68 protein-coding genes and 1 pseudogene (1 of these 69 only partly in view) are annotated in these 56,394 nt (G+C 37.4%); 14 read left to right on the top strand and 55 right to left on the bottom strand.

Going from position 1 to position 56,394, the window contains the following annotated elements:
• Positions 1–268: 268 nt before the first annotated feature.
• From AC3WLU_RS23415 to AC3WLU_RS23475, 13 genes are all read right to left on the bottom strand, one after another.
• Entirely contained in the window at positions 269–1,132 is an 864-nt protein-coding gene (locus tag AC3WLU_RS23415; protein WP_492598002.1) for a hypothetical protein, read from the bottom strand.
• Positions 1,133–1,386: 254 nt separating this feature from the next.
• Entirely contained in the window at positions 1,387–1,569 is a 183-nt protein-coding gene (locus tag AC3WLU_RS23420; protein ID WP_492598003.1) for a hypothetical protein, read from the bottom strand.
• Positions 1,570–1,572: 3 nt separating this feature from the next.
• Positions 1,573–2,181 carry a major tail protein gene (locus AC3WLU_RS23425; protein WP_492598004.1) on the bottom strand — a complete coding sequence of 203 codons (609 nt, stop codon included), beginning with the start codon at positions 2,179–2,181 and terminating at the stop codon, positions 1,573–1,575.
• 33 nt (positions 2,182–2,214) lie between these two features.
• Entirely contained in the window at positions 2,215–2,601 is a 387-nt protein-coding gene (locus tag AC3WLU_RS23430) for a DUF3168 domain-containing protein (RefSeq protein WP_492598005.1), read from the bottom strand.
• Complete coding sequence (locus AC3WLU_RS23435; RefSeq protein WP_492598006.1) at positions 2,601–2,993, bottom strand: hypothetical protein; 393 nt, start codon at positions 2,991–2,993, stop codon at positions 2,601–2,603. Before AC3WLU_RS23435 ends, AC3WLU_RS23430 begins: the two co-directional genes overlap by 1 nt.
• The gene (locus AC3WLU_RS23440; protein ID WP_492598007.1) at positions 2,990–3,358 is read right to left on the bottom strand and encodes a phage head-tail adapter protein; all 369 of its coding nucleotides are present in this window, start codon (positions 3,356–3,358) and stop codon (positions 2,990–2,992) included. Before AC3WLU_RS23440 ends, AC3WLU_RS23435 begins: the two co-directional genes overlap by 4 nt.
• Positions 3,345–3,638, bottom strand: coding sequence for a phage gp6-like head-tail connector protein (locus tag AC3WLU_RS23445; protein WP_492598008.1), 294 nt, complete (start codon positions 3,636–3,638; stop codon positions 3,345–3,347). The genes AC3WLU_RS23440 and AC3WLU_RS23445 overlap by 14 nt, the downstream gene beginning before the upstream one ends.
• Positions 3,639–3,651: 13 nt before the next feature.
• A complete protein-coding gene (locus tag AC3WLU_RS23450) occupies positions 3,652–4,812 on the bottom strand; it encodes a phage major capsid protein (protein WP_492598009.1) in 1,161 nt (386 codons plus the stop codon).
• An 11-nt stretch (positions 4,813–4,823) separates the two neighbouring features.
• On the bottom strand, positions 4,824–5,522 hold the full coding sequence (locus AC3WLU_RS23455; RefSeq protein ID WP_492598040.1) for a head maturation protease, ClpP-related: 699 nt from the start codon (positions 5,520–5,522) through the stop codon (positions 4,824–4,826).
• A gap of 32 nt (positions 5,523–5,554) precedes the next feature.
• Entirely contained in the window at positions 5,555–6,694 is a 1,140-nt protein-coding gene (locus tag AC3WLU_RS23460) for a phage portal protein (protein ID WP_492598010.1), read from the bottom strand.
• 15 nt (positions 6,695–6,709) lie between these two features.
• Positions 6,710–8,344, bottom strand: coding sequence for a terminase TerL endonuclease subunit (locus AC3WLU_RS23465; protein WP_492598011.1), 1,635 nt, complete (start codon positions 8,342–8,344; stop codon positions 6,710–6,712).
• Positions 8,341–8,643: a P27 family phage terminase small subunit gene (locus AC3WLU_RS23470; RefSeq protein ID WP_387600157.1), complete on the bottom strand. Its 303-nt coding sequence runs from the start codon at positions 8,641–8,643 to the stop codon at positions 8,341–8,343. Before AC3WLU_RS23470 ends, AC3WLU_RS23465 begins: the two co-directional genes overlap by 4 nt.
• A 104-nt stretch (positions 8,644–8,747) precedes the next feature.
• Positions 8,748–9,077 (bottom strand): HNH endonuclease, encoded by a 330-nt coding sequence (locus tag AC3WLU_RS23475; protein WP_492598012.1) that lies wholly within the window; start codon positions 9,075–9,077, stop codon positions 8,748–8,750.
• 73 nt (positions 9,078–9,150) lie between these two features.
• Here AC3WLU_RS23475 and AC3WLU_RS23480 point away from each other — a divergent pair, with 73 nt between their 5' ends.
• Positions 9,151–9,327 (top strand): DUF8096 family protein, encoded by a 177-nt coding sequence (locus AC3WLU_RS23480; RefSeq protein ID WP_144528747.1) that lies wholly within the window; start codon positions 9,151–9,153, stop codon positions 9,325–9,327.
• Positions 9,328–9,419: 92 nt separating this feature from the next.
• Here the strand turns inward: AC3WLU_RS23480 and AC3WLU_RS23485 are convergent, their stop codons facing one another.
• The 6 genes from AC3WLU_RS23485 to AC3WLU_RS23510 all read right to left on the bottom strand — a co-directional run bounded on the left by AC3WLU_RS23485 (position 9,420) and on the right by AC3WLU_RS23510 (position 13,227).
• Entirely contained in the window at positions 9,420–10,403 is a 984-nt protein-coding gene (locus AC3WLU_RS23485) for a hypothetical protein (RefSeq protein ID WP_492598013.1), read from the bottom strand.
• A gap of 211 nt (positions 10,404–10,614) precedes the next feature.
• Positions 10,615–11,040 (bottom strand): hypothetical protein, encoded by a 426-nt coding sequence (locus AC3WLU_RS23490; RefSeq protein ID WP_492598014.1) that lies wholly within the window; start codon positions 11,038–11,040, stop codon positions 10,615–10,617.
• A 151-nt stretch (positions 11,041–11,191) separates the two neighbouring features.
• Entirely contained in the window at positions 11,192–11,689 is a 498-nt protein-coding gene (locus tag AC3WLU_RS23495) for a hypothetical protein (protein ID WP_492598015.1), read from the bottom strand.
• Positions 11,690–11,866: 177 nt separating this feature from the next.
• Positions 11,867–12,340, bottom strand: a complete 474-nt coding sequence (locus tag AC3WLU_RS23500) for a hypothetical protein (protein ID WP_492598016.1) — start codon at positions 12,338–12,340, stop codon at positions 11,867–11,869.
• A gap of 176 nt (positions 12,341–12,516) precedes the next feature.
• Complete coding sequence (locus tag AC3WLU_RS23505) at positions 12,517–12,825, bottom strand: hypothetical protein (RefSeq protein WP_492598017.1); 309 nt, start codon at positions 12,823–12,825, stop codon at positions 12,517–12,519.
• 132 nt (positions 12,826–12,957) lie between these two features.
• Positions 12,958–13,227: a hypothetical protein gene (locus tag AC3WLU_RS23510; RefSeq protein ID WP_492598018.1), complete on the bottom strand. Its 270-nt coding sequence runs from the start codon at positions 13,225–13,227 to the stop codon at positions 12,958–12,960.
• A 421-nt stretch (positions 13,228–13,648) separates the two neighbouring features.
• Between AC3WLU_RS23510 and AC3WLU_RS23515 the strand changes: the two genes are divergently transcribed.
• Entirely contained in the window at positions 13,649–14,710 is a 1,062-nt protein-coding gene (locus tag AC3WLU_RS23515) for a beta family protein (protein ID WP_338565251.1), read from the top strand.
• Here the strand turns inward: AC3WLU_RS23515 and AC3WLU_RS23520 are convergent.
• The 5 genes from AC3WLU_RS23520 to AC3WLU_RS23540 form a co-directional block, all read right to left on the bottom strand.
• On the bottom strand, positions 14,679–15,248 hold the full coding sequence (locus tag AC3WLU_RS23520; RefSeq protein ID WP_492598019.1) for a sce7726 family protein: 570 nt from the start codon (positions 15,246–15,248) through the stop codon (positions 14,679–14,681). The genes AC3WLU_RS23515 and AC3WLU_RS23520 overlap by 32 nt on opposite strands.
• A 637-nt stretch (positions 15,249–15,885) precedes the next feature.
• Positions 15,886–16,428, bottom strand: coding sequence for a tyrosine-type recombinase/integrase (locus AC3WLU_RS23525; RefSeq protein WP_492598020.1), 543 nt, complete (start codon positions 16,426–16,428; stop codon positions 15,886–15,888).
• Entirely contained in the window at positions 16,403–16,876 is a 474-nt protein-coding gene (locus tag AC3WLU_RS23530; protein ID WP_492598021.1) for an ArpU family phage packaging/lysis transcriptional regulator, read from the bottom strand. The genes AC3WLU_RS23525 and AC3WLU_RS23530 overlap by 26 nt, the downstream gene beginning before the upstream one ends.
• A gap of 18 nt (positions 16,877–16,894) precedes the next feature.
• On the bottom strand, positions 16,895–17,056 hold the full coding sequence (locus AC3WLU_RS23535) for a hypothetical protein (protein ID WP_492598022.1): 162 nt from the start codon (positions 17,054–17,056) through the stop codon (positions 16,895–16,897).
• 126 nt (positions 17,057–17,182) lie between these two features.
• On the bottom strand, positions 17,183–17,353 hold the full coding sequence (locus AC3WLU_RS23540) for a hypothetical protein (RefSeq protein ID WP_492598023.1): 171 nt from the start codon (positions 17,351–17,353) through the stop codon (positions 17,183–17,185).
• Positions 17,354–17,547: 194 nt separating this feature from the next.
• Between AC3WLU_RS23540 and AC3WLU_RS23545 the strand changes: the two genes are divergently transcribed.
• Both AC3WLU_RS23545 and AC3WLU_RS23550 read left to right on the top strand, forming a co-directional pair.
• The gene (locus AC3WLU_RS23545; RefSeq protein WP_492598024.1) at positions 17,548–18,369 is read left to right on the top strand and encodes a hypothetical protein; all 822 of its coding nucleotides are present in this window, start codon (positions 17,548–17,550) and stop codon (positions 18,367–18,369) included.
• 136 nt (positions 18,370–18,505) lie between these two features.
• Complete coding sequence (locus tag AC3WLU_RS23550) at positions 18,506–19,249, top strand: hypothetical protein (protein ID WP_492598025.1); 744 nt, start codon at positions 18,506–18,508, stop codon at positions 19,247–19,249.
• Positions 19,250–19,662: 413 nt separating this feature from the next.
• Here AC3WLU_RS23550 and AC3WLU_RS23555 read toward each other — a convergent pair whose 3' ends face one another.
• From AC3WLU_RS23555 to AC3WLU_RS23590, 8 genes are all read right to left on the bottom strand, one after another.
• Entirely contained in the window at positions 19,663–19,848 is a 186-nt protein-coding gene (locus tag AC3WLU_RS23555) for a DUF3954 domain-containing protein (RefSeq protein WP_492598026.1), read from the bottom strand.
• Between the two features lie 455 nt (positions 19,849–20,303).
• A complete protein-coding gene (gene dnaB / locus AC3WLU_RS23560; RefSeq protein WP_492598027.1) occupies positions 20,304–21,614 on the bottom strand; it encodes a replicative DNA helicase in 1,311 nt (436 codons plus the stop codon).
• A 2-nt stretch (positions 21,615–21,616) separates the two neighbouring features.
• Entirely contained in the window at positions 21,617–21,973 is a 357-nt protein-coding gene (locus AC3WLU_RS23565; protein ID WP_268590421.1) for a replicative helicase loader/inhibitor, read from the bottom strand.
• A 3-nt stretch (positions 21,974–21,976) separates the two neighbouring features.
• Positions 21,977–22,882, bottom strand: coding sequence for a DUF4373 domain-containing protein (locus AC3WLU_RS23570; protein ID WP_363929443.1), 906 nt, complete (start codon positions 22,880–22,882; stop codon positions 21,977–21,979).
• A gap of 243 nt (positions 22,883–23,125) precedes the next feature.
• Positions 23,126–23,398 carry a helix-turn-helix domain-containing protein gene (locus AC3WLU_RS23575; RefSeq protein ID WP_239860742.1) on the bottom strand — a complete coding sequence of 91 codons (273 nt, stop codon included), beginning with the start codon at positions 23,396–23,398 and terminating at the stop codon, positions 23,126–23,128.
• 54 nt (positions 23,399–23,452) lie between these two features.
• Complete coding sequence (locus AC3WLU_RS23580) at positions 23,453–23,671, bottom strand: ORF6C domain-containing protein (protein WP_403064934.1); 219 nt, start codon at positions 23,669–23,671, stop codon at positions 23,453–23,455.
• Complete coding sequence (locus AC3WLU_RS23585; protein ID WP_492598028.1) at positions 23,671–23,976, bottom strand: DNA-binding protein; 306 nt, start codon at positions 23,974–23,976, stop codon at positions 23,671–23,673. The genes AC3WLU_RS23580 and AC3WLU_RS23585 overlap by 1 nt, the downstream gene beginning before the upstream one ends.
• Positions 23,977–24,052: 76 nt before the next feature.
• The gene (locus AC3WLU_RS23590) at positions 24,053–24,295 is read right to left on the bottom strand and encodes a helix-turn-helix domain-containing protein (RefSeq protein ID WP_492598029.1); all 243 of its coding nucleotides are present in this window, start codon (positions 24,293–24,295) and stop codon (positions 24,053–24,055) included.
• A gap of 129 nt (positions 24,296–24,424) precedes the next feature.
• On the opposite strand from AC3WLU_RS23590, the gene AC3WLU_RS23595 reads away from it, so the two are divergent.
• The 5 genes from AC3WLU_RS23595 to AC3WLU_RS23615 all read left to right on the top strand — a co-directional run bounded on the left by AC3WLU_RS23595 (position 24,425) and on the right by AC3WLU_RS23615 (position 27,628).
• A complete protein-coding gene (locus AC3WLU_RS23595) occupies positions 24,425–24,805 on the top strand; it encodes a helix-turn-helix domain-containing protein (protein ID WP_492598030.1) in 381 nt (126 codons plus the stop codon).
• 117 nt (positions 24,806–24,922) lie between these two features.
• Positions 24,923–25,615, top strand: coding sequence for a hypothetical protein (locus tag AC3WLU_RS23600; RefSeq protein ID WP_492598031.1), 693 nt, complete (start codon positions 24,923–24,925; stop codon positions 25,613–25,615).
• A 31-nt stretch (positions 25,616–25,646) separates the two neighbouring features.
• Positions 25,647–25,823 carry a hypothetical protein gene (locus AC3WLU_RS23605; protein ID WP_268590427.1) on the top strand — a complete coding sequence of 59 codons (177 nt, stop codon included), beginning with the start codon at positions 25,647–25,649 and terminating at the stop codon, positions 25,821–25,823.
• 71 nt (positions 25,824–25,894) lie between these two features.
• On the top strand, positions 25,895–26,392 hold the full coding sequence (locus AC3WLU_RS23610; protein ID WP_492598032.1) for an ImmA/IrrE family metallo-endopeptidase: 498 nt from the start codon (positions 25,895–25,897) through the stop codon (positions 26,390–26,392).
• Positions 26,393–26,440: 48 nt separating this feature from the next.
• Positions 26,441–27,628: a tyrosine-type recombinase/integrase gene (locus AC3WLU_RS23615; protein WP_492598033.1), complete on the top strand. Its 1,188-nt coding sequence runs from the start codon at positions 26,441–26,443 to the stop codon at positions 27,626–27,628.
• A 110-nt stretch (positions 27,629–27,738) separates the two neighbouring features.
• Here AC3WLU_RS23615 and glnA read toward each other — a convergent pair whose 3' ends face one another.
• The 4 genes from glnA to hflX form a co-directional block, all read right to left on the bottom strand.
• Complete coding sequence (glnA, locus tag AC3WLU_RS23620) at positions 27,739–29,073, bottom strand: type I glutamate--ammonia ligase (RefSeq protein WP_034313424.1); 1,335 nt, start codon at positions 29,071–29,073, stop codon at positions 27,739–27,741.
• A 36-nt stretch (positions 29,074–29,109) separates the two neighbouring features.
• A complete protein-coding gene (locus tag AC3WLU_RS23625) occupies positions 29,110–29,514 on the bottom strand; it encodes a MerR family transcriptional regulator (RefSeq protein ID WP_034313425.1) in 405 nt (134 codons plus the stop codon).
• Positions 29,515–29,710: 196 nt separating this feature from the next.
• A complete protein-coding gene (locus AC3WLU_RS23630; protein WP_413001928.1) occupies positions 29,711–30,979 on the bottom strand; it encodes a methionine gamma-lyase family protein in 1,269 nt (422 codons plus the stop codon).
• A 12-nt stretch (positions 30,980–30,991) separates the two neighbouring features.
• A complete protein-coding gene (gene hflX / locus AC3WLU_RS23635; protein ID WP_057276372.1) occupies positions 30,992–32,245 on the bottom strand; it encodes a GTPase HflX in 1,254 nt (417 codons plus the stop codon).
• A 168-nt stretch (positions 32,246–32,413) separates the two neighbouring features.
• Between hflX and AC3WLU_RS23640 the strand changes: the two genes are divergently transcribed.
• Positions 32,414–33,022: a trimeric intracellular cation channel family protein gene (locus AC3WLU_RS23640; RefSeq protein ID WP_034313431.1), complete on the top strand. Its 609-nt coding sequence runs from the start codon at positions 32,414–32,416 to the stop codon at positions 33,020–33,022.
• Positions 33,023–33,059: 37 nt separating this feature from the next.
• Here the strand turns inward: AC3WLU_RS23640 and spoVK are convergent, their stop codons facing one another.
• The 10 genes from spoVK to AC3WLU_RS23690 form a co-directional block, all read right to left on the bottom strand.
• On the bottom strand, positions 33,060–34,016 hold the full coding sequence (gene spoVK, locus AC3WLU_RS23645; RefSeq protein ID WP_034313433.1) for a stage V sporulation protein K: 957 nt from the start codon (positions 34,014–34,016) through the stop codon (positions 33,060–33,062).
• Positions 34,017–34,401: 385 nt separating this feature from the next.
• Positions 34,402–34,635 (bottom strand): RNA chaperone Hfq, encoded by a 234-nt coding sequence (gene hfq / locus AC3WLU_RS23650; RefSeq protein WP_034313436.1) that lies wholly within the window; start codon positions 34,633–34,635, stop codon positions 34,402–34,404.
• 3 nt (positions 34,636–34,638) lie between these two features.
• Positions 34,639–35,559: a tRNA (adenosine(37)-N6)-dimethylallyltransferase MiaA gene (gene miaA, locus AC3WLU_RS23655; RefSeq protein ID WP_492598041.1), complete on the bottom strand. Its 921-nt coding sequence runs from the start codon at positions 35,557–35,559 to the stop codon at positions 34,639–34,641.
• A gap of 259 nt (positions 35,560–35,818) precedes the next feature.
• Complete coding sequence (locus tag AC3WLU_RS23660; protein WP_492598034.1) at positions 35,819–37,141, bottom strand: sensor histidine kinase; 1,323 nt, start codon at positions 37,139–37,141, stop codon at positions 35,819–35,821.
• A 546-nt stretch (positions 37,142–37,687) separates the two neighbouring features.
• Positions 37,688–39,622 carry an FtsX-like permease family protein gene (locus tag AC3WLU_RS23665; protein ID WP_492598035.1) on the bottom strand — a complete coding sequence of 645 codons (1,935 nt, stop codon included), beginning with the start codon at positions 39,620–39,622 and terminating at the stop codon, positions 37,688–37,690.
• A complete protein-coding gene (locus AC3WLU_RS23670; protein WP_440440086.1) occupies positions 39,600–40,376 on the bottom strand; it encodes an ABC transporter ATP-binding protein in 777 nt (258 codons plus the stop codon). The genes AC3WLU_RS23665 and AC3WLU_RS23670 overlap by 23 nt, the downstream gene beginning before the upstream one ends.
• Before the next feature lie 98 nt (positions 40,377–40,474).
• Positions 40,475–41,536 (bottom strand): sensor histidine kinase, encoded by a 1,062-nt coding sequence (locus AC3WLU_RS23675; RefSeq protein ID WP_492598036.1) that lies wholly within the window; start codon positions 41,534–41,536, stop codon positions 40,475–40,477.
• Complete coding sequence (locus AC3WLU_RS23680) at positions 41,533–42,240, bottom strand: response regulator transcription factor (RefSeq protein WP_098865062.1); 708 nt, start codon at positions 42,238–42,240, stop codon at positions 41,533–41,535. The genes AC3WLU_RS23675 and AC3WLU_RS23680 overlap by 4 nt, the downstream gene beginning before the upstream one ends.
• 72 nt (positions 42,241–42,312) lie before the next feature.
• Positions 42,313–42,768, bottom strand: a complete 456-nt coding sequence (locus tag AC3WLU_RS23685; RefSeq protein ID WP_098184618.1) for an SMI1/KNR4 family protein — start codon at positions 42,766–42,768, stop codon at positions 42,313–42,315.
• Between the two features lie 398 nt (positions 42,769–43,166).
• Complete coding sequence (locus AC3WLU_RS23690) at positions 43,167–43,460, bottom strand: hypothetical protein (RefSeq protein WP_134402162.1); 294 nt, start codon at positions 43,458–43,460, stop codon at positions 43,167–43,169.
• 291 nt (positions 43,461–43,751) lie between these two features.
• On the opposite strand from AC3WLU_RS23690, the gene AC3WLU_RS23695 reads away from it, so the two are divergent.
• Together AC3WLU_RS23695 and AC3WLU_RS23700 are read left to right on the top strand one after the other, a co-directional pair.
• Positions 43,752–44,189, top strand: a complete 438-nt coding sequence (locus AC3WLU_RS23695) for a helical membrane plugin domain-containing protein (RefSeq protein WP_057276363.1) — start codon at positions 43,752–43,754, stop codon at positions 44,187–44,189.
• A gap of 38 nt (positions 44,190–44,227) precedes the next feature.
• A complete protein-coding gene (locus AC3WLU_RS23700; protein ID WP_063575153.1) occupies positions 44,228–45,409 on the top strand; it encodes an NAD(P)/FAD-dependent oxidoreductase in 1,182 nt (393 codons plus the stop codon).
• A 63-nt stretch (positions 45,410–45,472) separates the two neighbouring features.
• Here AC3WLU_RS23700 and chbG read toward each other — a convergent pair whose 3' ends face one another.
• From chbG to AC3WLU_RS23725, 5 genes are read right to left on the bottom strand one after another with little or no spacing between them, the layout of a single operon-like run.
• The gene (gene chbG, locus AC3WLU_RS23705) at positions 45,473–46,204 is read right to left on the bottom strand and encodes a chitin disaccharide deacetylase (protein WP_492598037.1); all 732 of its coding nucleotides are present in this window, start codon (positions 46,202–46,204) and stop codon (positions 45,473–45,475) included.
• A complete protein-coding gene (locus tag AC3WLU_RS23710; protein WP_098865156.1) occupies positions 46,201–47,544 on the bottom strand; it encodes a 6-phospho-beta-glucosidase in 1,344 nt (447 codons plus the stop codon). Before AC3WLU_RS23710 ends, chbG begins: the two co-directional genes overlap by 4 nt.
• Complete coding sequence (locus AC3WLU_RS23715) at positions 47,541–47,888, bottom strand: PTS sugar transporter subunit IIA (protein WP_095678825.1); 348 nt, start codon at positions 47,886–47,888, stop codon at positions 47,541–47,543. The genes AC3WLU_RS23710 and AC3WLU_RS23715 overlap by 4 nt, the downstream gene beginning before the upstream one ends.
• A 17-nt stretch (positions 47,889–47,905) precedes the next feature.
• Positions 47,906–49,255, bottom strand: a complete 1,350-nt coding sequence (locus tag AC3WLU_RS23720; RefSeq protein WP_048684683.1) for a PTS sugar transporter subunit IIC — start codon at positions 49,253–49,255, stop codon at positions 47,906–47,908.
• Between the two features lie 4 nt (positions 49,256–49,259).
• Positions 49,260–49,568, bottom strand: a complete 309-nt coding sequence (locus AC3WLU_RS23725; RefSeq protein ID WP_403190510.1) for a PTS sugar transporter subunit IIB — start codon at positions 49,566–49,568, stop codon at positions 49,260–49,262.
• A gap of 280 nt (positions 49,569–49,848) precedes the next feature.
• On the opposite strand from AC3WLU_RS23725, the gene AC3WLU_RS23730 reads away from it, so the two are divergent.
• Entirely contained in the window at positions 49,849–50,565 is a 717-nt protein-coding gene (locus tag AC3WLU_RS23730) for a GntR family transcriptional regulator (protein ID WP_057278475.1), read from the top strand.
• Positions 50,566–50,964: 399 nt separating this feature from the next.
• Entirely contained in the window at positions 50,965–52,848 is a 1,884-nt protein-coding gene (gene asnB, locus AC3WLU_RS23735) for an asparagine synthase (glutamine-hydrolyzing) (RefSeq protein ID WP_492598038.1), read from the top strand.
• A gap of 85 nt (positions 52,849–52,933) precedes the next feature.
• On the opposite strand, the gene AC3WLU_RS23740 is transcribed toward asnB, so the two are convergent.
• From AC3WLU_RS23740 to AC3WLU_RS23755, 4 genes and pseudogenes are all read right to left on the bottom strand, one after another.
• Positions 52,934–53,542: a methyltransferase gene (locus AC3WLU_RS23740; protein WP_492598039.1), complete on the bottom strand. Its 609-nt coding sequence runs from the start codon at positions 53,540–53,542 to the stop codon at positions 52,934–52,936.
• Between the two features lie 147 nt (positions 53,543–53,689).
• Positions 53,690–54,388, bottom strand: a pseudogene (locus tag AC3WLU_RS23745) (SDR family NAD(P)-dependent oxidoreductase).
• Between the two features lie 258 nt (positions 54,389–54,646).
• The gene (locus AC3WLU_RS23750; protein WP_057278372.1) at positions 54,647–55,012 is read right to left on the bottom strand and encodes a PqqD family protein; all 366 of its coding nucleotides are present in this window, start codon (positions 55,010–55,012) and stop codon (positions 54,647–54,649) included.
• Positions 55,002–56,394, bottom strand: the 3' portion of a protein-coding gene (locus AC3WLU_RS23755; RefSeq protein ID WP_063576869.1) for an OPT family oligopeptide transporter. 500 nt of this gene lie beyond the right edge of the window; the window shows 1,393 of its 1,893 coding nt (coding positions 501–1,893); its start codon lies beyond the right edge, outside the window; its stop codon occupies positions 55,002–55,004. Before AC3WLU_RS23755 ends, AC3WLU_RS23750 begins: the two co-directional genes overlap by 11 nt.

The following is a 56,394-nucleotide window of genomic DNA, read 5'->3' on the forward strand; positions in this document are numbered from 1 at the left end:
CAACTCTAATGAATATTTTGTCATAAAAAAAGCACCTCCAATTGTTAGATGGTGTCTAACAATTGGGGTGCAGTTCACTATAAGTGGTCTTTTTAAGTGCACCCTATGGAACTAACACCCGCTAGTTCAAGGGGAAGTCCTTATACTTAATGGAATGTTATTTCTAAGTGATAAATTTCCATGTCTGACCATTTGCTATTTGAAGTTCTTTAATCCTTTCCCTACCCTTCGAATATATCTTTCTATTTCATAGGTTTTAGCTCAATAATTACTTAACATCTTTATTAAATGATTTAATTTTATTAGATTTCTTATTTTTAAGTTTTAGCTTAACGTTTTTATAAAATCTTATTAAAGGGTCAGAGGCGTAGTTTTTATACCGTTCATCAAATTCGTTAATAATAAGATCAATCTCCGTACCTTTTTTATTTAAGTATTGGTCTATCTTTTTATAATAATAGGGATTCTTAATGGAAAATTGTATAATCTCTAGCTTTTCTATCAAAGATGAAAGTTTGGTAACCTCACTATCAGCTATATCCTTCAAAAGAAAATTCCAAAAAACACCTTTGAGTAAAAGAATTGTTAAAAAGGGAACCACTATAACCCACAGCATATACTGAAAAACATCGGTGATATCGTTCACATCTTTAAACCACCAAGTGTTAAATGCAGACCAAACGGGAATAAAAAAGGCTAATGTTAAAGTTAAAGAGTTAGAAATTAAACTTAAAAAATTTGTTTTACTTTTACTCTCCAATCTCTTTGATAATCTTGATATCAAAAAGACTAAGGATTCTTCGGTTTGGTCTGCATTTACCTCCTTATTAAGATACCGCTTTAAAGCTGCACATAAAAATATATCCCAATCGCGATCTGGATAAACACAACCATATTTTTCTTCAGTATATTTCCAAATCGGTTTCATCCAAATAAAATATTGTGTAAGGGGTACTGCTACTACTAGGATTACATAGTATGGAATTAAATTCTCAAGAAAAATCATAAAAAACCAAAAGACAAAAGCAACTATAATAAACCACACAAAAAACCTTTTCAAAAAGTGCTTGATGGCTAAGTGCCAATAGCTTAAACCACTTTTGTAAAAGTACAAAAGCTTATCTTCGAACATTTTTTTCCCACCTTTTCTGTAAATATGCTGCAACATCTTTATACATATGAACAAAAAGAGAATTAACCTTGCTTATTATTGTTAACAAATGTGAGACTCAACAGAGTATGCTAAGTATCCCATACTCCCATTCAACAATTTAATTCCATTTTACCCCTCTTGGTTTGTTTACCCTTTAATTTCCAGAAGGAAACAAAGAAATGCTTATGCAACTAATCTGCCCCATTAGAAAAAGAGCAGGCATTAGCCCACTCTTAGATTTCTTTAATAACTGGTTTACCAAGCTTGTTCTCAGTGGACAATAATTCCTCTAAACGTTTATCCTCCACCCTTTTATTGGCTGGTTTAGGGTAGGTGTCCCCTTTACGATAGATCTTCCCTTTGTCCTGAAGGTCTTTGAAATCCACGATTGCTTGGTATGTCTTTTTCTCACTCATTTATTACACCCCCGCTGGTGTGCCCGGATAAGGCTTTCCAAATACCTTTTGGAAAAGAGAATCCCGATTGTCTGTTTCACCTTTTTTGTCAGCTCCGAAAAGAACCGATTTTTCAGATTCGGCTCCTTCTACATAACGATCCATAAATTCTCCCGTTACTTCTTCATTATCAAATTCTTTGTTCTCTTCTTTGGTTTTACCGGAGATTTTAGAACGCATGAACATTCCTTTTGTAAGCCCCACCCACTCTTTAGAACCGTCCTCAAATGTCTTAGTAAATACCGCTGCCACATAAGGTGGCACATCCTCACCGCCAATGGATGAAAGTCCATCCACTGTTTCCAAACCAAACAAGATATTTTTGTCCTGGACAGGTACTTTATGAAACTGCGTGGATACGGTTATATTTCCACCTGATATGGCTATTTCAGCTGTACGGTTATCCCCATATGCCCTCATCGCTTCCTGTGGCATTTCTACCTCAATTTCTTGCAAAAACTTTACCCTGGTAATTTCGGCCGTCTTAAAGGATTGTTCATCTTCATTGGTTAATACCGCATAATAAAATTCATCCACACCAGTGGATGCTTTATAGCTTTTCTCTTCTGACAAAATAATCACTCCTCTTAAATTAAAATAGACACTCTATAAAGTGTCTAAATCGTCCCGATATAATTTTCCTCGATACCTTCTAGCATCACGAAAAATCCCTGTATCTTTATCCCATTCATCCACGCCTGATCCCTGAGAAAAACCAACATTCCACATGACATGGCGAATTTGCCCGGATAATTCTCTTGTTGTTGTTCTCTTTTTCGACCACACGTCTATTTGGAGTAGGCAATCATGAGTTAGCCAGGTATTATCCGCAAAATCTTGAGGAATAGGAACATCTAATGGATCGATGATGATAAAAGGTGCCTTAACTTCTCCTGTTTCAGGAAACTCGTAAAATTTGATTCTTCCATTAGCTGTTTCCTTGATAGAAGGGTCTGCCATTAGCACATCATATATCATCCCTAGGACATCCATTACAATCCCTCCCTAATTGCCTGTTTTATCGCATTGCGATAGGCTGATTCAGCATTCCTCATGGCTCTTGCTATGGCACCTTTACCACGCGGGCTCGGGTTTTGTACCGTGCCAAACTCATTTAAATGAATGATACGATAACGATCTTTCGGACCACGCCAATGAATTTTAATCGTCCTCACACCAGCAACCCACATCGGCTCCGATATGGTCATTTCTTCAATGGATGCCCCGGTATCTTTAAAGGTGGCAAATTGAATTTTAAGTTCCTTGATAAATACTTGAGCGCCTTGTTTCAATGCCTTATCACTTAGCTGCTGCGCCTTCACTTTCCCTAAGCGTTTTTCTAATTCTGCCATCACCGCTTTTTCCCCATGCATTTTTACACTCACTCGGTTAACCCTGCCACAATCTTTATAAAATCCTTATTTTTCAAGTCAGGTTGAACATGTTTGATGTTATATCTCATGTCCCGATACCTAACATCATCGATGGAAAGAAAATGCTTATTGGTTGGGATATAGTCAGCTTGTGAATCTCGTATCGTGATGGTGATATCTGATAACGTGCCATTCGACTTCGCCATTTCCATATCTTTTAACCACACATGATCAACCTTGGCCATTGCCTGATGGAGAATCTCTTTTTCTGACTCTCCAGGCTCTGGACCCTTATTGGGTGCATACTCATAAAAAATGATAGGCGTACGTAAATCCCCTGAATTCACTTTTGGCGGCTTATATTTAAACAGCTGCATCAGATTCACCCTCTTTCAAAGCAATCGATAATCCTAAGCTGGTAATCTCACTCAAGAAATTATCCTCAAAGTATTCAACCGCATCATTATAAAGATACCTTGTACGCTCAAAGACCAGCTCCTTGGCCCGCGGATTCTTTTCCACATCAAATGCACCGCACTTGCTTTGTAAAACCTCAATAGAAAAGGACAACAATCTTTTTAAATTGTCGTCCTCGATCGAATGGGAAATATGCATGCGCTCTTTAAATTCTCGTAATAGTTCTTGTGTGATTTCCAATCACATCAACCCCTTATGCACCTTCTGGTTCAGATGAATCCTCCGTTATATCAAGACTTAAATCGTATACTTGAGCAGCATAGTTATCTTTCGGTTTACCTGTGGCATATTGTTTAGCAATGTACAGCGTTGCATCTTCCATTGCTAAGGTTTGATCATATTTCTTTATCTCCATTGCTCCACCGATCGCGGCGATGTATTCACCACGAATGAAAAATAACACTTTACCTTTTGGCACAAACATCGATTCTGTCATAGTCGGGTTGAATGGTAGACTCGTAACATAAATACCTGCAGCATTTTGAACTGTGGCATTTGCTTGGATACTAAAATTATCGAATGGATTAACAATCATGACCACCTTGCCCGCGATATTTCGTACTTTTTCTTCTTCTTTTTTCCCAACTGGACGAATGGCTAGCTTTTCTACGACCCCTTTTAATTCGTTAATCGTCGTGCGACCAGGTTTGAAGGTTAAAATGCCCGCAGATTTTTTATCTTTATACTCGCCATCCCCATTTGTCCCACCTTTTAAATCCTTCAATAAACCAATTGGCATACCGGCCCCCGTACCAGCCACATATCCACGTTCAAGACCCACTGACATGGCTTCTGATATCATCGTGCGAACATACCGTTCCACCCATACAGGACCGAGCTTAAGCATGTCATTGGATAATGGAATAAATGCGGTTAATTTAAGTTGACTGATTTTTTCTTTACGGAACGTAGCATTTAATTGCCCTAGGATTTCTCCAAATAACTCGCCCCATACTGCCATACCTTCTGGATCCCCATAGATGTATTCAGTTACTGCACCGAGGTTTTGAATCCCGATTTGTTGTAGCAGTGGATGGGCTTCTACTAGATCATCAAAAATGCGCTCTTGGGTAGTGACCGGCAGCGTATCAGTTTCTTTGAATCCGCCATCTTCAATGACCACATTAAAAAACTTGGTTTCTTTGGTGGTAAGAACATTGGCCCCCCTTGCTTGCATGATGGAGTTGTCAGCCATATGTGCATGAACCTGATTCATAATATCGCCTTGTACATCCTGGGCTAATGCTTCAAGCATGTCATTTAAAGCAGCAGCCTGTTCTTCAGCATTACCTTCTTGTGTAGCTTGAGCAAATGCCTGCTTTTTCTCAGCAAAATTATTAAATTTAATTCTCATTAGAAAACCCCCTATAAATGTAAAAAGAGTCTGCTCAAGTTTTGCGTTTGCTTAACTTGTTCAGGCTCTTTGTGTTCTTTGCTATTTACTTTTGAATATTTAGCGACTAAATCATCCTTGATGTTTTCTGGTTCAAATTCTTCCTCTTCATCCTCTGGTTCGACAATTTCAATTTCATCAACTATTTCATCAGCCAAACCTAGAGCAACAGCTTCATCAGCTGTAAGGAAGGTCTCATCTTTTAAAAGCTGTTCCAATTCCTCTCTGGTGCCAACAAAACGATTTTCATAAGTGGAAGTAATCGCGGAATCAATTTTCCGTAAATCCTTTGCCTTTTTCTCAAACACATCTGCATTTCCATATTCAAAGGTGCTTGCCTGATGAATCATCATCATTGTATTGGATGGCATGATAATCTTGTTCGCTCCCATCGCAATAATAGAAGCGGCACTTGCCGCCCATCCATCAATATGGACAATAACCTCTGCTTTATGCTGCTTCAGCATATTACAGATGGCCACACCATCAAAAGCAGATCCACCAGGACTATTAATATGAACATAAATTTTTTCGGCATTTACTTGATCTAGTTTCCTTCTTATAGACTTTGCATCGTTTTCGCTGAACCATCCACCAATTGCCCCATAAATGGTGAGCTTGTACTCTTCATCAGTTTGTTTTTCTAAGCGAAAATCCTTTTTCATGTTCATGAATTTATTTAATTCCCTCTTAAAATTCCCTTTCACTCGCTCTCACCTCCTTTAAGCGCTTCAGAACTTTCTTGATAGTTCTTCGTTATAAAGTATTTGTTGTGGATTGGATCACCTGAAGAATCATATCCCAATTCATCCCGTATTTCGTCTCCATTAAACGCGCCGCTTGCGATAAGCTTATCTACAGCTGTCGCTACGTCAAACAAATTAATATTGGACACACGTTTAGTTTCCATTTTCTTGCCTGCTAAATAATCCTTTTTATCAATCAGCTTCGCATTCAATTCATCTTTGATTTTTTTCAAAAACGGATCAATGCAAAAAGTCATGTAATTGCGGTTAGGCTTCTCCACATCTGCCATATCCCCATGAAGCAAAGAAATGGGAATACCTAAAGCTTTTGCGACCTGGTTGAGAAAGCCGTCAGCGACTTTGTTAACCTCATCCACACTTTGAGCTTGCGTAGTATTCTTTAATTCCTCTAGCTTAAAGCCTTTTTGTTGAGGCACAAAAGCCACCGCTTTATCAGTAAAAGCTTTATAAATTTTATCGATATACGCTTGTAATCTTCGTTGTGTTTTCTCATCTTTTTCATAGGTAGTATCCACATGTACCAGTCCACGTATTTGACCCTTCCGTTTTTGAAATTCTATGATCCTACCAAATAGTTCTCCATAATCGGCGTATAAGCCATCGAATAACGTAGACAGTTTTTTATTGCTGTATTCCAAGTAAATAACATCACTCATTTGAAAGGTACGAGAATAAGTAAAATCTTTAATCGTTACATCTTTGAATGAATCATCGACCAGGGCATATTCAACTCGTGTGAATGAGTCCACAATCAATAAATCCTCGGTATCCGACTGGATGATCAAGCACTCATTTTCATAGATAAGCTTATGGATCACAGTCTGCCAAAAATGGCTGGCTGACATGTTTGGACTGGGTCTGACATTTAAGCAATAGTACATGTCATCTTTCACAATCTTTTTATCCTTCTTTACATAAAATTCAGATTGGCTAATGGTACGGCCAATCATATTAATACAGGTTTGGACGGCTAATTGCTTCATGTAAATTTTCTTGGAAGTATCTTGGATTAAATCAAAATCAAACATGAAATCCAATTCCTTATTACGGCTTCTTATTAGGTCTAGAAATCCCAATATCTCACCTCCTTTCTAAAAATTAATTTCGTCTAAGAAAAAGTCCACATCATCAACTAATATTTCATCAGCTTTAAACAATGCATGAATAAAGGCTTGGAAGCCATCTGTTTTTCTTCTGAATTCATCTTTTTTAAGATACTCCTTGTTTCCATCCTTTTTAATGTGAACATAGACATTATTCGTATACCAACGCATTAACGGATTGTCTCCAAAAATAATATTGTGGTTTGCGAATGCTGTTTCCACTCTTGGAGCGAGCAATGAATGAATTGCTTTAGGATTGCGAATAAATTCTAGTTCGAACCCCTCAGCTGCTAGAGCTGTTTTAACTAAATCCAACCGAAAGGTATCTGCCACAATTTTTGTTAGACCATATTTTTCTCGGGCATTTACAAACCAATTGACAATATGACGTATATCTATAGACGGCTCATCCACAATGGTTAGAAGCCCTAATCTTTCCCATTCCTTAATAGGAACCTTTAATTTTACCGTGCCAAGAAATTCTTTACGTACAAAAGAGTGAGATTTCCACACATAATCATTTTCTATCTTGAAGAGTAACCCTACTGCTGCAAAGTCTTTGATGCTAGCATAATCCAAACCACCGACACAGGTACGATGTGCTAAGTCTGGGAGAGGTCTATTAGTAGCAAGTACTTCTTCCCAGGAAGCAACAACTTTATTTAAATTTACTTCTGGGAGATTCATCCTCTTAGTCATGAACTCTTCACGATTAGATGGATCATTGTCAAGATCCTTGTATTCTTCTTGAACAATATAAAAAAGCCCTTCGGCATAATCGCTTCTAGGCACACAAAACATTGGGTTTGCTTTCTCCCATTTGCTTATATCTTCAACTTCTTCCTTGTCATCTAACTTACAGATAAAAGGAAATAAGGAGTCGTTTAATTCTTTTCCTTCAAGGATATTGTTGGCCCGCTCTTTCATTTTATCGAGATAACCCTCTCGAACATAACCATCCGTACCTATGAAAAACTCTCGAGGATTTTTGACTTTTCCTAAACCACTAGAGAATACCCGCACCACTTCATTTGTTTCGTATTGATGTATTTCATCATAAATGACGCAGCCATCACGCAAACCATCCTTAGTAGATGCGTTGGAAGTACGATATTTTACAATGCTTTTTGTCGCATTATTTTTGATTTCCACTTTTGTTTTATAAAACATTCCTTCTAAAATTTTATGTTCTTCAATGGTTTCGTACATTTCCATAAAGGAGGTTTTTGCCTGGTCTTCCGAGTTTGCAACAATAGAAACATTGTACTTTGGGATACCATGCAATTCACTTATGAAAAAATTCGTTAATGCTGTGATTAGACCGTTCTTACCACCACCCCGTCCCATCATAATCAGGAATTTACGAAAGAAATTTCTCCCGTTATCTTTGTAAAACAAAAAAACAAACGCTGCTATGAGCATTTGAAAAGGTTCTAAAGGGAAATACCATTTCTCGGTAAACCTCTTAAAATTATTTATTTGTTCTTCATCGAAATATAGATCATCTCGGGATAAAACATGTTTCTTCAAATACCCTATCAGCATGACACGTTCTTTATTAAGCTTTATGATTCCTGATTCATACAACTTAATATATTCATCAACGTATTTATTAGAAATCATATAAGGTCACTAGCGCTATGCTTGGGCTCCTTTTCATCCTCAAAACCGAATGACTTTTCTATACTCAATAATGAAGCATTAATCTTATTTCGTTCACCAATTAGGGGGTGGGCTTTAGTAAAAGTCTGGGATCCATTTTTCGTTGTAACGGATTCGCCCTCTTTGTTGATTATTTTATTTACTCTTCTAAAAGACTTGACTAAATGTATATACCTTTCTATTTTCTCAACCTGGATCAAATCATCTAAATTTATTTTATTCATTAGTTGTTCTTTGAGTTCCGTGATTTTAACCGCCATGTACCCACCCCCTAACGTGAAAAATTGAGATAAATCTGGAGAATCGAGCCCCCTCCCCGGTCCCCGGGTAAAATAAAAATAGCCTCTTTGCAAGGAGGGGGGTGTTACCACATCTCATCATCCCAACGTTTCCTTTTCTGTTCACCGAATACTCGACCATGTATCTTGTTATGACAGTTCAGGCATAATGTTGTAAGGTTATCCAATACCAAAGCCAGCTGCGGATAGTCTTCAATCTCATACTTATGATGGACGTTGAGTTCTATGCTCTTACGATCTCCCTCTACTTTGATTGAGTCCACATGCACCCTGCCTTCACGCTTACACCCTTGGCATTCACGATTGTCTCTATCCAATGCTAGCTGCCTTAGCTTGTTCCATGCCCCTGACTTATAGAAGTTTCGCTTCTGTGCTTCAGTCTTATACTCTGTCACTACCCCTCTACCTCCCTTAATAAATATCTGATATCATATATAAAGTTGAATCTATTATTGAAGGTGATTAGCATTGACTGAAGAAAAATACAACGGCTATGATACATCCATTGTTTACGACTATAAAGACCAACCTGATATAAAGAGTGGTCGATGTGATAATTGCGATAAAGCCCAGTTTAAAAGTTCCGTAAAAGACTATGTCTATATTCGTGAGTGTCGCAATTGTGGCATGAAGAAAAGTATCTGACCCTTTGATGGGTCTTTTTGTTACACTTCATTTATCATCCACCTTCTTTCTCCATAATAAAAAGCATCCTTCAATGGATGCTTCGAATTATTTTACTCATTTATTTTTTTATTTTCTTTCATGAAATTATCTAAAAATTCCAAATAAGTTTCATCATCACCCTTAAAAGGATCTCGACCTTGTTTTAAAAGACCAGTGTAAATTTGTTCTGGAAAAACATTATTTTTCCTATCATACCCTAAAATACTTAACCAACTCCTTACAGCCAAAAATGTAGCAAAATTAACACCATCGAGAAATTGATTATCTATTTTCGTAAACTCACTAAATTTCTTGAAAAATTCCTCTTTGGGGTCTAGCTTATCTGGAAATTTGAGGTCATTTTCTTGAAATTTAAAAAGAGTATATATAACAAATTGCTGCATAAAAGGAAGTTTTTTATATATTTGATTTATAAAATCTTTTTCTGACAAATTTACATTTATATCATCAGGTTTGTTATTTGAAGATTTAACTATAAAACTGTCTAACATTGAATAATATTTTTTATGTTCAGTTTTTAGTGATTTCAATTCTTCGTTTAAATCATGGACTTGGTTTTGTAATTTATCATTATGAATTAAAATATTATTCGCAACGTTATTAATTATTTCTCCAGCCTTCATTAATTCATTAACATTTAATCCGTTACTTGCTTTTTCAATTTTATCCGCAGACACAGCTATTTTTTCACTTGATAGGTTACTAGCCAATGTCTGAAATAAAGTAAAACCAATAGCTACTACAGCTAATATAATTGAGACTATTGTACCTGCAAACCCCCAATGACTTACCGCACTTTTGTTTCCACTATATTGAAAAGTTAAACAGCTTATAGCTCCAAGACAGAGAATTATAAGCCAATATAAAAGATCTTTCTTTTCAATCCAAGAAAATAGATTATTAGAATTCCCTTTATTATCCATATTTTCATTCTTTGTAATCATAATAATAGTTAAAAATAGTGTAAAAAAAAGAATAACTAATAATAAAATTAGCGGTAAGCCCAATGATACATCTAGAACTGTAATTTTCATTCTTATTTAGATTCCTTTAACGTATTTTATTTTTATATCAAAAGTTTTTCATTGTTCTTCCTTAACTTAGTAATTATGGATTATTTTCAAGAATAGTACAAGCATAATCGTTCTTAAAAATGACACTATTCTGATTTACAATACTCATTAATATCACCCTTTTTATTCTAAAGAAAAAGCACCCGATTACTTGGATGCTCCACTAATTATTTTATTCCCGTATTAATCTATCTTTATCTTCATTAGTTAGTATAGAAGAATTTCTTATTTTTTCGTTGTACTTATTATAAAATTCTTCATCAGTTGTCAAATCTTTCTCAACCAAGATATTTCTAATAGTAAAAAGTAGGAATGTATTTCTCAAATGGGAAAGGATATTTTCATCATTATTCTCTGCTGATTCAATATAATCAATTCCGTCACCTGTAATCTCGGCAGTTGAATAAATACGAGAATCAAAATCAATAGTACTTATTAAGCCCTTTTCCTCAAGATATAAATATGCTTGTCTAAACTCAATATCCTTTATTTCATTGCTAATCGGTTTTGGCTTTTTACTTTCAGAAAAATGATGCTCGTATAAATCTTTCAACAGTTTTTCTCTTAATTCTTTTCTTTCTGTAATATTCAATGTCATATCTCTCCCCTCTTTTGTCCTATAAATTCGACAAAAGGAGATAATTTCCTTCTTTACCCATAAAAAGACGACACTATTTGGGTGCCGCCCTAAATTCAATTATTTTATTTCATTTTCACAATAAAAAGCACCCTCAAAAGGATGCTCAGAATTAGCTTTCTAATATAATTGGCATTTCAGAACTACTTCTCTTTTTATAAAAATCTTCCAAATCTTTTTGACTTAAGGAATTCTCCTTACTCTCACTCTTAACACCATCAGCGTTGGCAACTATATAAATGCATTCTCTACTTTTACTAATCGCATATTCTTTAAGTTTTTCAATATAATGACCAGATATTCCTTTTTTTCTATAAGAAGCATCATGGACATGTAGTAATTGTAATTTTATACTATTACCATTTTTACCTAACATCTCTGCAACTGAACCTCTTTTATAGAAATCCATAGTAAACAGGTCTTTCTCAGTTTTTTTATTATAAAGAGTGAATTTCACATCTTCTTCTCTATCCCTCTGTCCACTTTTATGTTTATGTTTTCCATCATCATGAAATTTATAGGCTATGTTTTCTTCATCTTCTTTAAGATAATCAGGTAGCCCCCAACCTATAATTACTTCTTTCATGGTTTTATCTTTCTCTAAACTCAATTAAACCCACTCCTTTTTTTATTATATAACACAATCAAAAAGAGTGATATTCTCCTACAATATATACTCTCAATACTTGACACCTAAGCGTTCCTGTACCAATTGGTGTTGCAACGATTTTAATAGATTCTAGTTAAATAAAAAAGCACCCAATGTATGATGGATGCTCTAAATTGTTTAATTATCTTCTTCATTCTTTTCAAGTGGGACATCGTCTTCTGAATCTTGTTCAACCAATCCATCTTGCCAACCTTTAAAACGATAAACTCTACTCTTTACTCTACGGCCAGAACCACCAAGACCAAGATTTAATCCTTTCTCTGCATTATTTCTTAATCCAAGGTTTCCATCTCCACTAGCATCATAAAATTCTTCAATCTCTACTTCATAAGCATTTTCAATTCTTCTAGCAATTGCTAATTCCTGGGCAACTCGTGCTTGAGATTCAGTAATTCGGTGTTCAATCTCCTGTTGTGCAGCTTCCTGCTCTAATCTTTCTAAATTACCCGTTTCAGCAATAGTTTCTGATTTTTTAATAGATTTTGATACTGCCTCTACCAGTAAAGCTGTAACACCAAATGCAGGTCCCCCCATTATTCCTGCCATTCCTGCGATTTGCCCCGCTAATTTTGCATTTTTTTGGTTGCTCATTTTCTCTCCTCCAATTGATTATAAAAGCACTATTGACTCAAATATTACTATATAATAAAGTTAGAAACATTATTTTCGCTTGATGCAAATTTTCAACGAACATAAAAAACGCCTATTAGATGGATATACGCTTATGTATTTGACGTTATTCTTAAATACCAGCCTTTATATAGTTTCTATATTTCACCTAACTTTTTTGCCGGATCAATACCATCTATATAATCTTGTACTGTACTATTAAGGTGCCAAGGGTTTTTTAACTCTTCCCTATTTGGTTTTACACACAGATGCGGTACTACCTGATTTAATGCATAACCACAATTTTTCAGGTGATTACCTATATACTGTCTACATTCCTTTAATCCCCCCCTTCTTTTATTGTTTACAGTTTGAATTATTTGGTTTTCTTCGACTCCCTTTTTACCTTCATAAACAACATAACTACCCGTTTCTCTACAACCTTCTATAATAAAAAAATGATCCATTTTTTAAAAACCTCCTCTTTTACTCATTTATATCGATTTCAATCAATAATACTAATAATATTAAGATTTCATACTTTTTTCATTTGTATTAGTGAATAGAAAAAGACCACTCAATTAAAGCAGTCTCTTAAGTCAAAGTTTAGTTTTCAAATCATTCGGAAGCACGCCTTCATCTATACCTGCTTTTAACAAAGCAATTAAATGATCTTCCTCCAAGTCTAAAGGACGTGGAACAAAAAATTCTTTACCCATGCTGTCTTTTTTATAGTATGCAAACCTTATTTCTTCTGTTTCTTTTTCCTTTACATATATTTTTTCTATAGCATATACAGAATTACCAACTGTTATTTTCCCTTGTTTAAGTAAGTTACAGTAATCCGTGGATTTAATAATATCACTCATAATATCCCTCTCCTTTCGTCAAATATACACATTCGACGTCTGAAAGAAATTGTCCTGCTAGTAAAAATACAACTTCTACGATACACAGACAAAAAACCCCTTCATAACCGAAGAGATTTTCCTTCCATTCTACACTCCTTTTAAGTGAGAACTTATGTTTTAGTGGCAATCTATTCCGGATAAAGTTGAATTAACTTCAGAATCGCCGTTCAGAAAAATGGTTCAACAAACTTCATCTGGCTCACCTTCTTTCTCCTAGACAAAATGCACCCTCGAAAGGATGCTTAATGTAAAAATTATTTAGATTTCGTTTCTTTAATTTGAAAATAATGTATTTTAAACAAATATATACCAAAAAAGAAGGGTATTTTATCTATTAACAGAATGATACTTATGTACCTAAAAACATGGAGGGGTTTATATGTATTATCCACTATTAAAAAATGCTAATAACGAAATGAAGGCTGTAAAAAACTTGAAAGAAGAATCACGTTCGCAAATTATCCCTATTATTGAATCAAAAAGAGTAAAAAGAGAAAATATCAATAATTGGGAAGTTCAATTTAACACTTTAGGTAGATATTTAAAAGAACGAGTAAAAGACACTAAGTTCATTTATGACTTTAATTGTGCACTAGAAGAACTTGGGGAAGAAGATAGACTAGTAACTGCCAGCGGTACTAATCTTGTTGATCACTGTATTATTAAGATGAAACAAACCGAGTTAAATTTAATCCCATGCTTCCAACATGATTCTCCTGATTGGTTAATAAATTCTGTTCTTCAATCAGGGTATCCTGAAATAGCAATTAGAGTTAGGTGTCATGATTTCCAGGAATCGTTTAACCCATATGTGTATCAGAAAATTGAGAGTGATTTACAGTTGGCACCGCCAAATACAAACGTAACAGTGATTCTTGATTTCTTTAATCATCCAGCTACTATTAACAGGATTCAAAATACTATAAATACATTCTCTAAAATTAAAAATTCTCAATTAGTTTATTTAGCTACCTCTTGTCCCGAGAACGCTAATGAAGCAGAAACTCATTCTATTACATTGGTAGGTCCAAGGGTTGAACTAAATAATTATCTAGAATTAAGATCAAGCAATAGAACTTTAAATTTTGGTGATTACACAACAAGATTAAAAGGAGAAGTTCTATCCGGATTCAATATGAATAACTCCTATTTAAAAGTATTTTACTCAACAGAGACAGACTATTGGATCGCCAAATCAAAACTTATAAAAGATGACGGAGAGTTAACGTTTTATGAAGTATGTCAAAATTTAATTGAATACGACTTCTATCCAGGTCCTGACTTTTCCTTTGGTGATTCAGAAATTAAAAGATGTGCAGACAGGGAATTTACTATTGCAGAACACCAAGCACCTATCGCCATTGCCGTTAACCATCATATAGAAATTACGGTAGCACAGCTTAGTGAACTTAATTTAATCTCCAGTTCTCTCTCTTCTTAAGAACCGAATAGACATAAGATCGTATAACATTAAAATCAGCTTCTTCATTCAAGAGTGAAAGGAGCTGATTTTTCCTCATTTTTTTTAGAGATTTAGGTAAACCCAAATGATCAATTAAACCATTTAATTCTTTTTTCCACAATAATTTAATAATAAGAGTTGGGTCTTGATGGGACACTTTTCTTCCTTTTCTGATATCAATCAATCTTGATTGATCCGCGCTTATTATTTTTATTCCCCACCACTCAGGTATCAATTCTTTTATTTCCAAAAGATATTTTCTAGAAATAACAATTGTCATTCTTTCAAATGCTTTGTTATAATACTCCATTTGTCTAGGAAGACGAAGTAAATTGTCTAAATCACTTTTTATCTCGTATCCATGCATTATTCCATTAACAACTGCTACATCAATTCTAGATGCTCCAAAATCCAAACCTAATTCATTAATTATTCTAGTTTCAGGGCATTCCCCATATGTTTTGTTTAATTCGTCCAATAACAGCATTCTCACTTTAATATCATTTAACAATTCCATTTGTATCACCTAAACATATAATATTAATAAATCCTTTTAATTTCAAGAGCTTACCGAAGTAATGACTCTCTTTTATAGGTATTCTTCAAACGTGTTATTTATCCTACTAAAAGTACAATAATGCAGCCAAAATAATTATTTAACGACTACCCCAATTTAAAAATTCACTTCCAAATACTTACCACCTTTCTAAATAGTTATATCTGGTTTCCACTCCACAAAAGAAAGGTCACTCGGTCATACTCCGAGCAACCACGAATAATAAACTCTTCATGTAAAAAAGGGGATAAGTCATAACATTTAGAAACCGTCACGCCTTATTTAGAAGTCTTCTTCAAAACTTACATACTATTACTTTAGCACATCCAAAATGAATAAGTGTCCGTTTATCGTTCGCGAATCGTTCAGAAATCGTTCGTATAGCAAATCATTGCTCTCCTTTTGTTTTTCCGATATAAAATGCACTAAAAATTCCCCGTTGAATTAGCTATAATCCAGATTGTGTATAATTCACAGGCACCTACCTTTTCTTACAGTCCCAAGGGAATATCACGTTTTCTAAAAATGAATTGAACAACCGCCAGGTTGAAGTGAATTAAAAAGGACAAAAGAAAAAGAACCTACAAAAAAGAGGAAATCACCAATCGATTTTCCCCTGCATTTTATTGAGTTCATCTTGTTTAATTCCGATGTAAATTAAGGTTTCTCGTTGATCCGTGTGATTCAGGATCTGTTGAAGGGCTACGACATCGTTGAATTTCTTGTAATGATTATACCCGTACGTCTTTCGAAGGGAATGGGTCCCGATTCGTTCCAGTCTGAATTCCTCCGCCAACTGACTCAAAATCACATAGGCCATTCCCCTTGTAATCGGCTTGTTTTTTCCGTTTCGACTTTTAATCAAATACTCATTCGAAGGTTTGTCTTTCACATAACTGCAGATCGCCCTTTTCAATTCATTCGACATCTTTACTTCTTTATGTTTATCCGTCTTCTTTTCCTTCAGGACAATGTCCCATCCTTGCAAATCCCTTACCCGTAAACGAAGAATATCCGAGATACGTAGGCCTGTATGGATTCCGAGCAAAAACATAATGTAATTTCGTTCATTATTCTGTTTCAGGAAGTCTTTCATTTCCTGCAGCAGGACCTTATCACGAATGGGTTGGACCACGTTCATTCGAAACACCCCCTTTATTATAGACTTCGATTTTCAAGGCGAAGGCCAGACGCAACATGGCCTCTCCTTTAATGGCATAATACTTGGTTTTTCCTAGCCCTAATTCAGTCCAAATTAACAAGTCGTAACCGTGTTGATCATGGAAAAGATACTTTTTCACCATGATCAATTTCTCGATATCTTTCAAACTGTTCACCGCATCGTGCATTTTAGTTAAACAATCCGCTCGGTTTTGCTCAAATTCAATCCGTTCAAGTGCTGCATCTTCCGTGCTGGAATGATACGCGTTGGTGTTAGAAGGAGGCACCAATGAATAAGAGGGTGTCACTTTTGGCATTAAAAAGATAGGTAACGTGATTAAGAAATCCCGATATTCCGCAATCGCCTTCTCGACTTCTCTTTTAGTCTTTTTTTCATCAACAACCGGCATATCACTTCTACTTTTCATGTGTCCTGGCACCTCCTTCTATTCTTTAGGAAATTGACGTTCTAATTCATCATAAGCATATTGTACATAACGACTTGGCTCTACCGGACTGATGGCACCTGTGCGTTTGTCTGTCCGATACCGATCGACTTTCCATTTGATTAGGTGCTTGATTTTTCTTTCTTTTTTTTCTTTTTCCATTATAATTCCTTCTCTCTTTTTCTAAATAAAAAAGGACATCCATTGAAAATAGGAATTCTAGTTTCCTATCTTTAATGAATGTCCTCCAGTTTTTCCGGCCAGACGTTTATGCAATTGTTCTTTACTTTACTGGATTTCTTCTACAACAATGGATGCTTTAATCGGGTACGCACACATTAAAGCATTTGATGATTTGAATTTGAATGATACTGCTTTGTATCCTTCTTTTTTTAGATAATCGGTAATGGCATCTTCCACTTCTTTGCTATTCAACTGAATTTCTTTAATTAATTCCATGTTATATAACCTCCTCAGACAAATTTAATGGGTAGTCGTACACAAAATCAAATCTAATTGCGTTACAGTGATCTGTACCGACATAATTTTTAATATAATAGCCCTTATTTAAAGTGAACTTTTTTTAAGCAGATAGTGGTTCGTATATTCCTAAATACTGTTATAATTATATTAAAAATGAAAAGGACGTTTATATGACTTCCAAAATAACAAAAGAAATGCTTTTTCTAGAGCTTGGCTTATATAATCCCATAACATTTACGGCTAAGGATTTTGATTCTATTGGAGAAATATTACTTCAATTAAACGATATTCAATTTGATTGTTTTTGTATTGACTGTGAAAAAGATACAACTTTCATACTTAATAAAACATCAATTAGTTCAAATTACCTTAGTAATATGAATGATGATATGAAAAGAGTGAAATTGAATTCTCATACCACACCTTTGAATTTAAGTTTTAAATGTCAAAGAAATAATTCACATATATATTCTTTCAATTTCAGAATAGTTGATTATATATTAACCAAAGTTGGTCAATTCCCTTCAGTTGCTTCTATTGAGGAACATTCGATAAAAAAGTACCGTAGCATTCTAAAAGAAGATTATCGAGATCTTTCTAAGTCAATTGGATTATTTTCACACGGAATTGGTGCTGGATCCTTTGTCTACTTAAGAAGAATTTTTGAAAATCTAATAGAAGAAAGTAAGCTTGAAGCATTAAGTCAATCATCATTGGATGAAACAAAATTCCAACAAGCTAAAATGGATGAAAAAATTAAAATATTAGAAGACTTATTACCGTCCATCTTAGTTGAAAATAGAAAATTATACAGTATCTTAAGCAAAGGCATCCATGAATTATCAGAAGAGCAATGCCTATCTTTGTTCCCAGATGTAAAACTGGCAATTGAGTTAATACTCGACGCTAAAATTTATCAAATTGAACAACAGAAGAAAATTAAATCATCCAAAAGCTTTGTCGCAAAAACTGTAGAATTACTACGCAAGTAACTTGACTAACCATCCCTTTTGGATGGTTTTTCTTCTCCTTCCTGCTCAGATAAGTCAATATTTTGTATGTACTTACCACCTACTTGGTTATATTCCGTATTCCATTAATTTAAAAATAATAAATCGGGGTGAAGCAATGAAACTTAAATACTGGAAATATAGAATTACTACGTTACGAAAAGAATTAAAAATACTGTTTGTAATAGCGATAGCATCGGTTTTAATAATTGATTTATGGCTAATTAACATCCCAGAATGGTTTTCTGTTGGAGCTGAATTAGGTGCCCTATACTACAAAATATGTTTAGGATACATCACCGGGCTAATATTCTACTTCATCAATGTTCATTTGGAATCTGAAAGATCAAAAGTCAAAACGTATAAATATATAAATAACAAGTCTGCAAAAATACATAGACTTGGTAACACGTTAATTGATTCGCTTCGTAATTCTTATCCTGTGCAACCTGGTACCAAATTCTCAAGCATGGATGAAGAAATATCGTATCTTAGCAATCACGTTAATCCCCAACTTCCTTTTACGATAGGAGGATGGTATAACATGACATTTCCACACTGGTATGCAGCAATCAATTTTATTGATAAAGAAAACAAAGAGTTAACTAGAGACCTATTATTTGTTAGAGACTCTATTAAATCTGATATTATAGAAATTTTGACAGATATTGACGATTGTATGGCTAGCTCTATAAATCTGGGACATGGGCAACTTTATGGCAATACTGATTTAAAGACTTACTCTGATGGCATGATTCAATATAAAAAATTGTGTGATAAGTTGATGAGTACAATTCGTGAAAAATACAAATATCATGAGATTGAATATCACGAAAACTTTATAAAAAACAACAAAGACTAACCGTTTCTGTTGAGGCCAGGTAAAATATTTTATCTGGCCCTTTTTTGTTTTCCTCTCCTTCACAGTTGGAGTTCCCTTTTATCTGGAGACTGAACATAGCATTTAATCAATGGCCTGAACCTTTTTTCATCATTTGGCTTCCAAGCTCGTTCATTTCTAAAACCCGTTTTATTCGTGTATTCAAGTTCAGCTGCATTTGGATTCACTCCTTTAGTTCTCTTTGGTTTTCCTTCTTTCCAAAATTCTATAAAAAGTAATCAATAACATGGTGCTTTCGCGTCGGCTCTTTCGGAGAAGAGGCTGTTGTCCTTTCGAATTTTATCTATTTGTGCTTTATGTTCTTTCTTTTGTTTCTATCGATCGAGATAAGACCAATCATTATCCATATAACAATAATTAATGAGTATTTAAATCTATTTTGAATCCCCCTTATTTAATTTAGTGGTAAATTTAGTTATGGCATGAACGGCATTATCGTTTTGCCACATTATCATTGTTTCCCCGAAACCGCCAATTGGTGGAATCATCTGAGTGAGTTTTTGGTTGCTCACAATATAAATCATATTTTCTTCCAAACTAATTTTCACTTCCTTTTCCACTTGATCCACCCCCCCTTTTTTTTCGCGAAAGTATTTAAATCAATAATTTTTGACATTTACTTTTCCTCCTAAAGCCACTTATTAGCGTCCCTGGTTGCATTCATTTCTTTATAAGCTGCTAGAACTAACTCATATTTCAATTCATCATTATCCAGTAATTCAAATGGGCTGTCCGTGTTGGGAGTTAGTAACTTGAAGTGCTTTCAACCTTTCTAAGACAAAATTCCGTATCATTTGGTTTTGAGATTGTAAAGCATCATAAAGCTGACCCATAAATCCTCCTCTGATATTCCTTTAACAACTCGTTCATTCTCGGCCTATTATTCTCTTTAAAATAAAGATCGAGTACTGATTTATCGTTAGCAAAGTTCACTGTTTGTTTTTCGTATACCAGAAATTCAATCAACAAACTAAGTGATGTAAGCTTGTATTTGATGGACTCATGATAAAGTTCTCTAACCGTCATGTCTGCGCTCCAGATTGAGGAACACCCCATACTCTTTGATGAATGCTAATGATATGGTTCCTATGGGTCCATTCCTTTGTTTGCCGATGATGATTTCAATAATGTTTTTGCTCTCAGATTCTTTGTCGTAATAATCATCCCGATAAAGAAATCCAATCACGTCAGCGTCTTGTTCAATTTGGCCTGATTCACGTATATCTGACATCATAGGCCGTTTATCTTGCCTTTGTTCTACCGCCCTTGATAGCTGACTTAAGGCAATGACACATACATCCAATTCCCTTGCCATATGTTTAAGCATCCGACTGATCTCACTAATTTCTTGTGTTCGGTTCCCTTTATGTTTGGCTGATCCCGTAATGAGCTGCAGGTAATCAATAATGACCAAAATGTCTTTACCTTCGTAATCTCGTTTCATCTTGCGGACCTTCGCCCAAATTTGATTAACAGTAATACTTGGATTATCAAAGATCCTAAGATTAAGGTTACTTACATCTCCCATTGCACCTGTTAGCTTTCCCCAATCTTTATCGACCAGATTGCTTGTTCTAATATGCTGAGCATTGATCCTGCCGTTGCTCGAAATCATTCTTTTTAATAATTGTTTTCTGCCCATTTCCAAGGAGAAGATTCCAACAGCGAATTGTTCCTGTTTAGCTACTCCCTCTGCTATGTTCAATGCAAAGGCCGTTTTCCCTACAGATGGCCGGGCAGCGATGACAATAAGATCTTGTTTTTGTAATCCAGCTGTCATTCGGTCTAATTCTGTAAACCCTGTAGGCATACCGGTAGTTTCCCCTTTTGGTGTTTCTAATTCATCGTATACTCCAACCAAGTCATCCTTTATGGACCCATCATCATCGTCTGTAAAGTTATCCTCTAATCTCATCAAATCATTGATTCCTGTCTGAATAACAATTGCAGGCTCTCCAATAAGAGCAGATTCTTTAATTCGATTTGCGACTGTGACTGCTTCTCGCCTTTGCCAGTATTCGTGAATTTTTTTTTCGTAGTATGTAAAACTGGCTGTAGATGGTACCGATGCTGCTAAGTCACCTAAATAATCAGGGCCACCAATTTTCTCTATGTTTTTCCTTCCTACTCGTTCCATTACTGTAACAAAATCAATGGGAATCCCTTTCTCGTCTAAATCTTGTAACGTCCATAAAACATTGAAATTCTTCCCTGGCGACAGTTGAAAAGGCTTTATCTTCGCGTCTTTAATTAATCCTGGCTCGGCCAGTAAAATCCCTAAATATGATTTTTCAACTTCAAGATTATATAAAAGTTGCTCTTCCATATCTAAGACCTTCCTAGTATTTTTCTGATTTGCGCCTTACATTCTTGGATAGAGTGAGCAGCCTCTTCGCTAATTTCTGATTTACTTTCTATCAACCTTAGATATTCTAAAGTTTCATTCACGCTAGGAATGGAGTCCATTCTATCTAATGGCCTTTTCTTCACAAGATCAGCAATTGTAGGAGGAAAAACACTGGATTCAAGGTGACGATCAAAGTTTTTCAGGACCTTTTCAGAATCGTGTTTTTTCAATACTCTTTCCCAGGAATCAAGTAAACTAGTAGGATCCTGAACAACGAACTTACCTGGATAACTAGAATGAATCGAATCTAGTAATTCTGCAATCTGCCTTCTCTCCATGAGTTAACCCCCTTTTTCTACAAGAGCTAAAAAGCTATTTTGTTTTTTATGTGTACCCGTATTAAATTGCGGAAATGGCTTGGATAATTTATCTGCTGCTTCTTCTGCTGTCGTGTTTCGAATGATTCCACTGGTGTAATTCTCCTTTTTAGAATGGTATGCAGGATTTTCAGTATGGATTTTTAAGCCATACTCTACACAAATCGTTGGTCGCTTGTCCCAGTCTTGATACATTCCTAATATCACAGAAGGAGATATCTTAGCACTCACCCTTGTATGCCGAATCATTTCTAGGTAATCATCAATAATCTTTAATTGATTTTTGGAATACCTGAGACGCAAATTTTCAATTTGTTCAGGTATATTGTTTTTATTACTTTCCTTTACTTTACTTTCCTTTACTTTACTTTGGGGATTAATGTCACCATTAATTTTGTTTGATTGACAATTAATGTTTACATTAACTTCTTTATTGTCCGCATTAATCAGAGTAATTGAGATTTTACTAGAGCCAATATGATCCCGATAATCGATCAGTAAAAATTCTTCGTGAAGAGTAACGGACTTTCTCCTGAGAATTGCCTCTATATAACGTGTTTGAATGCCTTTTGATGTTAAAACCTCATATTTTTCATATGTTTCTTTGTCGAATAGTCCCCAGTTAATGCAATCAATAACTATCTCTTGAACAGCATTAATGTTTACATTTATTCGGCTGGAAAAGAGTAATTGCTCTCTTTCTGTCCATCGATAAAAGTAACCCTCTTTATAGATTTTCATTAGAAGTTTCAATGTAACTCCAAAACCTATGACACCATGTTTCGCTTCAATCAAAGCAATTTTATCGTCTTGATCCATATCAACATCCAATGGAAAATAATCTAAGCCTTCTTTTTTAGGTCTGGCCATTATCACCTCGCCTCCTTTTCAAATATAATTGGTGAAAATCGATTATAAAACCTACTTAAAGAACGAATGTTTGCCGCTCCATTAATAATCTGTTAAAATAGAACTATCGAAATATTGAGTAGTTGAGTCGGTAGCTCACTGCTCTTTTTTTATGTTATTTTTTAATAGATCATGTTTCTGTAATAGAGACAACTTCAACCATTCTCCTGCGATTATCTTCACTTTACTTCCTCCAATCATTTTTTATAAAACACGTATAGATAAAATTAATCCTCCGATCAATGGGAGCAGCTGATGAATGATATTTATACCGTCCATACCATAAAGGAACGCTACTGCCACTTCAGGTGCATTAGTTATCTGGACCCATTGCATGAACGTCCCTATATCGGGAACTTTTCGGTCCTTCTCAAATTTTGAAACACAAGACTGCGTACGGTTCAGTTGATGAGCTAACTCTTCTTGTGATAGACCGGCCCGTTCCCTACAAGCTTGAAGAACAGATCCGAATTTCAATACTTTCACCACCTTTATATGCCAAATCGGAATACTTCATCTTGGTGGAACTTGTTAAGATGAAGGTGACCAGTTTTCAATGAGCTGTATGACAGACTGAAGGTCCTTGCTCCTCACATCTTTGTAAGTATGCACGCCGAATATATCTTTGATTTCTCGATACAATTCCTTAAAAAGCCTGGCAGCTTCTTTCTTGTCATCTGTGAATTCATAGACTCGACGTGCTACACCTTTTTCAAGGCGGAGCTGTTCGCCATGAGTTAGTTGAGTCATTAAACAACCTCCTTCTTAAAATAACTTGTGTTTTCATCAACAAAGCGAGTGTTTAGCTCAATCCACTTGAACAGTAAATGTGTTGGAATCAATACACCAGCTTCTCTAAAAACCGGAAAGTCTGGACGGCTTAATAATTCAGATGTTTTTGTTTCACCGATGTTGAAAAGTTGCATCAACTGTTTTCTTGTGAGCATTGGCGGTAATTGATTTTGCTGGACTACATCGGCCATGGCATTTTTGATTTCTTGCCGAAGCACTTCCCGAAAGCTTTCATCAGCAAAATCAAGATTTACTTGAATCATATTCGTGCTCCCTTCTTTAAAGATTGTCTATATTCTTATTGATCATGGTTGAGTTTATTTTCTTGCAATGGCCTCATTATGCAGAATTTACATCTGTTCTCATTTCGTGAACTATTTGAACAAAAAAAAGCGAATTTATATCTACACTTAAAACATTGGCAACTAAAGGTAACTTATTAGCACTTAACCCTTTCTTACCAGATTCAATCTCACTGATGATTGAAGGATGTTTATAACCAAGCCTTTTAGCAAAATCAACTTGCGTTAATCCCTGTTTAATACGCAATTCTTTAATACGAATTCCAAGATCTTCTCTCATTTTGTTTCACCACCTAACTTCTCATTTCGTGAACCTTATATTCGTAGTTTACCTTCTCGTTTTGTGAATGTAAAGTAAATAATTCTCAATTCGTGAATAAATTTTCTCGAATAGAGAAATGGTGATAAAATGTTATTAGTAAAAAAGGAAGTAGGGTTACTCATGGACTTTGGCGATAGATTGAAATGGTTGCGTGAAAAGTCTGGACTTACACAAAAATTTGCAGCAGAAAAAATTGGGGTTAAAAATAATACGCTATCCAGCTATGAGTCAGCTAAAAGGCAACCAGATTTTACAACTTTAAAAAAACTTGCTGATCTGTATGAAGTTACAATCGACTACATAATCACAGGAAATGAAAACAGCAATTCGTCTGATGAAATGTGGCAAGAATTTCTTAATCCTAAAACACAAATATTCTTCAAGGATTTACAAAACGCTCCAGAAGAAAAAATTGAAGAATTAATTCGCTTTTGGGAGTTCATTAAAGAGAGAGATAAGAGTAAGTAATAGCTAGCCTTTTTAAAGGGCTTTCTATGGAATCAATATAGTCGATTTTACCCAAATCTTTTTGCCTATTGGGTATTAAATTTTTAATATAAATATAAATTATAGGAGGTTATTTAAGTGAAAAGATTTACATTTGGAGGATTAATACTATCTACAGGTCTTATATTGTCAGGTTGTGGAGGGAGCGACGAAACAACCTCAGTTTCTGAGGAGAAAGCCAAAGAAGAGACAAAGAGTGCTGAACAAAAAGAAGTGAAAAATGAAATACCAAAACCAGAAAAAGACGAAGCTGGCAATACTATCTTAGACGTAGTAGGACAAAAGGCAGAATCTCCTGAGGTAACAGCTGAATTAATAAAAATAAAAGAAGTGAATGAAACATTAGATATTGCTCCCTTAACTGTTAAAGTTAAGAATATTAAACTTTTAAAACTCTCGAATATGACTGAAGATTATAAAGAAGGTCTAAAATTGGCTGCTGACACAGATACTATTGGCGATGAGGTTACTTATTTACAAATAGCTTATGAAGCTGAAAATAAAGAGGAGAAAAATATTGAATGGTACGATCTTATGAATGTTGTTACTGATAAAGGCGAACAAATTGATGCACAAATGAAAGACTTCATAACAGACGATTCTGAATTAGACTCTGAGTTTTTAGGAAAGGTCAAAAAGGAATATACTGATGGTCTAATTCTAAAAAATGGGGATATCAATAAAGTAAAACTCATATTTGGTTACACCACAGATAGCACATCCTACGAAGATATTACTCCAGAACAACAAGTTGAATATTCTTTCGAATAACAAATATTAATACTAGTAGGGGCGTGTAGACTTGAAAATTATAGCTCTAGTATTAATAATATTGGGCGTTATCGGTTTATTACTGTCAATGATGATGTTTGGTGATATCGGAGTCGCGGCTGCAATCGCTTCACTAACAGCATTACTTTCTGGATTCGGTTTTATATCAGCAAATAAAAAGCTTAATAAGTTTGAAGATTTCAAGTAAGGATAGCCCATTTGGGCTTTTCTTATAAATCAAAATCGAACAAACATTCTCTTTTTTAGGAGGGGTTTATCATGGACTATCGCTCTTCTCTACTAGAAGATTGGATTAAAAATTTTTATTATAGCATCGATATATACCATGCTCACCAACTAGATTTTTTAGATATTGCAGCACGTTTAGGACTTGTCGTTTCTTTCGAGGAAATGTCTAGCAGGTTTTATGATGGTGAAATCATTATTGAGGATCGGTTATCTTCCCAGGAGCAGTGGCAGGATTTTGCCCATGAGTTATGCCATGTTCTCAGACACGCTGGAAATCAAATCTACATGCCTAAGATGTTTTTAGAATTACAGGAAAATCAGGCAATTTATTTTGCTTACCATTTTTGCATTCCTACTTTCATGCTTTTAAAGCTGGAAATGCCTAACCATCGTAATCAGGCAATTTATTATTTAGCTAATACGTTTAATGTCACAAATAAATTCGCTTCACAAAGATTAGATCAATATCAAAATCAAATTTACACTTCTCATTTGGTTGCTGAGAATTCAAAAATGTATACCTACTAATTCTATAGGCAATGATTTCTGGCTAAAAATTAAAGGATGTGAATCATTATGGCTTACTTTCAAAAAGTCCCTGCTAAAAATAAACAGGGCTATAAATGGAAGTGTACTGAAGAAGGTCCTCGTAATCCAGCTACTGGCAAAAGAACTCAAATTACTCGGCGTGCGGACACAAAAAAGGAAGCTGCTTTTAAGGTAGAAGAAGCTCTTAAAGAAATTAGAATTTATAATGGACAAGCTTATAACAAAGATATTCTTTTTAAAGACTACTTACCTGATTGGTTAGCCACTTACAAAAAAAACGCAGTGAAAGAAAATACTTATAAGCTTCATGAGCGTAATGTCCAAAAAAAAATCCTTCCGTTAATTGGTCATATGAAGATAAAAGATTTAACCCCAACACATTATCAAAAAATCATTAATAAACTCGCTGATCAAGAAAATAGTAAAAGAACAGTAGAAATCATCCACGTTACTCTTTCTAATGCAATGAATAAAGCAGTTTCTCTTGAAATGTTATCTAAAAACCCTTGTTCTGGAGTGACCATCCCTAATAAGGCAATAAACCAAATAAAAGATGATGAAGATTTAGAGTATCTTAGCAAAGATGAAGTGATTAAATTTTTAGATGCAGCTCTAAAAGAAAATTGGAACTATTTTATATTTTTTAAAACATTAATCGATACTGGTTTAAGAAAAGGCGAAGCTTTAGCTCTCCAGATTCCCGATTTAGACTTTACCGAAAATAAAATTAAAGTATACAAAACTTTAAATTATGATGTATTGGATATTGATAAAATGTTTGGACCGCCTAAAACTGAAACATCGTATAGAAAAATTTTAATCGACGAAAGCCTTGCCGCTCTGTTAACACGTCATGTCATTAAGCAAAAGGAAATAAAGTTGAAATTGGCAGATAGATATCATAGAGAAACAACTCTTGTTTTCGAACGAGGGAATGGCCTCCCCTATTCAAAATCCACCTTACACAGAGCATTTAATCGTATCTGTAGAAAAGCCGGAATTACAAAACATATAACCATCCACGGTTTACGACATACCCACGCCGTTTTACTTCTTGAATCTGGAGCCAGTTTAAAAGATGTGCAGGAACGCTTAGGACATAAATCCATTCAAACAACAGCAGATGTCTATGCTCACGTATCAAAAAAACTCGAAGAAAAAAGTGTGGACGGATATTCAAATTACATGGATTATCCCCAGTTGAATATGAAATAGTTTGAAATGTGGTCAAAATGTGGTCAGCCAGCCCGTTCCCTTTCATTTTATAAAAGTAAAAAAAAGCCTTGGCAACTGAGAAACTCAGTAATACCAAGGCTTTAAAGCTATTAATACATTGACATATATTGTTCGCGTTCCCATGGGTGAACTTGTGTACGGAACATATCCCACTCGATTTCTTTTGCTTCGACGAAGTGTTCAAGTAAGTGTTCACCTAATGCTTCTTTGATGACTTCATCAGATTTTAATGTTTCCAATGCAGCATATAAAGTAGCTGGTAGATCAACGATACCTACTTCTTCACGTTCTTCTTTATTCATTACATAGATGTTGCGATCAACTGGAGCTGGAGGAGTCAAGTCGTTCTTGATACCGTCAAGACCAGCTTTTAGCAGAACGGCAAGTGCCAAGTATGGGTTTGCTGCTGGATCGACACTACGTACCTCTACGCGAGTACTTACTCCGCGTGAAGCTGGGATACGGATTAGCGGGCTACGGTTTTTAGCAGACCATGCAACATAACAAGGAGCTTCGTAACCAGGAACTAGACGTTTGTATGAGTTAACAGTTGGGTTTGTTACCGCAGTGAAGCTTGGAGCATGCTTAATGATACCCGCGATAAATTGCTCAGCTGTTTTGCTTAATTCCAATTTACCTTCTTTATCATAAAATGCGTTTTCGTTGCCTTTGAATAGAGAAACGTTACAATGCATTCCAGATCCGTTAACACCGAACAATGGTTTTGGCATGAATGTTGCGTGTAAACCATGTTTGCGGGCAATCGTTTTAACAACCAATTTAAATGTTTGGATGTTATCACAAGCTGAAATCGCATCTGCATATTTAAAGTCAATTTCGTGTTGTCCTGGAGCTACTTCATGGTGGGATGCTTCGATTTCAAATCCCATTTCTTCAAGCTCAAGAACGATATCACGACGGCAGTTTTCTCCTAGGTCAGTAGGTGCAAGGTCAAAGTATCCGCCTTTATCGTTCAATTCCAGCGTCGGCTCGCCTGCTGCATCCAGTTTGAATAGGAAGAATTCAGGTTCAGGTCCAAGATTGAAATCTGTGAAGCCCATTTCTCTTGCTTCTGCAAGAACACGTTTTAGGTTTGCACGTGGATCCCCATCAAAAGGAGTTCCATCCGTATTGTAAATATCACAGATCAAGCGTGCAACTTTACCTTTTTCGGAAGTCCAAGGGAAGATAACCCATGTATTTAGATCAGGATATAAGTACATATCAGACTCTTCGATACGAACGAAGCCTTCAATGGAAGATCCATCAAACATCATTTTATTATCAAGTGCTTTTTCTAATTGACTGACTGGGATTTCAACGTTTTTAATTGTCCCTAAAATGTCAGTGAATTGTAAACGAATGTACTTAACATTTTCTTCTTTCGCTAAACGAGTGATGTCTTCACGTGTGAACTTTGCCAATTTCTATTCCCCCTAATAATTCATAAATCATATTTTTTATTGGAAAAAACGGGACATATCCCCTTGTCTAAGAGATGTTCGATGCTTGCTTCCTTGTAAAAGCTCGGCACGCAGAAGCTTGCGAAGATCCTCGTCACTAAGGTCATGCCTTATTTTTTCCGCTTGTTCTAATTCTTGGGTTTTAGGTAAATTCTGTTCCTTTACAGTGAAAATCTTTTTAATGCCGGCCAGATTGACTCCTTGTTCGATTAAATCTTTAATCTCAAGCAGTCGATCGATGTCATTTAATGAAAAGACCCGACGATTTCCATCTGTTCTCATAGGAGTAATAAGTTGATGCTCTTCGTAATACCGAATTTGGCGTGCAGACAACTCAGTTAACTGCATGACGATTCCGATGGAAAAAAGAGGCATCGAACGCCGAATGTTGTTGCCGCTCATTCTTAGCATCCTCCTTTTGTTTATCTTAAAATAATCTTATATCATGTTATTAAACTTGTCAATATGATGTTACATTTTATGACGTGATTTTTTCAGAAAAATTAAATGATTTGTTACTACAAAAATATTATGACTATTATTCTTACTGGAATCCAATTATATCTGGATTCCCATAACATACCTTATTTAATTTCAATTACAATTGGATCAGCTTTTTGTCCATTAGCGCATTCACAGCAGTCAATACAGCCATTTTAACATGGGCGTATGTCAATCCGCCTTGAACATAAGCAACATATGGAGCCCTTGTCGGACCATCTGCCGTCAGTTCAATGCTGGCCCCCTGTATAAAGGTGCCTGCAGCCATGATTACATCGTCCTCATATCCCGGCATATAGGCAGGATATGGTGTCACATGTGAATTGATTGGTGATGCATATTGGATGGCCTGACAGAAGGCAACCATCTTATCCCGTTCATCAAATTGAACGGATTGAATCAAGTCAGTTCGTTTCGCATCCCATTTTGGGGATGTATTCATACCGAGCTTTTCTAAAAAGGCAGCTGTGAACATGGCTCCTTTAACAGCTTGGCCCACGACATGCGGTGCTAGGAAGAATCCTTGGTACATTTCCTGCAGACTATAAAGCGAAGCACCTGCTTCAGCCCCTATTCCTGGTGATGTTAACCGATAAGAGCAAGCTTCAACCAGGTCCTTTTTACCAACAATGTATCCACCGGTTTTCACTATCCCGCCGCCAGGATTTTTAATGAGTGAACCAGCCATTAAATCCGCTCCGACATGACATGGTTCTTGTGACTCAACAAACTCTCCATAACAATTATCCACGAACACGACGATTTCCGGGTTAATGCCTTTAACGAAGGCAATCATTTCCTTTATTTCATCGATCGTAAAGGAAGGACGTGTAGCATACCCTTTTGATCTTTGTATACCGATCATCTTCGTATTCGGTTGAATGGCATGTTTGACGGCTTCGAAATCAACGGTTCCAGTTTCCGCCAACGGAACGGCCTTATAGCTGATCTGAAAATCACGTAAAGATCCAATACCCGTCCCCCGGATACCGACGATTTCTTCCAAAGTATCATACGGCTTTCCTGTTATGTATAACAATTCATCCCCTGGGCGCAAAATGCCGAAAAGAGCGGTGGAGATGGCGTGTGTGCCTGATATAATTTGAGGGCGCACCAATCCAGCTTCCGCTCCAAAAACATCTGCGTATATCAATTCCAGCGTATCGCGGCCCATATCATCGTATCCATACCCAGTAGTCGGGATGAAGTGGGAATCACTCACTTTATGTGCTTGATAACTTTGTAATACGCGAAATTGATTTTCTTCGATTCGTTCGTCCACTTGCTTATGTAATGGAGAAATCATTGCTTCCACTTCCTGGGCAATGTTTTTCAACACTTCTCCATTTGTTAACTGCTGATACATCAAAATTCCCCTTTATAATGAATATTTCTCCAGCTGCCCGGTTATTGGATGATCAGCTAGACAAAAACCTTTGCATTCATATCTTTCCGATTCTTCATTAAAGGAGAGAGTGCGCAATATGGTTTCATTTTTCAGCTGTGATAATAGTTTACCCTCACTCGATGGCAGGAAAACATGATACGGGATCATTTCTTCAATCACGTACTTTTCAATTTCTTCCATGATTTCATTCAGATCCGATTGTTCATAGGCACTGATCATTAATGAAGCACGACTGGCTGATCTCACAAAATCAGCGTGAACCTTATCTTTCTTATTATACAACGTTAGCTGTGGAATGGAAGGGACATCTAAGTCATTTAGCAAATCCTGCACCGTTTTCTGATGATTAAAGTAATCGGTACTTGAGGAATCGACCACATGTAACAGCAGATCCGCTTCTTTCACCTCTTCCAAGGTAGAGCGGAATGCGGCAATTAAAGATGTCGGCAAATCTTGTATGAATCCAACCGTATCCGTCAGAAGCACGGTAAATCCGCTAGGAAGAATCGCCTTTCGTGTCATGGGATCCAGCGTAGCGAATAATTGGTTCTCTTCATATGAATCCGCCTCCGTCAAACGGTTGAACAGCGTTGATTTACCTGCATTCGTGTATCCCACTAGTGCTATTTGAAAGGTCTTATTACGTTTCCTTCTATCACGATAGCGTTCACGATGCTTCACTATTCCACTTAATTGCTGCTTGATTTCATCTATTTTTCCACGGATGTGGCGGCGGTCGCTTTCCAGCTTCGTCTCCCCTGGTCCCCTTGTGCCGATTCCGCCTCCTAGCCTGGACATTGCCGTCCCCTGTCCAACCAAACGCGGCAATAAATATTGGAGCTGAGCAAGTTCAACCTGCAGCTTCCCTTCCCTGGATCGAGCCCGCTGAGCAAATATATCCAATATTAGCTGTGTCCGGTCTATGACCCTTGCCTCCAATTGTTTCGAAAGGTTCCGAATCTGGCTCGGGGATAATTCATCATTAAAGATAAATAAATCCGGCTCCAGCTCCTCTTCCAGATTCCGGAGTTCTTCCACTTTTCCTTTTCCTATATATGTAGCCGGATCGACGCTTTCCCTTTTCTGGGAGATGGTCATTAAAACCTCAGCATTCGCCGTCTTCGCCAAAGAAGACAGTTCATCGAGTGAATATTCAAAATGTTCACTTGTCTCAGTTGTTTGACACCCAATCAAGACAGCCGTTTCCTTTATTGCTTCTTCCAAATCACACGCACCACCTTCTGGTAAATTTAACTTAATCATAACAAAAAAATTGAATATATAAAAATTTCCTCAAAACGAAGCTTTTAACCGTTTTAAAAATTACGATACCGTGCTAAAATCAAATTTGGCTTTACCATCAAAATCGAAAAGACATAGAGGGACATTCATATGACATGGGAAGTATTAAGCTTCATAGGTACGATTGCATTCGCTATAAGCGGAACCATCATCGCCATGGAAGAAGAGTATGATATTTTAGGAGTTTATATTTTAGGAATCGTAACCGCCTTTGGCGGCGGGGCAATCCGCAATCTGTTGATCGGCGTCCCCGTTTCAGCTTTATGGGATCAAAGTTTCTATTTTGTCATCGCTTTAGTATCCATCACCATCGTTTTTGTTTTTCCTACAAACCTATCAAAGCACTGGGACAGATGGGGAAATCTCAGTGATGCCATTGGCCTCTCAGCCTTTGCCATCCAAGGGGCGATGTATGCCGTGGAACTTAATCATCCAATAAGCGCCATCATAGTATCAGCTGCATTAACCGGATGCGGCGGCGGGATACTCCGTGACGTGCTGGCCGGAAGAAAGCCATTGGTCTTCAGAAAAGAAATCTACGCAGTATGGGCCATCATTGCAGGCTTGGCTTTAGGCAGTGGTGTATTATCCCAATCATGGCAGCTTTATTCGCTCTTTGCCGTCATCACGATATTGCGAGTCCTTTCTTACACCAATAATTGGCATCTTCCTAATAAAAAATGGGTGCCTAAAACATAAATTTGAAAAGCCCGCCATCCTGGTGGGCTTTTCCATGTCATTCTTTCTCTTCATCCTCGAAAATCAAATCTTGGCTGGTAAGCGTCAATAAATCGGATTTTTCAAATGAATCTTCCAGTAAAAGCCGCATCGCCTGCGCCCTAATTGACTTTTCTATTATATTGCGGATATAACGACCGTTAGAGAATGAAATAGGTCCCCGGAAAGAACGTAATATGATTAAATGTTCCCTTAATTTCCTTTCGGCATCCCGATTCATAAGATACTCCTTTTCCTGCAGCATCCGATCGGCTATTTCCATTAACTGTTCAATCGTATAATCCGGAAAATCAATAACAAGCGGGAACCTCGAATGAAGGCCAGGATTAAGACTTAGGAAATATTCCATTTCCCTCGAATATCCAGCAAGGATCAAAATGAATTCATGCTGCCGATCCTCCATATGCTTGACAAGGGTATCTATGGCTTCTTTTCCAAAATCCTTTTCACCGCCTCTTCCCAAGGAATAGGCTTCATCAATAAATAAGATTCCGCCAATGGCCTTCTTAATCAAATCCCTGGTTTTTTGGGCAGTATGGCCAATGTATTCCCCGACTAAATCTGCCCTCTCCGCTTCAATTAAATGCCCTTTAGAAAGTACATTCATTTTTTGAAACAACTTCCCGATTAAACGTGCTACCGTTGTTTTCCCTGTTCCCGGATTCCCTTTAAACATCATATGCAGCGCTTGCCGGCCAGTCTTCAGCCCCTTTGCCTCACGTTGTTTATTGATGTAAATCCAGGCATATATCTCTTTTATCATCCGTTTCATTTCTTCCATTCCAACCAGCGATTTCAGTTCATCTTCAATCTCTTTCAATGCCACATGCTGGTGGGGGATTTCCTGCACCAAAATTTCTTTTATCGGCAGATCCTTTTGTAGCGCTTTTCTGTTTTCCGCATTAAACACAATATTGATTTGCCCGTTATTTTTCATACGGATCGGTTGTTCCATTTCATTCACCTCTCCATCTTGGACCCTGACTCTAACACCACAATTTTTTATGATGGCATGGCAAATGCTGCATAGCCAAAATTACCCCATCGGAAAATCCGTTTATTACTTTCGTGATTAAGCCCCATTCCCTTCTTGAAAAGCGACTTATTCTGACAGGATTTTTTCATTGGAGGATTTATTACGACAAATCCCATTCCCATTCACCAATATATTAGGGGTAATGTCATTTCCTGCGGTTTCCCGGAAAATAATCCGTCCCTTGATATATATTCAAATAAGGTACGTAAAATTATCGATTCTTTGAAAAAGGACAGAGAAGGGCATGCAAAAAAAAAAACAGGTCGCTATAAGCTAAACCTGTTTTTTACATTCATATATATGATTATTCCTTCACTTCGTAATCGATCTGAACATTACGTTGTGGAGCAAATGTAGAAATCGCATGTTTATAGACTAATTGCTGCTTGCCCTCCGATTCAAATAAAACGGTAAAATTATCGAACCCTTTCACTTGTCCTCTAATCTGGAACCCGTTTAATAAAAATACCGTCACATACGTACCATCTTTACGTAGTTGATTAAGAAACTGATCTTGAATATTTACTGATTGTTTCATGTATTAGTCCTCCTCTTTTCTCTCTAAATTTATGTATTCGCCTTCACCGAAAAGCTTTCCTGCTATAAATCCAGATATTTCATGTATTTTTTTTGGAAAACCCTCGAGATCGGTCATATTAAACCAAATTACATCCATTTTATTCCGGAACCAGGTCAATTGCCTTTTTGCGTATCGACGGGAGTTTTGCTTTAATGTCTCAACGGCTTCATCCAATGAAGCCCTTCCATCCAAATAATCATAGATTTCTTTATAGCCTATAGCCTGGATCGATTGGCAATCCCTCAAACCTTTTTCATGAAATGACTCCACCTCTTGAATCAGCCCTTCTTCTACCATAACATCAACACGTTGATCGATGCGTCGATATAACTTTTCACGTTCCATTGTCAATCCAATGATGCACGTATCATATTTGAATTCTGTAGGCTGTTCATTCAGCTGCTCACTCATCGTTTTACCAGTACAATGATAAATCTCAAGTGCCCTGATCACCCTTCTTACATTATTAGGATGAATCCGATTCGCGCTTTCCGGGTCAATGCTGCGTAATTGTTCAAAAACAGGATCTATTCCTGACTCCCTTACCTGTTTTTCAAGTCCCTCCCTATAAATAGGGTCGGATGGCGCCTCCGAAAATTGATAATCATAGATGACTGATTGTATGTATAATCCTGTTCCGCCGACGATAATGGGAAGTTTACCTCTGCTTTGGATATCCTCGATACAAGCATTGGCTCGCTCCTGGAACTCTGCCGCACTAAATGGTTCATCAGGTTCTTTAATATCAAGTAAATAATGAGGGATTCCTTCTGTTTCTTCCCTCTTGATTTTTGCAGTACCAATATCCATCCCCTTATAAACCTGCATGGAGTCTCCGCTAATAATTTCACCATTAAATAACTTTGCCATCTCAATGCTCATCTTTGTCTTCCCAACAGCAGTCGGTCCAATGATAACGAGAAGTTTTCCTTTTTGTTGTTTCACAATCTCACTGCCTTAAATGATTTTTTCCCTATCTTATCATAATCTCGTTGAGAGCAGCTAAACATCTACCCATTATGTCCAATTGAGGCACTTTTATTCAATTTTTCACCTGCAATAATCATCATCTTTATATAAAAAAGGTATGATCCCTTTCAGGGTCATACCTTCTTATCAAATGTGTTTCCTTTGGATCAATTCAGCCCATTTTTCCATTTACGGGAATGATCATCGTAACGGTCGTTTCATTTTCAGAGGATTGTACATGAATCTCTCCATCATATCTGTTCACTAAGTCTTTGACGATGAACAATCCTTGTCCGCGAACTTTGCCCTTTTGTGCCTTTTTGGTTGAAAAACCGCTGGCGAATATATTCTCCAGATCTAATTCCGAAATCATTGGTCCGGTGTTCGTGACCATAAACGAATACTTTTCATCATCAGCTTTGCAGGCAATATCCATTCGGCGTTCTTGCTCTGGCAATTCAATTGTTGCCTCAATAGCATTGTCGATAACATTTGATAATAATTTTATCAAATCGATTGTTTTGATCCGATTGAAGGATTTGGGTGAAACATCAATTTCGATATCGATATTATAATTCTGGGCCGAGAGCCTTTTGGTCTCCAACAGGACAGACAAGCCCGGATGAATCACATCCAATTTCATCGATTCAATTGAATGCACTTCTTTTGAAAGCCCGGTTAAGTATTCGAGTACTTTTTCGTTCTCTTCTAATTTAAGCAGTCCATGTATCACCTGAATATGATTGGAAAAATCATGCCTTAATGAGCGGACTGAAGCAAATAGAGATTGGAATTCCGATTGATACGTATCTTCCGTATCCCCCACTTCACGTGTCAGTTCCTTTTGATACCATTTTTGAATGACAAAAAAGGTAACCAGCAGCATGATGACAAATCCACCATTATAAACAAGAATGGCAATGCTGCTTTTCAATACCTTGCCGTTAATGGCATTAATATCTTCCGCGCTCACATCAATGCCCAAAAAACCAATAATGTCGCCATCTTGATTTTTCATTGGCACTCCCACAGTCAAATACTCACCATATTCCGGATCTTCTAGAATCCCGGTAATGAAGCTTTTGCCTTCATACCCCTGTTTGACCTGCTCCGGCGGAACAGTACATGCACCACCGATAGGAAAATCCCCTTTATGATCTTTAGAAAACCCAGTAATCATGCACTTGGATACTGTGGGATTCTCAATCAGGATGGTATAAACATATAATGCTCCTATTTTTTCACGGGCATCCTCTAAGTAAGCTTTTATATCCAAATAATCCTGGCTCTTTACTTGGTTATTGAGAAATCGTTGATAAGCCTCCATATCCATCGAGTCGGCTATAGATCTGGCAGCTACCAAGTTTTGATTGGCAACGGATTTTTGCACAGAATTTTTAATGCTTAAATATGTTGAAAACATATTTAGAAGAATGAAAACAATCAATAAAAGTATGGTCAAATAAAGAAGTGCCCTTAACTTTTTATTTTTCATAGGATTAAACTTACCTCATCTCTAGCAGCTAAAAGTTAACGAACCTATTCTGAGTTTACTATATTAAGGGATAAAGAAATAGGGAAAAATCTAATATTCTCTATAACCCCAGGCATATAATACTATAATAAATCAAGTAATTGACAGATTACCCACCATTTTTTTGATCATATGACTTTTTATGTTTAATATAAACCACATCAATTATTAATACTTTCCAATAAATCATTTTATTCCCAAAAGTAATTATTTTAGTATAATTATGTATGTAAAAATGGTAAAAATAAATGATGCGGGGTTCGAAATTCTCGCTTCAAATAAATAATTTTACCCTTTATTTGAAAATATTACAATATTGTAAAGGATTAATCTGTAAAATCACACCATATTTCATATATTCGTGCAAAATAGCGGATCACTCCTCTTTCAATAGTTCATATTGACTAATTTTTCATCAATGAAAATGCCGTTTCAATGAGAGGACTCCTGAATAAAAAAAATGGAATCAGGGACTGAACCCCAGATTCCATTTACATATGATAGCTTCTATTTAATCGAATTGATGACTGCCCGCTCATACATCTTTTTAGTTACTTGATAGTATAGCAGTTGAAAAAGAAAATACGTTGCGATGACCATGGCCGAGTAGGCAAACAAATTCGATCCCAATAAATTGCTTAATGCCACGTAGGCGACTATGGCATGAATCACCCCTATCAGAAACGGAGCGAAAAAGAGGATGCGTATTTCGGCGCTTAAAATTTGCCGTATTTCTTTTTTTGTCAACCCCAATCGATGAAGGGCATGGATTTGAATTTTTTTATCTTCTAAATTCGTAAAAACTCGCAGATACATCATGCTCCCTTGGACGATAAAGAATAATAGACTGACAAACAAGCCGATAAAAAGAATCAATATGCTTCCCTGTTTCATTTCTTGATAAATCGGAGCTCTTGTTTGCAGTTGATTATGATCATTAGAAATTTGTTCGATTTCACTAGATGTTTCCATTGATTCTTCCCAATCTTTAACTTCATACCCTCGTACTCTTGCCATCTCTTTTAATGGCACATCAGCAGTGATTTCATGATACAGCTGATCATCGACCACCATCAAAGTCGTTGCTGCTTTTATGGGTGCGACTATCGATTGATTTCGCTGACCAACCATTGTTACCTGGATGGTTCCATTGCCAAAGTGCAGCTCCTTTTGTTCTCCCTTGTGGACGAATTGATAGTCCAGTCCCCCATAAGGAAAAATATATAACGCTTCTTTTCCTGATAACTTTGCTGGTTCAATTTTTCGCAATGCAGCCGCATTGTTATAATCACTTTCCGAGATTAATAATGACCTAATTTCATTGGGTTCTCCCGTTCTCATATGGGGTAACATGTGGGTGATGGGCACTCCAGTCATATTTACTTCGTAAAGGATCTTGAATCCATCTTCCTTTAATGTATTCTCCACTGCGGATGGTTCAATAACTGAATAAATGGAAGCGTCATTTTCAATCCAGCCAATTGCTTGCGGAATGTTATCCATCCCTTGCTTTTTTAAATCTGCACTGAACATGAAAAGTGTTCCTGCAGCTGTCAAAATCACGGCTGTAATGATCGAGGTCAAAAAGAATAACCTGGAATAGTCCTTAATATTGAAGATCAGGTTTGTTTGAGTAATTAAATTCGTTCCGCCATATAAGCTTTTCTTCTTCCGGTAAAGCCTGCTGCAAAGAGCGACAATGCTTTGGCTGAATAAAAAATAGGTGCCGATCAGTACGAAGAATACTATGGGCAATACTCGAATATAAGAATTGTTCAACGACAGCGTACATGCAAAATAATAAGAAATGCTTAAGAAAACTGCTGATAATGCAACTAACCACTTTGAAACGAAGGGAGTCTTTTTGGGTTTTTGTTTATCTTTGAGTAAATCGACTACCTCCGCATTTCCTATTTGGAACAATGATAGGAGCGATAATAGCTGAAATAGCAAAATGAAACCAACAATAGTATAAATAAAGGCCTCAGGGACAAAGACAAACGATATTGGTTGCTCTACAGCCAATAACCAAGAAATTGCCATTAAGAATAACTTTGAGAACAAAAACCCTAAGCCAACTCCAATCAGGATAGATATGAGGGAAACCATCGTTTGCTCCAGGTAAATCAGTTTTCTAAGTTGGGATTTGGACATTCCAAGCAGTGTCAGTAGCCCAAACTCTTTTTTTCGCGGCTGTATAAATGCTGCATTCGAATAAGCAATGAAGAAAACCGAAAATATGATGATCACTATTTCAGCTGCAATAAGTCCCCTGCTAATTAGCTTTCCCCCCGGGATATCCGCATGGACCACATCTGGATGAAAGATAAACGATGCGTAAATAAAAAAGATTGAGACGGAAAGGACGATACTGAAAAAATAAGCTAGATAACGTTGAGCATTTCCTTGAATATTTCTCTTAGCGAGAAGTCGGATGTTCATGATAGACTCCTCCCAAAACGCTTAACGTATCTAAAATCCTTTGATGGAAACTCTGTCTTTCCCCTCCGCTGTGAACCTCCGAAAAGAACCTGCCATCCTTTATGAATAGGATCCGGTCACAGAAACTGGCGGCAGTCGGGTCATGAGTGACCATGAGAATGGTTGCTCCCTTTTTCTCCTGAAGTGTCGTGAGGGTATCCATTACCTGCTTGGCAGATTTGGAATCCAAATTACCAGTAGGTTCATCCGCTAAAATAATGGAAGGCTCATGAATCATCGCTCTTGCACAAGCCGTTCGTTGCTGCTGACCTCCGGAAATTTCATAAGTCCGCTTTTCTAAAATCCCTTCTATACCAAGAAGGCTCGCCAACTGATTCACCCTATTTTCCATTTCCTGCAGTTTATAACGATCTAATGCTAGAGGAAGGAGGATATTTTCGCGAACGGTAAGTGTATCAAGAAGGTTGAAGTCTTGAAAAACAAATCCAATTTCCCTCCTGCGAAACAATGCCAGGTCCTGATTGTTTAATTCATTAGGATTTTGATCATTTAGAATGACTTTACCTGTGGTTGGCTTATCAATCGTGGCCATTAAGTTAAGCAGGGTGGTTTTCCCGCTGCCGGATGGACCCATCACTCCGACAAATTCCCCTTTCTGTACATTCATGGTGAAATTATGTAACGCCTTATGAAATAAATTCCCCTGTTTTTGAAAATAAGTTTTGGATAGTTGTTCTGCTTTTAAAATCGACATCCGAAAATACCTCCCTTTCTTACCGTAAGTATAATGAATAAAGCGGGAGGCTCCCATCGAAGTTTATTACATAATCGTTTAGCACCCTTACAATTCTGTCACCTTTCATGTAAGATATTTGTCTTAAAGAGAAACTCCACAGTAGTCCCTTCGGATACAGTCGATTGGATGGTAACGACATGCCCAAGTCTATTAACGATTTCCTTCACAAGATATAGTCCCATTCCGGTTGACTCTTGTTTGACTCGCCCGTTCTCACCAGTAAAGAATGGATCAAACACCCGTTTTACATCATGTGGGACGATTCCAATTCCCTGATCTGTTATCCTAAGGAAAATCTCCGACTCTTTTTCAATGATATTGAACGTTATGCTGTCATGCTCTTCCTGCCTTGAATACTTCAGTGCATTAAAGACCACCTGACTAATGGCGAAGTGGAGCCACTTACGATCCGAATGCACATATACATTCTCAAGCTCCGTTTCAAGCCTGGGATATATGAACCGTTTGATGAACTGTTTCTTTTCCTCGTTAATCACTTGCTTGACTAGATTATTTAAGTCAACCCGCTCCGATTTTACATCCTCCGAAAAACGCTGCAGCCTTGCCCCGTGCAATATAATTTCCAGCCCTCTGCGAAATCGATCATTTTCTTCTTCTATCTCTTTAAGATAATCCTTCATCGGCTCATTCGAAAATGTCCTTTTGCCCTCTTGAATCAGTAAGGAAATGACTGAAACAGGTGTCTTCATTTGATGAACCCATTGATGAATCAACAGCTCATATTGCTCCTTCTGTTTGATTTGTTCTTGTAATTGACCAATGGTTACCTTGTTCATTTGTTGAAAAAGTTCCATCCACAACTTTTGTTCATTTGTCAAAGGTTCCCTAAAGGCTTCGACATATTCAAATGACAAGCTCGTTTCTTGCTTCATTCTTGCTAATTGATTAAGAAAACGGTAATGCCTTATGTAATCGGCCGCTAAAAATAGAAGCATCATAAACAACGCGAGAATAATTAAATAGATGATATTTGAAATCGATATGTGATTCCCCGCTTCCAGAACGGATAATGTATAAGCAATAATAAGCAGGCTTACCAATAGAACGGTATAAAAAATAAAATAAAGACGGTCTTTAATAAAGGATTTCAGCTTCACTTTTCTTCACCTTGCACTATTTTTAGTCGGTATCCTTTTCCCCTGCTAGTTGTTATGGCATGCTTGATGCCAATATCCTCAAGTTTTCTCCGTACCCTTGTGACATTGACGGTCAATGTATTGTCATCAACAAATGAATCATCATTCCATAATGCTTCAAGTAACTCTTCACGCGAGACGATGGTGTCATACTGTCGTAGTAAACAACTCAATAATTTCAACTCATTTTGAGTCAACGCTACCTGATTGTCTTGATATTCGATCATCGCTTTTTCCGTATAAAGCGTTAATCCCTCCATTTCCTTTACTTGCTGGTGGAATGAAGATATATCCGCATATTCACCATACACCCTACGCAGGACACTCTTTATTTTCGCTAATACCACTTCCAAATGAAACGGTTTTGTTAAATAGTCATCTCCCCCATATTCAATGGCCATGACTTGGTTCATTTCATCTGTCCTTGCAGAGATGAATATGACAGGAACCTTCGAAACCGTCCTTATTAGCCGGCACCAATGGAACCCATCATAATAGGGCAGATTAATATCCAATAAAACCAAATCTGGCTTTATATCTTGGAACTCCGCAAAAACTTGGTCCAGTTGCTTCACTTCAAAAACCCCATACCCGTACCTTTTTAAATAATTGACCAAGATTCCAGCTATTTTGAGATCGTCTTCAACCAATAATATTTTATACATTTTTATCTCCTCATTAACCTGACAATAAAAAACCTTGAATGGCATGAGCCAATCAAGGGGATTACAATAAAATTAGATTTCCTCCGGGACTTTCAAGCCCTCAATGAAGGATTGAAAACTCGATGCAACTTTATAAATGTTTTCATCCTGGCTTGATGGATCCGAATACCAACCTTGATCCCAGAAGTAAACTCCCTTTTCTTCTTCATTATTTATCAGCAAAATTTTACCTGCACATGTATCATTACCTATTATAATGCAATTCTTATGTAAGTCTTCTCTGTTTTCTTCATGCCATTTCTGTAAATCCAGTTCTTTATCTAGAAGCTCTAATCCATAAAGTGCTTGTAAGCATACAAGTGTGTCTAATCCATCTACATAAAACTTACAGTTTTGAACCGTAGTTGTGCCGCCATTATGCTTAAGGAGAAATTGTTTATAATCTTCAGGAATTTCAAAACCCACAAACTCCTGAAAATTATTCACTGCTTCTTCTCTCGCTTTCCCATATCCAGTTATACTCACCATTGTATCGACTCCATTTCATTTTATTGTAGTAAAATCAATTGAACTAATTGCTGTTTAGAAATACCTTTTCTTAATGGAGATCCTTTAAATATAAATTATTCATTATTACTTTAGAAAATAATACTTTTTTTGAATATATTAACATAATTTTACTATCCTTATCAGTATTTTCTGATATATTTTTTGACAATTTCGTTGCTTTTCACTAAGAAAGTAGCTTTTTTTAATCGAAGTTTTGTCGAAAAATCGATAAATCGTATACTTTCACAGATAATTCAGAAGTTTTTGATGATATATCTCCATTTTCGAAGATATATTCCCGATTTCGCAGATAAAATATTATTCTATAAAAAAGGCGCCAACTTCATCTTCAAGATTGGGCGCCTTTTCTCTATTTATCAAACAATTTTATAGTCTTCATACGTAATTAATAACCTGCTCATAGAAACTGTTTCAGCACGAAGCTTATTCTTGTCACGACAATAAGCAATGATGGAACTATTAGGAACTTTAGCTGTACAATTCCATTTACTATATTTTTCATTATACCTAGAGGATATTTCGATAATCTCACCACGTACCTTTAACATCCTGCGTTCTACCAAGGGCATCAACTCCAATTCCGATAATAGTATGTACCCTAAATCAGATAAAATATTCTCGAATCCCATTCCGTCAAAGATTATGGACATTATAGCAAAACAAAAAGGCGTCTGCTATAGATTTATTATTATAGGAAATGACAAGGTAGAATGCCTCTAATCCCCTCTTTATTTAAGGTATTATAACCAGAATAATCTTAATACTCTTTTGGAATATTAAGATAAATCAAAAAAACCACCAAATAACTCTTAATTATTACGATAAAATTATATTCGTATCACAAAAGAAATATTTGAAATTAAGAGATTAGAGTCGTATGATTAGTAGTATCGGCGGAAAAAACATAAATCAAAATAATTAAGTTTAAAGGGGAATTAGATATGGTAGATGTAATCTCAAAACCTGAACATGAAACACTTAATATTTCTGCAAACCAAGAGCAATTGGATATCTTAGATCAGCTTTTAAAGCCTGAGGTTCAGGAATCATTGAACACTTTAGTCGAGCAGTTACCAAAACTGACTGAGTTAGTGAATATTTTAACAAAGTCTTATGATTTCGCTCAATCGGTTGCGACTGATGATGTGTTGAAAAATGATACGGTCAGCGCCATTTCGGAGATCGCGACACCTGTAGTCCATTCAGTGAAAGGGCTTGCGGCAAATGCCATCGAAGCTAAGGATCGTGCAGAAGCGAATAATGATGTGATCGGTCTTTTTGGTCTGTTAAAAATGTTGAAAGATCCGCAAGCACAAAAGCTTTTCCGTTTCGCCCAAGCTTTTCTTGAAGTCTCTTCAGAACGTAAAAACCAAAAATAATTTGATAACTTTCAATCAGTAAGGACGGGGGATTAACTATGTCAAAACAAATCGTCATCTTAGGTGCAGGTTACGCAGGATTACTATCTGCCTTATCCGTACGTGAATATTACAAAAAGGATGAAGTGCAGGTTACAGTGGTGAACCAATTTCCAACGCACCAAATCATCACCGAATTGCACCGTCTTGCAGGCGGATCCATTTCTGAACAAGCCGTTTCCATTCCTTTGGAAAAGCTTTTCAAAGGAAAAGATATCGACCTTGTCATTTCCAAAGTGGAGTCATTCTCGGTCGATAATAAAGAAGTGAAACTTGCCAATGGTTCCACATTATCTTATGATGCCCTGGTTGTTGCTTTGGGAAGCCAAACAGGATTCTTCGGCATTCCGGGACTTGAGGAAAACAGCATGGTCTTGAAATCCGTAAATGATGCTAACAAGATTTACAAACATATCGAAGATCGCATCCGCGAATATTCTCAAACGAATAATGAAGCGGACGCAACCATCGTGATTGGCGGCGGCGGATTGACGGGCGTTGAGTTAATCGGTGAAATCGTGGATCATTTCCCTAAAATCGCCAAAAAGTTCGGAGTGGACTTCAAGGATTTGAAAATCAAGCTTGTGGAAGCTGGGCCAAAAATCCTTCCGGTCCTGCCTGATCACTTAATCGAACGTGCCATGACAAGCTTGGAAGCACGCGGCGTTGAATTCCTGACAGGTCTGCCTGTAACGGGTGTTAAAGGAAATCAAATCGAATTGAAAGACGGACAAACGATAACGGCCAATACGCTTGTTTGGACAGGCGGAGTTGCGGCTCTTCCTATCGTAGGCGAATCAGGCCTTGAAGTGGATCGCGGCAAAGCAACCGTCAATGAGTATTTGCAATCCAAATCCCATAAAGACGTATTCGTTGTCGGCGACAGTGCCGTTGCTTTCCCTCCAGAAGGCGGCCGTCCATATGCTCCTACTGCACAAAATGCTTGGCAAATGGGTGAGCTTGTTGGATACAACCTATATGCAGCATTTGAAGGCAAGAAGCTTGAAGAATTCTCACCTGTAAACTCAGGTACACTTGCGAGCCTTGGCCGTAAGGATGCAGTGGCAACCGTTGGGGCCAATAACACGTCCCTTAAAGGCCTTCCGGCTACATTGATGAAGGAAGCAAGTAATGTTCGTTACCTATCACACATCAAAGCCCTATTCAGCCTGGCTTATTAATTCTAAGATAGAGCACAATAAAAGAGGACCATTCATCTTTTGATGAATGGTCCTCTTTTAAAATCAAATCTTTACTTGGTTGATGCTGAATCTAAGGGAAAATCCCTCAGGTAATTTAGCCTTTGTCAATATCCTGGTTTCTTTCAAGCGTATATCATTATAAGAGGAGACCTCCATCAATTCTTCATCCATATAAGCAGGATGGGTCATTATCTCCACACTCTCCCCATCCATTACTCTCCCTTTCAAGTTTTGAAAGTAATCTTCAACCACCATTTCTCCATAAAAATCATCCAGGAATACATCTGTAACGGTTTGAATCCCTGCAAGGTGGCTTCCGGCATTACGGACTGGCAATCCATATTTATCTGACAGCTTTTTAATAACCGGTAGAAATGCTTTGATCCCGTGTACATGATGGTGGCTGTCGAAATGAGTCGGGAATAGGCCAAATTCCAAAAATCTTTCGATTTGCGCTGACCACTCCCTCTCCAATTCGCTCAAGGAAATGCCGGCAGGATCCCCATATACCGTACCTTGCTTCTTAAAGAAACCAGATTCGTCAACCAAACTCGGAACATCACTCAACAAAGGTTTACCCCATGTCAGGACTAAGTGAATACCTACCTTCAACGAGGGTGTTTTCTTGGAGATTTCAATCGCATGCTCCGTTGCTTTCGCATTCATCATGATTGTTGCCGAATTGACAATTCCATATTTGTGGCTATCCAAAATCCCATAATTCACCGCTTTAGTTAACCCAAAATCATCTGCATTTACAAGGACTTCAATCATGATAAATTATCCTGCAACTCCTTTTTTTCAAAAAACTGCGGCAAATAATCTTTATGTGCCTCCAGCATTTCGTCCAAGATAAGTTTTGCAACCCGGTCGCTTGGAACGAGTGGATTGATCGTCATGGCAAGCAACGCAGTATCATAGTCCCCCGAAATTGCAGCTTCGATGGCTACCCTTTCAAAGGATTTGATTTGCTGAATTAATCCGCGGACAGCGACAGGAAGCTCTCCTACATTGATTGGTTTAGGTCCATCCTTAGTTATCACGCAACTGGTTTCAATCGCCGATCCGTACGGGATGCCTTCAATTGCACCATGGTTGACCGTATTCACCGCTTGAATATCTCGCTTATCCGTATGCATCGAGCAAATCAACCGCACAGCCGCATCACTGTAGTACGCACCTCCGCGCTCTTCAAGCTGCGGCGGCTTGATAGCCAGATCCTGGTCTTTGTATAGCTCGAATAAACCTGCTTCAAGTCTTTGAACGACCTCTGCGCGTGTTTCTCCTTTTTCCGCATCCTTCAATTCTTGGGCCAGCACATCACCCGTTTTATAATAGTAATTGTGGTATGGACACGGAAACAGGTTCAACGCTCTAAGGAATTCCGGCTCCCAGCCCATTGCATGGATATTCTTCATCGTGACAGCTTTAGCTGGATCAGTAATCAACTGGATGATTTGATCTTTGACACTCTCGCCATCAACGAATACATCCAAGCCGTAAACCATATGGTTCAACCCAGCAAAGTCGATACGGACCCTTGATGGTTCTACACCCATCAAATCCGCAACACCTCGTTCCATCCCAATCGGCACATTGCAGAGTCCGATGATTTTGGAAATATTACTGTGACGCAGAACTGCTTCCGTTACCATTCCTGCAGGATTCGTGAAGTTAATCAGCCATGCTTCCGGACATAATTCCTCCATCTCATGAGCAATATCCAGAATGACGGGAATCGTTCTAAAGGCCTTGAAAAGCCCGCCTGGTCCATTCGTCTCCTGTCCGATCACTCCGTGTTTCAATGGAATCTTTTCATCAAGAGCCCTGGCTGCGAGCTGGCCAACCCGCAGCTGGGTTGTTACATAATCAGCGCCTTTAAGCGCTTTCTTCCTATCCAGCGTGAGATGGACTTCAATATTCACACCAGCCTTTTCAATCATCCTTCTTGCCAAATTCCCGACAATTTCAAGCTTTTCCTTTCCGGCTTCGATGTCCACGAGCCAAATTTCACTCACAGGAAGTTCTTCATGATATTTGATGAAACCTTCGATCAGTTCAGGCGTATAGCTCGAACCTCCGCCAATCGTGACGATCTTCAACCCCTTGCTCATTCAGCAGTCCTCTCCTTCACAGCATCTGCATGTAAGAATTCTTCGCGTAGATCGATCATTTCAATTGCAAGATCCTTCATAGTCATCGCTGTCATTAAATGATCTTGTGCATGCACCAGTATAATCGGAAGATCAAAAGAGTCCCCGCCTGCCTCAGCATGGATTAATTGGGTTTGGTATTTATGGGCTTGCAGTAATTCTGTTTCCGCCTCGGCGATTTTCAAACGGGCAGAATCAAAATCCTTCTTCTTTGCCTCCTGCAACGCTTCCATTGCAAAGCTTCTCGCATTCCCGCTATATAAAATCAATTGAAAGGATAGCTGGTATAATTCTTCTTTTTCCATTTTTCATCACTACTTTCTTAAAGGCTTAGCGTTTCTGAATCTTTTGTAAGCTTTGTTTCATTTTTTGTGTCTATCTTCACTTGAGCATAAACGAATGGTAAATAAATCGCTGTTGAAATGACTAAGTTGATTGCAGCCAGGACCGCTCCAGACACATGCCCGCCTGTGGCCAGGAATCCACCCACAATTGGAGGGGTTACCCATGGAATCTTAGCAACGATCGGGAAAACCATTCCGCTGCTTACTGCAATATAAGATATCACCGTTGTAATTACCGGGCCGAGAACAAATGGGATGAACCACATTGGATTCAGAACGATAGGCAATCCGAAAAGAATGGGTTCGTTTATCTGGAACACTCCTGGCGCCCCTCCGAGTGCAATCATCTGTTTATACCGTTTCCGACCGGCAATGATCATTGCAATGATAAGGCCCAATGTTGCACCAGATCCGCCTAAATATACAAATGCATCCAGGAAAGAACCCGCCAATACGCCGTATTGGTCCATGTCTTTGACGCCTTTTGCATATAAATCGATATTTTTCACACCCGAACTTTCAAAGAGCGGTGTCGTTATCCCGCCAAGGATATTAGGTCCATGCAAACCGATCATCCATAATAAATGAACAAGAAAAACTAGTAAAATAGCGAATGGCAATGAATCTACTGCACTTTGTAACGGAGATACAATCACTTTACTCAGCCAGTCATTCAGTACCTGCCCATCCGTAGCTTTACGGAATAGCAGTCCGAATACGCCAGCGATAAAGATCGTTGCCATACCCGGCACTAACTTTGCAAATGAACGGGCTACCGCTGGAGGTACTCCATCTGGAAGCTTGATGACTAAATATTTTACCCGGGAAAGTCTTACGAAGATTTCAGTTGCTATTAAGGCAACGACAATTCCTGTAAATAGGGCTGTAGCATTAAAATAGTTTACGCTTACAAAACCCCAGGCCCCGCCAGTAACATCTTTATCATCGATGGTTAAAGTGACATTTCCGATTTGAGGTAATAATAAAAAGAAACAGGCTGCGGAAACCAACATCGCTTCAAAACCATCGTCGCCGTATGACCGTGCCAATTTATAAGAGATGCCGAATACTGCGAATACCGTCATGAATGCAAAGGTTCCAAACCAAATATCACCGCCAAGCGTATTCCATGCAGGACCGAAGATGGCCTCCATCATTCTCCCGTAAGGCTTGATGACTTGCCCAAGATTATTAAACAGGACGGCGAATGAACCGATCATTGTAATCGCTATCATTCCAATCAATGCGTCACGAATCGCAAGCAAATGCCGGTTATTTCCTACCTTTACCGCCCCAGGCATAATATACTTATCAATAAAAGTCATCATATCCTTATTCTCCTTTTATTAAAGTAGTGGCTTGTTTTAGCACTTCTTCACCATTACATAGTCCATAGAACATCGGATTGATGGTTGCGACTGGAATTCCCTTTTCTTTCCCCGCTTCCTGTAGCTTGGAAAGAAGATATCTAACCTGCGGACCTAATAAAATAACATCGGCCTTATCCATTTCATTGTTAACTTCTGTAGAACCAACTGCCCATATATGACACTCTACCCCTTGGTTTTTAGCACTTTCCTCCATCTTGGTAACTAATAAACTAGTAGACATCCCTGCAGAACAACATAATAAGATATTCATTGAAATTACCCCCCTTTTTAATGATTGATTATTCAGTATTTTCAAGTGAGTTGAAACCGTTTTCTTATAAATAACCGATGTTACTTTTTTATCACTTCCCTTGGATGAAATGGGTATTATTGCCTCCATACATACATTGTAGTTACAAATCGAAAAAATATCAACACAAATTTAAATTTGTTACTACAAATTTGTGAATTAAAGTTGATTATTGTACTTATCCGAGATAATCTATATGTATATATTGGGAATGAGCATAGGAGGAATCACTGTGGAGACCATGAATAAAGAAGCGGCATTGCATTCCATAGTTAAGGAATCGATTATCGATCTCATAAAAAATGGCGAATATCAAACAAATACAAAATTACCGACTGAGGCTGAATTTTGTAAAATATACGGAGTAAGCAGGACAACAGTTCGCACGGCCTTACAGCAATTGAACGTCGAAGGCTATATTTACCGTGTCCAAGGCAAAGGTACTTTCGTTTCGGAGAATAAAGTGAAGCAATTTCTTACAAGCACGGTTGAAAAGTTCTCTGAGCAAGTCACGATGCAAGGTAAAAACCCTTCAACAAAGGTCATTAGCTTAAAGGTGATTGAAGCAAACGCTACCCTTGCCAAGCTTTTCAAACAAAATATTGGAGACCCCGTAAATAAACTGGAACGGATACGTTACGTAAACGATATCCCCCTTCAATATGAAATTGCCTTTCTCCCTTGGTATAAAACACCCGGGCTTAATATCGAAGCCTGTGAAAAATCACTCTTTAAAGTACTTGAGACACAATTCAATTTAAAAGTAAAAAAAACGGTCGAACACTTGGAGTTTTCACTTGCCGACGATTCCATTTCTGACAAGTTGGACGTACCGAACGGCTCACCTTGTTTTTCATTGGAAACTTACACATATGAGAATGACGGATCGGTCATTGAATTCTCTAAAACTCTCTTTAGAGGCGATCGTGCTCACTTTGTCATCGAACGGAACTATTGAAATAAGACGGATGCCTTATTAATTAAGGCATCATAGTCTGTAGACAAATTCGATTTTTTTTAGTGTTTGTAAGATTGGAACGTTGAATTCCACACCAGGGCCCCCCTCCAATCAACTGGAACGTTTTTTTAATAAAAACTGCATGCAAACTTAATTTTCTTTTAGAGGCAATCATAACGATTGCCTCTTTTTGTTGCGCATCTTATATATTTTTACATAATTACAAATACATTCATTTTATGAGTAAAATTGACAAATATATCATAATCACCTAATCTAGAAGACTAGGAGATTCCATTCTATTTACATTGGCATTCAACTTTGTACCTATTTTTTGAAAGTATTAATAAAAGTTATTAGGAAATCTCTTACTATTAATAAATTAGGCAGGTGGATTTTATGTGCGGTTTTGTTGGATGTATTCACGAATATCCGAAAGCCATAAATTCAAATATGAAAGAAACGATTCAGAAGATGAACACGATCATTACCCATAGGGGGCCGGATGATGAAGGATATTTCTTTGATGAATTTGTGAATTTTGGATTTAGGAGATTAAGCATAATCGATATAGATAATGGAAACCAACCCCTTTCATATGAAAATGAAAGATATTGGATCATTTTCAATGGCGAAATCTATAATTATATTGAACTAAGAAAAGAACTCATTGATGAAGGATATGAGTTTACGACAGATTCTGATACGGAAGTAATATTGGCCCTCTTTAGTAGCCAAAAAGAGCAAACTGTCCAGAAATTGCGAGGCATGTTCTCTTTTGTCATTTGGGATAAAATCGAGCTAAAGCTTTTTGGTGCAAGGGACCACTTTGGAATCAAGCCTTTTTTCTATTGTGAGCAAGATGATGTTACTTATTTTGCATCAGAAAAAAAGAGTATTTTGACAGCCATGAATGACGAGCTGGATGTGAATTCATTACAGCATTTTCTTAGTTTTCAATATGTTCCCGAACCATCGACCCTATCCAAGAATATTGAAAAGTTATTACCTGGACATTACTTCACTAAAGAACCAGGAAAGAAAATGGATATAGAAAGGTTCTGGAAACCTATTTTTCACCCTTCCAATATAGACGATTCAAAGGTCCTAAAAGAAATACAAGACACTCTGATGGATTCCGTAAACGTCCATATGAGAAGTGATGTTCCAGTTGGATCTTTTTTATCGGGCGGGATTGATTCATCATTTATCTGCTCCATCGCAAAAGAGATTAACCCTAAGATCAAAACTTTTTCTGTTGGGTTCGAAAGAGATGGATATAGTGAAATAAACGTTGCACAGGAAACAGCAGCCGCACTTAATGTAGAAAATATAAGTTATATCATTAGTCCTGAAGAATTCTTGGCGGAACTCCCGAAGATCATCTGGCATATGGATGACCCTTTAGCGGACCCCGCTGCCGTTCCACTATATTTTGTCGCCCGGGAAGCTAAAAAACACGTCAAGGTCGCTTTGTCCGGTGAGGGGGCAGATGAGTTATTCGGCGGATATAATATATACCGGGAGCCCCATTCCCTGCGCATGTTTTCCTATTTTCCAACATCATTGAACAAAGTGTTGAAGACGATTTCCTCTGTTTTGCCAGAAGGTGTTAGAGGAAAGAGTTTTATAGAGCGTGGAGTGACACCTTTAGAAAACCGATATATCGGGAACGCAAACATATTCGGCGAGAAAGAGAAAAAACGACTACTTGTGAATTATCTCAACGGACTAGAAAATGAGAAAGTGACAAATCCCATCTATTCAAGTTCTTTAGGGTATGATCCTATAACCCAAATGCAAAACATTGATATTCAAACTTGGCTAAAAGGTGATATTTTATTGAAGGCAGATAAAATGTCCATGGCGAATTCTTTAGAGGTGAGAGTTCCCTTTTTGGATAAATGCGTTTTCAATACGGCTTCAAAACTTAATATGGATCAAAAAGTGAGAAATGGAACGACCAAATACATGCTCCGAAAAGCTGCCCGCGGGATAGTGCCGGAACATGTATGGAGCAGAAAAAAGCTAGGCTTTCCTGTTCCGATACGACATTGGCTGAAGGATGAGTTATACGATTGGGCAGTAAGGTTAATCCAGGAAAGCCCGACTGACTACCTTTTTAATAAAGCGCAAATTATAGAATTACTTGAAAACCATGTAAATAATAAAGCGGACAACAGCCGGAAGCTCTGGACCATTTTTACGTTTATGACTTGGCATCAAATTTATATAGAAAAACGATTTGAGCCCCAAAAGAATTTACAATCCGCTTTATATTAAACACCTTTATTGGCTTCACTCTTTGCACCCAAGCATCCATGAAAGATTGCTTGGGTTTTTTTATCACCGAAAAACGAGTATCCATTCAATATAACAATTGGTATATGACGAATTTCTCAAAAGGATTAGATTCAGTCAAGCCAGGTAATATCACTTCGTTTTTCAGCTCGAAAGCGGTTTGATTTTCGAGGAAAAAAATATAATCCTGTGAAGCATAATATAATATCAGTTCGATTTGGCGCGGTTCTTTTTCAAAGGAAAGCAAAATGTTATTGATGATTTTCATGAAAATCTGTACCGAGAACGGATTAAAGAAATAAAAATGATTGTCCTGCTTATCAATATCATATTCTTCTGCCAAGCAACAGTGGAATTCTATATCGTTATTGTCGTTTTTCCTTTTTTTCATGTAGCCATTCAGATTCTCGATCGCTTCTTTATAGAAATTTTCATTCATTTCCACGCCAACCACAGATGATTGATAGAAGTGATGGATGAAAAAATTCAAGCGTCCTTTACCGCATCCAAAATCCACAATGCGATCATTTCTTTTCAGTGGATATTCTTTGAATAAATGTTCTAATGCGCTGTATGGCGTAGGTTCATATCGATGATAATGCAAAGAATCATTGAATTTTTTTTGTTCACCTTCCGTCCTGATGTTCAGCATTTCATCATAATTTTTTACTTCCATTGTTATATGCACCTGCTTCATGTTTTTTAATAAAGGGCGTCCTAACTAAAAACCCCGGAAAGCGTTGATCTTATCCAGGGTAATGTTTTGTTATATGAATGTCCAGACAATTAATTGGATTTTGCTCTCGTTACATAATCATTAAAATCAGAGATGCTTGGGTTGGCTATATGATGACCGCCTTCCATTTGGATCGTCTGACCCTGTAATGAATTTGGACTCGTCAGATGCAAGGAATAGTACGGTATAACCGAAATCATCCGCTTCACCATGATATGGCAATGCTTTGAATTCGCCAAAAATATCGAGTACGGCCTGAGGCATATTATTTTTCGCTGCAGGAGTTAAAATGAGACCTGGTGCCACTCCATTACAACGAATATGATCTTTACCATACTGTGCAGGCGAGATAACGAGTCAAATTCACTACACCCGCTTGGACGCACCATATGCGGATCGTACGGAGTCACCTGTAAATCCGGCCATTGAGGCCGTATTGATAATTGAACCTCCTCCAGCTTTAATCATGTGAGGAATCGCAAACCTGCTTCCCAATAGCACACTTTTTAAATTCACGTCCATAAGTCATTTCCATTCTTCCAAATCTAAGTTCACGACATCCAGATCTTTATGCAGGTTAGTTAAACCCACATTATTAACGAGTACCGTAACCGTTCCATATTGTTCAATGGTAAAGTCGACTGCTGCCTAAATGGAGTCTGCTTGTCCAGCATCCAAAAATACTCCAGCTGCTTCCCCACCTTGTTTTTTAATGTTTTCGGCCGCTTCTTTTGCTCCTGCTTCATTAAAATCAGCAATCACGACTTTTGCGCTTTCTTTAGCCATTAGTGGGGATATGGATAACCCAATGCCTGAAGCTCCACCTTTCACTAACTTTACCTTGTACTCTCCCCATGATAAACCACCTGCTCTTCAAAATATGAATAGTTTTGCTTTATTAATCATGACTAACAGTACAAGAATACAACGCATATAAAGTTACAAATAATTATGCCTATAGTCTAATTTCGTAAAATGCAGATGTGGTAAATTTTGTACCAATACAGAAAAAGCTGAAGCACCCAGAAGTGCTTCAGCTTTTTTTCATTTTTCTTCTTCATCATCCCATATGATCCAATCATGAGCCTCTAGAATTTCCAGGAATTTCATCAACCTCGGTAAGGCTGGTTCCGCTTCCTCACCAAAATGTTCACTCATCGCTTCAGAGATCTGATTTACATTCCTTTGGAACTCCATCTGTTTAATAGCATATGCTCCAAACTTATCAAGCTTGATTTTACGGACTGATGGCTGTTTTAAGAAACGAATGGTCATTCTTTCCACAAAATTGGTCCTTTGAATGACCAAAAAAGTGGCTTCCGAAGATTCTTGCACCATAGTGACGCGTCTTTCCAAAAGGGGAACCATGGTTAGCAGGTTCCTCTTTTTTGATTGGCGTTTACGAAGCATCTTCTTTTTTCCCTTTGCTGGATACGAACCAAAGCAATCCAGCTAGAGCAAGGAATAATAAGAATGGCAGCAAATTGCTGGCTAATTTAGCCGCAGCCGGAACTTGGACACCTGCTGCGATCAATATGGCAATAAGAACACCAATCAATGATTCACCCGCTATTAAACCAGAGGCAAATAATACACCTCTGTCAACCCGTGCTTTAAGCGCTTCTTTTGTTTTCGAGAAGAACTCAACGAAGAATCGAATAAATCCACCGATCATGATTGGCGCACTAGTATGAACCGGCAAGTATATGCCCACTGCAACAACAAGTGAATTCAAACCGAAAAACTCTAATGTAATAGAAATAGCCGCACCGATAAAGATCAGAGTCCAAGGTAAATCTCCCCCTAAAACACCTTCGGCAAGTATTTTCATAAGAGCCGCTTTAGGTGCAGGCAGTTCTGCAGAACCCATCGTATATGCGTTATCCATAAGAACCAGGATAAAACCAATGACAGAAGCGGATGCAACAACACCGATCATCATGGCAACTTGTTGTTTCCATGGTGTTCCGCCGACGATATATCCTGTTTTTAGATCCTGAGAAACATCACCTGAAACCGCAAGCGCTGTACAAATGATTGCAGCGACGGTTAAAGCGGCTACCATTCCAGTCGTACCAGTAAAACCAGTTGCCTTATAGACAATCGCAACAATCAATAGAGTGGCGATTGTCATTCCAGAAACAGGGGAAGACGAACTTCCGACGATTCCAACAACCCTTGAAGCCACTGTCACGAATAAAAATCCAAAAATCGCGATTGCAATCGCACCGATGATTCCTACATCCGTTATAGGTGTGAAAGCAATGATTAAAATTAAGATGATCGTACCCAACCAAACGTATTTAGCCGGTATGTCTTGTTCTGTACGGATAGAACCCGATTTTAGTTGTCCTTTATTGGCTTTTACGCCTTTAAGAGTATCAATAACTGAACTGAAAAGTATTGGTAATGTTTTGATCAAAGTGATCAATCCGCCCGTTGCAACGGCACCAGCACCAATATAGCGAATATAATTATCCCAAATTCCCCATGCATCCAATTCACCGATTGGTACATCAGAAGGGAAAATGGCTGTCCCATTGTTTCCGCCAAAAAAGCTGATGGCCGGTATTAAAACGACCCAGGCTAATAAACCCCCACCTAGCATTTGTCCTGCAACACGCGGTCCAATAATGTACCCTACACCCAAAAGGGAAGGAAAGGCATCAAGACCAACCACTGCATTTTTAAAATTAGTGATCCCTGTTTCAACCTCTGTCTTGAAAAGCTTAAATCCATCACCAAGCCCTTTAACAACACCGCCAATTACCAAACCGGCTCCGATTAGCTTG

The sequence above is a fragment of the Peribacillus sp. FW305-BF15 genome, from assembly GCF_058783805.1.

Bases quoted from the DNA above. Each gene is read 5' to 3' on its own strand.
- AC3WLU_RS23415 (WP_492598002.1), bottom strand. From the start codon at position 1,132: ATGTTCGAAGATAAGCTTTTGTACTTTTACAAAAGTGGTTTAAGCTAT.
- AC3WLU_RS23420 (WP_492598003.1), bottom strand. From the start codon at position 1,569: ATGAGTGAGAAAAAGACATACCAAGCAATCGTGGATTTCAAAGACCTT.
- AC3WLU_RS23430 (WP_492598005.1), bottom strand. From the start codon at position 2,601: ATGGATGTCCTAGGGATGATATATGATGTGCTAATGGCAGACCCTTCT.
- AC3WLU_RS23440 (WP_492598007.1), bottom strand. From the start codon at position 3,358: ATGCAGCTGTTTAAATATAAGCCGCCAAAAGTGAATTCAGGGGATTTA.
- AC3WLU_RS23450 (WP_492598009.1), bottom strand. From the start codon at position 4,812: ATGAGAATTAAATTTAATAATTTTGCTGAGAAAAAGCAGGCATTTGCT.
- AC3WLU_RS23455 (WP_492598040.1), bottom strand. From the start codon at position 5,522: ATGAACATGAAAAAGGATTTTCGCTTAGAAAAACAAACTGATGAAGAG.
- AC3WLU_RS23465 (WP_492598011.1), bottom strand. From the start codon at position 8,344: ATGATTTCTAATAAATACGTTGATGAATATATTAAGTTGTATGAATCA.
- AC3WLU_RS23470 (WP_387600157.1), bottom strand. From the start codon at position 8,643: ATGGCGGTTAAAATCACGGAACTCAAAGAACAACTAATGAATAAAATA.
- AC3WLU_RS23485 (WP_492598013.1), bottom strand. From the start codon at position 10,403: ATGAAAATTACAGTTCTAGATGTATCATTGGGCTTACCGCTAATTTTA.
- AC3WLU_RS23490 (WP_492598014.1), bottom strand. From the start codon at position 11,040: ATGACATTGAATATTACAGAAAGAAAAGAATTAAGAGAAAAACTGTTG.
- AC3WLU_RS23500 (WP_492598016.1), bottom strand. From the start codon at position 12,340: ATGAGCAACCAAAAAAATGCAAAATTAGCGGGGCAAATCGCAGGAATG.
- AC3WLU_RS23505 (WP_492598017.1), bottom strand. From the start codon at position 12,825: ATGGATCATTTTTTTATTATAGAAGGTTGTAGAGAAACGGGTAGTTAT.
- AC3WLU_RS23510 (WP_492598018.1), bottom strand. From the start codon at position 13,227: ATGAGTGATATTATTAAATCCACGGATTACTGTAACTTACTTAAACAA.
- AC3WLU_RS23515 (WP_338565251.1), top strand. From the start codon at position 13,649: ATGTATTATCCACTATTAAAAAATGCTAATAACGAAATGAAGGCTGTA.
- AC3WLU_RS23520 (WP_492598019.1), bottom strand. From the start codon at position 15,248: ATGGAATTGTTAAATGATATTAAAGTGAGAATGCTGTTATTGGACGAA.
- AC3WLU_RS23525 (WP_492598020.1), bottom strand. From the start codon at position 16,428: ATGAACGTGGTCCAACCCATTCGTGATAAGGTCCTGCTGCAGGAAATG.
- AC3WLU_RS23530 (WP_492598021.1), bottom strand. From the start codon at position 16,876: ATGAAAAGTAGAAGTGATATGCCGGTTGTTGATGAAAAAAAGACTAAA.
- AC3WLU_RS23535 (WP_492598022.1), bottom strand. From the start codon at position 17,056: ATGGAAAAAGAAAAAAAAGAAAGAAAAATCAAGCACCTAATCAAATGG.
- AC3WLU_RS23540 (WP_492598023.1), bottom strand. From the start codon at position 17,353: ATGGAATTAATTAAAGAAATTCAGTTGAATAGCAAAGAAGTGGAAGAT.
- AC3WLU_RS23545 (WP_492598024.1), top strand. From the start codon at position 17,548: ATGACTTCCAAAATAACAAAAGAAATGCTTTTTCTAGAGCTTGGCTTA.
- AC3WLU_RS23550 (WP_492598025.1), top strand. From the start codon at position 18,506: ATGAAACTTAAATACTGGAAATATAGAATTACTACGTTACGAAAAGAA.
- dnaB (WP_492598027.1), bottom strand. From the start codon at position 21,614: ATGGAAGAGCAACTTTTATATAATCTTGAAGTTGAAAAATCATATTTA.
- AC3WLU_RS23565 (WP_268590421.1), bottom strand. From the start codon at position 21,973: ATGGAGAGAAGGCAGATTGCAGAATTACTAGATTCGATTCATTCTAGT.
- AC3WLU_RS23570 (WP_363929443.1), bottom strand. From the start codon at position 22,882: ATGGCCAGACCTAAAAAAGAAGGCTTAGATTATTTTCCATTGGATGTT.
- AC3WLU_RS23580 (WP_403064934.1), bottom strand. From the start codon at position 23,671: ATGACTCAACTAACTCATGGCGAACAGCTCCGCCTTGAAAAAGGTGTA.
- AC3WLU_RS23585 (WP_492598028.1), bottom strand. From the start codon at position 23,976: ATGATTCAAGTAAATCTTGATTTTGCTGATGAAAGCTTTCGGGAAGTG.
- AC3WLU_RS23590 (WP_492598029.1), bottom strand. From the start codon at position 24,295: ATGAGAGAAGATCTTGGAATTCGTATTAAAGAATTGCGTATTAAACAG.
- AC3WLU_RS23595 (WP_492598030.1), top strand. From the start codon at position 24,425: ATGTTATTAGTAAAAAAGGAAGTAGGGTTACTCATGGACTTTGGCGAT.
- AC3WLU_RS23610 (WP_492598032.1), top strand. From the start codon at position 25,895: ATGGACTATCGCTCTTCTCTACTAGAAGATTGGATTAAAAATTTTTAT.
- AC3WLU_RS23615 (WP_492598033.1), top strand. From the start codon at position 26,441: ATGGCTTACTTTCAAAAAGTCCCTGCTAAAAATAAACAGGGCTATAAA.
- AC3WLU_RS23625 (WP_034313425.1), bottom strand. From the start codon at position 29,514: ATGAGCGGCAACAACATTCGGCGTTCGATGCCTCTTTTTTCCATCGGA.
- AC3WLU_RS23630 (WP_413001928.1), bottom strand. From the start codon at position 30,979: ATGTATCAGCAGTTAACAAATGGAGAAGTGTTGAAAAACATTGCCCAG.
- AC3WLU_RS23640 (WP_034313431.1), top strand. From the start codon at position 32,414: ATGACATGGGAAGTATTAAGCTTCATAGGTACGATTGCATTCGCTATA.
- spoVK (WP_034313433.1), bottom strand. From the start codon at position 34,016: ATGGAACAACCGATCCGTATGAAAAATAACGGGCAAATCAATATTGTG.
- hfq (WP_034313436.1), bottom strand. From the start codon at position 34,635: ATGAAACAATCAGTAAATATTCAAGATCAGTTTCTTAATCAACTACGT.
- miaA (WP_492598041.1), bottom strand. From the start codon at position 35,559: ATGAGCATTGAGATGGCAAAGTTATTTAATGGTGAAATTATTAGCGGA.
- AC3WLU_RS23660 (WP_492598034.1), bottom strand. From the start codon at position 37,141: ATGAAAAATAAAAAGTTAAGGGCACTTCTTTATTTGACCATACTTTTA.
- AC3WLU_RS23665 (WP_492598035.1), bottom strand. From the start codon at position 39,622: ATGAACATCCGACTTCTCGCTAAGAGAAATATTCAAGGAAATGCTCAA.
- AC3WLU_RS23670 (WP_440440086.1), bottom strand. From the start codon at position 40,376: ATGTCGATTTTAAAAGCAGAACAACTATCCAAAACTTATTTTCAAAAA.
- AC3WLU_RS23680 (WP_098865062.1), bottom strand. From the start codon at position 42,240: ATGTATAAAATATTATTGGTTGAAGACGATCTCAAAATAGCTGGAATC.
- AC3WLU_RS23685 (WP_098184618.1), bottom strand. From the start codon at position 42,768: ATGGTGAGTATAACTGGATATGGGAAAGCGAGAGAAGAAGCAGTGAAT.
- AC3WLU_RS23690 (WP_134402162.1), bottom strand. From the start codon at position 43,460: ATGTCCATAATCTTTGACGGAATGGGATTCGAGAATATTTTATCTGAT.
- AC3WLU_RS23695 (WP_057276363.1), top strand. From the start codon at position 43,752: ATGGTAGATGTAATCTCAAAACCTGAACATGAAACACTTAATATTTCT.
- AC3WLU_RS23700 (WP_063575153.1), top strand. From the start codon at position 44,228: ATGTCAAAACAAATCGTCATCTTAGGTGCAGGTTACGCAGGATTACTA.
- chbG (WP_492598037.1), bottom strand. From the start codon at position 46,204: ATGATTGAAGTCCTTGTAAATGCAGATGATTTTGGGTTAACTAAAGCG.
- AC3WLU_RS23710 (WP_098865156.1), bottom strand. From the start codon at position 47,544: ATGAGCAAGGGGTTGAAGATCGTCACGATTGGCGGAGGTTCGAGCTAT.
- AC3WLU_RS23715 (WP_095678825.1), bottom strand. From the start codon at position 47,888: ATGGAAAAAGAAGAATTATACCAGCTATCCTTTCAATTGATTTTATAT.
- AC3WLU_RS23720 (WP_048684683.1), bottom strand. From the start codon at position 49,255: ATGATGACTTTTATTGATAAGTATATTATGCCTGGGGCGGTAAAGGTA.
- AC3WLU_RS23725 (WP_403190510.1), bottom strand. From the start codon at position 49,568: ATGAATATCTTATTATGTTGTTCTGCAGGGATGTCTACTAGTTTATTA.
- AC3WLU_RS23730 (WP_057278475.1), top strand. From the start codon at position 49,849: ATGAATAAAGAAGCGGCATTGCATTCCATAGTTAAGGAATCGATTATC.
- asnB (WP_492598038.1), top strand. From the start codon at position 50,965: ATGTGCGGTTTTGTTGGATGTATTCACGAATATCCGAAAGCCATAAAT.
- AC3WLU_RS23740 (WP_492598039.1), bottom strand. From the start codon at position 53,542: ATGGAAGTAAAAAATTATGATGAAATGCTGAACATCAGGACGGAAGGT.
- AC3WLU_RS23750 (WP_057278372.1), bottom strand. From the start codon at position 55,012: ATGCTTCGTAAACGCCAATCAAAAAAGAGGAACCTGCTAACCATGGTT.